Origin of the sequence: Serratia sp. (in: enterobacteria) (genome assembly GCF_051654945.1) — a bacterium.
Lineage (GTDB): Bacteria > Pseudomonadota > Gammaproteobacteria > Enterobacterales > Enterobacteriaceae > Chania.
Genome location: NZ_JBOFZA010000101.1, coordinates 1 through 41,612 on the forward strand (window position 1 = coordinate 1; position 41,612 = coordinate 41,612).

Below are 41,612 nucleotides of genomic sequence, written 5' to 3' on the forward strand. Positions count from 1 at the left end.
TCCTGGCTGGGCGACTTGGTTCTCGTTAGAGGAGTCGTTGTTCCCGGTCAGTGGAGGCGCATTATAGGGAGTTCTCAGAAGGGCGCAACCCTTAAATTCAAAAAACTTTTCAAGCGCGGCTTTTTTCGGCAAAACGCTGTCTTGTTCAGCGTTTTTGCCACTTTTCCTCGAAAACAGCCGTAACAGCGGGCGTTCCCTGGCGTAAAATGAAAGATAACAATGCAGTTAAAGGAACCGCAGCCATGCAATTTGATGCTCAACAACAGGCCGCACAGCGTAATCTTTCTTATCTGCTGGCAGAAAAGCTCGGCCAACAGATCCTGGCCGGTGAATATCAAGCCGGCAGTATCCTGCCCGGCGAGATGGATTTGGCAGAACAGTTTGGCGTCAGCCGCACTGCGGTGCGTGAAGCAGTGAAAATGCTGGCGGCCAAAGGCATGCTGCTACCGCGCCCCCGCATCGGTACCCGGGTGATGCCGCAAGGCCAATGGAACTTCCTCGATCAGGATCTACTGACCTGGTGGATGACCAAAGAGAACTTCGGCCAGGTGATGCAGCATTTTCTCATCCTGCGCACCTCGCTTGAACCACAAGCCTGCTCATTGGCCGCGACTAATGCCAGCCATGTGCAAAAGGCGCAATTAATTGCGCTGATGGCTGAGATGCAGGCGCTACACCAGGATTTTGACCGTGAACGCTGGATTGAGGTCGATACCCAGTATCACCAACTGATCTATGAAGCCAGCGCCAATCCGTTTCTGACTTCGTTCGCCAACCTGTTCAGTTCGGTCTATCAAAGCTATTTCCGTGCCATCACCGGCAATGAAGTGATAAAACTACAGCACCATCAGGCCATCGTGGATGCCATCCTTGCCGGTGACAGCACCGCAGCACTCGCAGCCTGCCAAACGTTATTACGGGGTAATGCGTAAACTCCGTAGCTATATATAGAAGAAAGATGGACTAACAATGACAAAATCTGCACGCAGCATGGCCGGGTTACCCTGGATCGCCGCGATGGCGTTCTTTATGCAGGCGTTGGATGCCACAATTCTCAATACCGCCTTACCAGCGATAGCCCACAGCCTGGATCGTTCCCCCCTGGCGATGCAGTCGGCGGTGATCAGTTACACCTTGACGGTCGCAATGCTAATCCCGGTGAGTGGCTGGCTGGCCGATCGCTTCGGTACCCGCCGGGTGTTTATCATCGCCGTGTCGCTGTTCACCTTCGGCTCACTATTGTGTGCCCTGTCACCCACGCTGAGTTTCCTGGTCGCCTCACGCATTTTGCAGGGGATTGGCGGCGCGATGATGATGCCGGTGGCGCGCCTTGCCCTGTTGCGGGCTTATCCGCGCAGTGAGCTGTTGCCGGTGCTGAACTTTGTCACCATGCCCGGCCTGGTGGGACCCATCATGGGGCCGCTGCTGGGCGGTTGGCTGGTCACCTACGCCACCTGGCATTGGATCTTCCTGATTAACATCCCGATAGGCCTACTCGGCATCGTTTATGCCCGTAAATACATGCCGGACTTCACCACGCCGAAGCGGCCGTTCGATTTCATCGGTTTTATGCTGTTTGGCCTTAGTCTGGTGCTAATTTCCACCGGTCTGGAGCTGTTTGGCGAACAGGTGCTGGCCAATTACATTTCTCTGGGGGTATTTCTCAGCGGCTTTGTGATGCTGTTTGGCTACGTCATCCACGCCCGCCGCCATGCTCAACCGTTGATAGGGCTGGATCTGTTCAAGACCCGTACCTTTTCCGTCGGCATCGCCGGTAACGTGGCCTCCCGTTTGGGGACCGGCTGTGTGCCCTTTCTGATGCCATTGATGTTGCAGGTGGCCTTTGGCTATTCGGCGATCGTTGCCGGTTGCATGATGGCCCCGACGGCGGTGGGTTCTCTGATGGCGAAGTCGACCGTCACTCAGGTGCTACGCTGGTTTGGTTATCGCAAGACGCTGGTTGGTATCACTATCGTTATTGGGGTGCTGATTGCGCAATTCTCGCTACAAAGCCCGGGTATGCCGCTATGGCTGATGATTTTGCCGCTGTTTATTTTAGGGATGGCGATGTCGACGCAGTTTACCGCCATGAATACCATCAGCCTGGCCGATCTGAATGATGGCAACGCCAGTTCCGGTAACAGCGTGCTGGCAGTGACTCAACAGTTGTCGATCAGCTTTGGCGTGGCGATCAGCGCCGCTGTGCTGCGCTTCTATGGGGCGATGGAGATCGGCACCATGATCGATCAGTTCCACTACACCTTTATTACCATGGGGATAGTGACCGTGGCGTCGGCCTTCGTCTTTCTACTGCTAAGAAGGAAAGACGGCAATAATCTGATCACCGGTAGAGAGAAATCACGCAAAAAAGCCAAGAGGGCGGGTTAACGATGGCCAACGGAGGCCCGCTCCACCAGCTCAGGCGTCAGCACCAGGATCTGGGCATCACGTTCAGGGTTTTGCAGGCGGTTGATTAGCGCGTCGACCGCCAACTCCCCCAGCGAGTCTTTGGGCTGATGAATGGTGCTGAGCGGCGGGGCCAGATATTTCGCCAGTTCAATATCGTCATAGCCCATTACGGCCATATCTTGTGGTACCGTCAGCCCAGCCTGATACAGCGCCTGATAGACGCCCACGGCGACGGCATCATTACCAGCAAATACCGCATGAGGAGGCTCGGCCAACGCCAGCAACTGCTTCATGGCATGCACGCCCCCTTCAAACTCAAAATCGCAGTACACCTCATAGCCAGGAAGTATTGCCAGGCCTGCACGCTGCATGGCACGGCGATAACCTTCCAAACGATGACGCGCAGTGGTTTTATCCAACGGCCCGGCGATGCAGGCAATTTGGCGATAACCACGGGCGATCAGATGATCGGTAGCCATTTCGCCGCCCAGCAACGAGTTATCCTGAATGATATCGTTGGCCCCTTCGAACGGTGACCAATCCATCATCACGATAGGTAACGAGGGATAGCGACTCAGCGCATCCTGCGAAGGACGGTGGTTTTCGGTACACATCACCAACAGGCCATCCACCCGCTTTTGCAGCAGCGTTTCCATGCTGCTGTTCATACGCGCCACGTCTTCTTCGGTATTACACAGGATCAGGCTGTAGCCACGCTCATAGCAGCTGCGTTCAACACCACGCACTACTTCTGCATAAAACGGGTTGTTGCTGGAGGTCACCAGCATGCCGATGGTGCGCGTAGTGTTAAGTTTCAGGCTACGCGCCAGTGCGGAAGGGGCATAGTTAAGCTGTTCTACGGCCACCATGACTTTGTCACGCACGCTGTCGCTGACAAAGCGATTGTTATTGATTACGTGCGAAACCGTCGAGGTTGAAACACCCGCCAGGCGGGCGACATCTTTCATGGTAGCCAAAGCGTTATCCTTGTTGCTGCAAGAAGGCGTCAATCTCTTCACGCCACGGCACGGAAGGCTGAGCGCCAGGCCGGGTAACGGCAATCGCCGCCGCCGCATGCGCGAAACGCACCGCATCACTCATCACCTTGCCTTCGAGCAAAGCCGTGACCAAGGCACCGTTGAACGTATCACCGGCCGCAATGGTGTCCACCGCTTTGACCTTAAAGCCCGGCACCAACTTACCCTTGCCGTTTTCACTCAGCCACACGCCACGGCTACCGAGGGTGATAATCACACAGCCGATACCTTTGCCATGCAGGATGTTGGCAGCACGTTCGGCATCAGCATCGTTGTTGACCGCAACACCTGTCAGGCGCTGGGCTTCGGTTTCGTTCGGGGTGATCATATCGATCATGGCTAACAATTCATCAGGCAGCTCACAGGCCGGAGCCGGGTTGAGGATCACCTGGGTCTGGTGCTGCTTCGCCAGCTTGGCGGCGGCAATGACCGTTTCCAGCGGTGACTCAAGCTGCATCAGTAACGCATCGGCATCGATAATCTTTTGCTGATAGCGGTTGAGATAATCAGGAGTCACTGCCGCATTGGCACCGGCATCAATACCAATCACGTTCTCACCTTCGGCATTGACGAAAATCAGCGCCACGCCGGTGGTGTTATCAGCGATAGCTTCTATCGGTTGGGTATCAATGCGATCGCTAGCCAGTTGTTGGCGAATACGTTCACCAATATCGTCAGCGCCGACGCAGGCAATAAAGGCAATATCCGCACCGCTGCGCCCGGCAGCCACTGCCTGATTAGCCCCTTTACCACCGAAGGCGACCTTATACTGCTGGCCGATCACCGTTTCGCCCGGCTGGGGAAACTGTTTGATATTGAGGATATGGTCGGCATTGATGCTGCCCAACACCACCAGCTTTGCTGTTTCCATCACAGAGATCCCTTACATTGCGCGCCATCGTCACGCCCCGTTCCGATGGCGCTGGAGGTGACTTACTTGGTAACCAGTTTCAAATCAACCGGGATAGTCGCCGGTACTTTCTCGCCTTTCAAGATTTTATCGGCCGTTTCTACGCCGATCACGCCGATCTGATCCGGGCGCTGCGCCACGGTAGCCGCCAATTTGCCGCCTTCAACCGCTTTCACGCCGTCGGCCGTACCATCGAAGCCAACCACGATCACATCAGTTTTACCGGCAGTTTGCAGCGCACGCAGCGCGCCCAGTGCCATTTCATCGTTCTGGGCAAACACAGCCTGCACATCTGGATGCGCGGTCAGCAGGTTCTGCATGACGTTCAGGCCCTTGGTGCGATCGAAGTCAGCCGGTTGGCTAGCCAGCAGTTTAAACTTGTTCTGCGCCAGTGACTGTTGGAAGCCTTCGCCACGTTCACGGGCAGCAGAGGTCCCGGCAATGCCTTCCAGCTGAATCACCTTGGCGTCAGTACCCGCTTTTTGAGCGATATAATCACCGGCCATTTTACCGCCCACGCGGTTATCGGAAGCGATATGGCTCACCACTTCGCCTTTGGCCGCCATGCGGTCCAGCGTAATCACCGGGATCTTGGCCTGGTTAGCCATCTTGATGGCATTACCTACCGCATCAGAGTCGGTTGGGTTAATCAGCAGCAGCTTCGGATTCTGTACCATCAGATCCTGCACGTTGGCCAACTCTTTCGCCGGGTTGTTCTGGGAGTCCAGCACCACCAGGTTATAACCCAGTTTGTTGGCTTCCAACTGCGCCCCCTCTTTCATCGAAACAAAGAACGGGTTGTTGAGCGTAGAGACCACCAGCGCGATGGTGTCTTTTGCCAAGGCGTTAGCACTCAGGGTGGCGCTTAACGCGATGACCGAAACTAAGGTTGCCAGTTTTTTCATTTTCATGGTCGTGATTCCTGTAGGGGAGAGGTTACTTGTTACTTTTGTTGTCTACCAGAACCGCCAGCAGAATAACGGCTGCTTTCACGATCATTTGGTAGTAGGAAGAAACACCCAGTAAATTCAAACCGTTGTTCAGGAAGCCAAGGATCAGCGCCCCGATCAGTGTACCGACGATACGCCCTTTACCGCCCGCCAGGCTAGTACCACCCAGCACGACCGCCGCGATAGCATCCAGCTCATAGCCGGTACCCGCAGTAGGTTGCGCGGAGGACAGGCGCGCCACTTCAATGACTCCCGCCAATGCCGCCAACAGGCCACACAGGGAGTAAACGATAATTTTAACTTTATCGACGCTGATACCGGAAAGACGGGTAGCCGCTTCGTTGCCACCCAGCGCATAGATATAGCGGCCAAGGCGGGTGTGATGCAGCATATACCAGGCGGCGATAAACACGATGGCCATGATCCAGATTGGGGTCGGAACCCCCAGCGGGCGGCCAATCCCGAACCAACCGAAGGCGTCGGCAACGTCGGTAAAGCCGGTATTGACCGGGCTGCCGTTGGTGTACACCATGGTGACACCGCGCAGTAACAGCATCATCACCAGGGTGGCAATAAACGCCTGAACCTTACCTTTGGCGACAATAATCCCGGTGCAGGCCCCGACGGCCGCCCCCAGCGCCAGCGCAGCGGCTACAGCTACCACTGCATTGACCTCAAACCCGACAATCGAAGCGGCTACCGCCCCGGTCAGCGCCAACAGTGAGCCAACCGACAAATCGATACCGGAGGTCAGGATCACCAGCGTCATGCCAACCGCCATAATGGCGTTGACCGAGGTTTGCTGCAAAATATTGAACAGGTTATTAACGGTGAAGAAATTCGGGCTCATGGAGGAAACCACGGCAATCAGCACCAACAGGGCAATCAGCGATTTCTGCTCCAACAGCCACTCTTTACTGAACCAGCGCTTAGCTGCGACACTTTGTGAACTCATATCTGATTACTCCTGCTTTACGCCGTATTGCTTGCCGACGGCCGCAGCCATCAACACTTCCTGGGTGGCCTGTTCAATCGGGAATTCGCCGCTGAGGTGGCCTTCGTGCATCACCAGAATGCGGTCACTCATGCCCAGCACCTCCGGCATTTCCGAAGACACCAGAATGATACTCAGCCCTTCCTGTTTGAACTGGTTGATTAACTGATAGATCTCTTTTTTGGCCCCCACGTCGACACCACGCGTCGGTTCGTCGAGGATCAGCACCTTTGGCCGGGTCATCAAGCCACGGGCAATCGCCACTTTTTGCTGATTGCCGCCGGAAAGCAGACCAATTGGCTGCTCCATCGACGGCGTTTTGATATTGAACAGGCGGATAAAATCGCTGACGGCGATCTGCTCGTCGGCATGTTTCAGGCTACCACCGGCGCGGCTGAAGTAGCGCAGCGCGGTCAGCGACATGTTTTCTTTGACCGACATCCCCAACACCAGGCCATCGCGCTTACGGTCTTCGGAGATATAGACGATACCGTTTGCCAGGCCATCCTGAGGAGTACGGGTCACCACCTCATGGCCATCCAGGTTCACCGTGCCGCTTTTACGCGGTGCCGCACCGTACAGGATCTTCATCAGTTCGGTACGCCCGGCCCCCATCAGGCCAGCCACGCCTAAAATCTCGCCGCTATATAAAGTAAAGCTGACGTCATGTACGCCGGGGCCGGAAACGTGGCTCACCTGCAAGCGTTTTTCACCACGCGGCAGATTCAGGCGTGGATATTGTTCTTCCAGCTTGCGGCCAACCATCATTTCAATCAGCGAATCTTCATCCAGTTCGGCAACCGGCCGCTCGGCAATAAATTGCCCGTCACGCAGCACGGTCACATCGTCGCAGATTTCGAAGATCTCTATCAGGCGGTGGGAAATGTAAACAATGCCGCACCCTTGGGCCTTCAGTTCCCTGATCACGTTAAACAGCGAGGCGGTTTCGGTATCGGTCAGGGCATCGGTCGGCTCATCCATGATGATGACTTTGGATTCAAAGCTCAGCACCTTGGCGATTTCCACCATTTGCTGATCGCCAATCGATAATTCCCCCACCAGCCGGTGGCTGCTGTAACGCAGGTTCAAACGCGCCAGCAGTTTGTCCGCTTCGGCATACATACGTTTCCAGTCGATGCGGCCAAAGCGGTTAACAAACTCACGGCCAAGAAAGATGTTCTCGGCAATGGTCAGCTGTGGGATCAGGTTTAGTTCCTGGTGGATGATGCCGATACCCGCTTCCTGCGATTCTTTTGGCCCGTTGAAGGCCACTTCATTACCGAGGAAATACTGGCTGCCCGCATCCTTTTTATAGATACCGGTCAGCACTTTCATCATGGTGGATTTGCCGGCACCGTTTTCACCCACCAGCGCCATGACCCTGCCGGGATAAACGCTGAGCGCGGCGCCAGACAGCGCCTTCACGCCGGGAAAGGCTTTATCGATCCCTTTCAGTTGCAGTAAAGGTTGCATAGGCGCCTCAGAAGGTTACGCCGGAGCACAGGATCACGTTCGCGTAAGGCGAACATTCTCCGCTGCGGACCACGGCCCGGCTGTGTTCGGTTTGCGCTTTAAACGCGCTGTGGCTGATATAGCTAATGCTGATGGTATTACCCTGGCGTTGACCCAGTTGCATCAATTGCGCCAGCAACGCTTCATGGAGCGACGGGTTATGCTTGACGATCTCTTCCGCCAGGATGGCACTTTCTACCTGCATTTCCTGCGTGACCACGCCGACCACCTGCAAAAATGTGGGCACTCCCTTGGTCAGAGCCAGATCGATACGCGGCGTCACGGCCGGGATTGGCAAGCCTGCATCACAAATAGCGATCTGGTCGGTATGACCCAGACGAGAGATCACCGCAGAAACGTCAGAATTCAGTAGTACGCCTTTTTTCATGATTAAACTCCATCAGCGAAACGTTTCGCTCGTGAGTCAGTTTAGAAAAACGGCAGGGGAAGGCAACCTAGAAATGATGGAAATGTGATCGTCATCGAAACGTTTCGATGGCATTCAACAAAAGTGCGGATAAAAAATAAGGCCCAGCCAATGCTGAGCCCCTGATTTAGATTTCGACCTGGGTTCCCAGTTCGATCACCCGGTTTGGCGGGATCTCAAACTGATCGGCAGCCCGCAACGCATTGCGGCTCAGGGCGATAAACAGCTTACCGCGCAGGAACAGGTACCAAGGCCGTTTGGTGAGGATCAGCGACTCATGAGACATAAAGAACGATGTCTCCATCATCCGACATGGCAGCCCTTCCAATCCGCAGCGGTGGAAGACTTCCTCGACGTTCGGCGTTTCACGCCAACCATAGCTGGCCACTACCCGCCAGAAGGTCGGCGACAGTTGTTCGATCGTCACCCGGCGAACGTTATGCACATAAGGAGCATCTTCGGTACGCAAGGTCAGCAGTACCACCCGCTCATGCAGCACCTTGTTGTGCTTGAGGTTATGCAGCAGGGCAAACGGGATCACGTTAATGGCACGGGACATAAACACTGCGGTGCCCGGCACGCGAACCGGTGGCGATTTTTCCAGTGAGGCAATCAGCGCTTCAAGGGAGTTACCGTGTTCATGCATCCGGCGCAGCAGACGGAAGCGTTCGCTCTTCCAGGTGATCATAATCAGGAACATCACCAGCGCCAGCGTCAACGGCAGCCAACCACCGGAGAACAACTTCAGGGCGTTAGCAGAGAACATCGGCACATCGATAATCAGCAGGATCGCCAGAATGCCCCCCACCATAAAGCGATTCCAATGCCAGTTCTTGATGGCCACGGAGGTGATCAGGATACTGGTCAGTACCATGGTGCCGGTCACCGCAATACCATAGGCCGCAGCCAGGTTGCTGGAGTGCTCGAAGCCGACAATCACCAATACCACGGCGATATACAGGGTCCAGTTGATCACCGGAATGTAGATCTGGCCGGATTCCATTTCCGAAGTATGAATGATACGCATCGGTGACAGATAGCCCAGGCGCACCGCCTGACGAGTCAAAGAGAACACGCCGGAAATCACCGCCTGTGAGGCGATCACCGTAGCCAGCGTGGCCAATATCAGCAGTGGGATCAGCGCCCAGTCCGGTGCCAACAGGAAGAACGGGTTCTTGATCGCCTCCGGGTTTTTCAGCAGCAGCGCCCCTTGGCCAAAATAGTTGAGCACCAATGAAGGCAGCACCACGGTGAACCAGGCCAAGCGGATCGGGAATTTACCAAAGTGGCCCATATCGGCATACAGCGCTTCCACACCGGTAATCGACAGCACTACCGCGCCAAGCGCGAAGAACGACACCTTCTTATATTCAACAAAAAAGTTGAACGCCCATTTCGGGTTCAGCGCCTGCAACACTTCCGGGTTGGCAATAATGCTGCGCGCACCCAGTACCGCCAACACGATAAACCACAGCAGCATCACCGGGGCAAACAGTTTACCCACGCTGCCAGTACCGTGTTTTTGGATCACAAACAGTAAGGTCAGTACCAGAATGGAAAGCGGGACGATATAGGGATCCAACGACGGAGCGGCAATCTCCAGCCCTTCGATCGCCGACATCACCGATATCGCCGGGGTGATCACCACCTCGCCATAGAAGAAACTGCCACCAATCAGGCCCAGGATCACCAGAAAAGAGGTAGTGCGCGCCGAGGTATGGCGACCAGCCAAAGACATCAGCGTCAGTATCCCGCCTTCACCGGCGTTATCCGCCCGCATGACATAGGTGAGATATTTCAGGGAGACGATGACAATCAACATCCAGAAGATTAAAGAAAGGAAGCCAAACACCACATCGGGGCGGACGTCAAAACCGTAGTGGCCGGAAAAACATTCTCGCAAGGTATAGAGCGGGCTGGTGCCGATATCACCGTAAACGACCCCAATAGCCGCCAGGGTAACCGCCGATAAAGACTGTTTATGTTCTGTGCTCATAGTTTGCTTCTTTTGCTAGATCATCCGTCAACCGACGCATCCGCATCAGGCTAAAGATACGGGCTCCAAGATCCATCACACCCTGTAAAAGGCGCACAGTATGCATCATTTATACTACTTGCCTACTCTTATATCGGACCCCAAAAATAAACAAAATGTGAACAAGCCCCCTTGTTGAGCATAGAAAAATTTTACTAATCAACAAGCTATAGGGCTAAAAATAATGATGGTTTATCATTGGATTCTCTAGCAAGATTGGCTGTCAGCCTGGGCTACGGGCTCTAACCTCCGGACAACACGAGCTATTTTATGGCGTCATCAACACTTCTGGCAGAACGGATCTCCCGCCTCAGCAGTGCGCTGGAGAGCGGCCTTTATGAACGGCAAGAGGCTATCAGGCTGTGCCTGCTGGCAGCACTGTGCGGCGAAAGCGTGTTCCTGCTCGGCCCGCCGGGGATCGCCAAGAGCCTGATCGCCCGTCGACTCAAATATGCCTTCCGCAGCGCTCGCTCCTTTGAATACCTGATGACGCGCTTTTCCACGCCGGAAGAGGTGTTTGGTCCATTGTCTATCCAGGCATTAAAGGATGAAGGCCGTTATCAACGCCTGACTGCGGGTTACCTGCCCGAAGCCGAGATCGTCTTTCTTGATGAGATCTGGAAGGCTGGTCCGGCTATCCTCAATACCTTGCTGACCGCGATCAACGAACGCCGATTCCGCAACGGTAATAGTGAAGAGCCCATTCCGCTACGCCTGCTGGTCACCGCCTCCAATGAGCTCCCCGAGGCCGATAGCAGCCTTGAGGCATTGTATGACCGAATGCTGATCCGGCTGTGGCTCGACAAGGTGCAGGATAAGCAGAATTTTCGCTCGCTGTTGGTCACCCGCCAGAATGAAAGCGACAACCCGGTGCCCGAGGCACTGAGCATCAGCGATGAAGAATTCCATCAGTGGCAACCGCTGATCGATAAGGTCAAACTGCCGGAAAACTGCTTTGAGCTAATCTTCTTGCTGCGTCAACGGTTAGACGCCTTGGAACAGGCTCCTTATGTTTCCGATCGTCGTTGGAAAAAATCCCTGCGCCTGCTGCAGGCCTGCGCCTTTTTCAGCGGGCGCGACACCATCGTGCCGGTGGATTTAATGCTGCTAAAAGACTGTCTGTGGCACGATCGGTCATCATTAAAGCTGTTACAGCAACAGATCGATCAGTTGCTGACCGAGCAGGCTTACCAGCAGCAAACCTTGTTAATCCAGCTACAGCAGGTCCACACCCGTTGGATGCAGCATCAACAGCAGCAGAGCCATCGCCAGGCCATCCAACTGGTGAAAAAAGGCGGCATGTTCAGCCGTAAACCCCAATACGTGCTGGAGCAGCCCCTCACTGGCACCACGTTGACCTTGCTGCTGCAAAAACCGCTACAGCTGCACGACATCCAGGTTAACCATCTGAGTATCGAAAGCAGCATGCTGGAAAACTGGCTGCAAAAAGGGGGCGAGGTGCGCGCCAAGCTCAACGGCATTGGTTTTGCCCAGCAGATCGTTCTGGAGGTCGACGACCAGTTGTATCTGACCGTGTTGGACGTTAGCCGTCAGCCTTCATTGCTGGCCTTGCCGGGTAAACCCACCGGCGGAACCCCACCGGAATTCCTGGACGAAATAGAAACCTTAAGCCAACGCCAGGCGGAACAGCGGCGGTTATTCAGCCAGCATCAGCCTTGCCTGTTTACCCCCGCCGCCGGATTGGCAAAAATTGAAGCCAGCCTGTTGCAGGTTGCCGAACAAATCAAACAGCTGTCCCAACAAATGCGCGGCCAGTAAATGCTAAGCCTCGAAACGCTCGATATGCTGCTGTCGATCTCCGAAGGCGAGCTAATCGAAGAACTGATCATCGGCATGTTGGCCACGCCGCAACTGGTGGTGTTTTTCAAAAAATTTCCGGCGATAAGGCGGGCGATAAATCGCGATCTGCCTCAGTGGAAGTTAAAACTCAAAGATCGCATACAACAAGCCGCGGTACCGCCGGTGCTGGCTCAAGAGTTTTATCGTTATCAACAGTGTCAATTGGAAAGCCACGGTCAGTTTTCGCAAAACCTTAATGATACGCTCGATCTGTTACGCCACTGCGCATCCCCGTTTTACGCCCAGGCACGGAGCATGGTCGACGCCGCCGATCTGCCATCGCATTCGCTCGATGGCAGCTTCCAGACCCTATTTCTACAACGTTGGCGCATTAGCCTGACATTACAGGCCACCATGCTGCATCATAAGTTGCTGGAGCAGGAGCGTGAACAGCTAATGGCTGAGCTGCAAGAACGGCTGGCGCTGAGCGGCGCGCTGGAACCGGTGCTAGCGGAAAACGACACGGCCGCAGGCCGCTTATGGGATATGAGCAAAGGTCAGTTGCAACGCGGTGATTACCAACGGCTGGTGGAATACGGCGACTTCCTGCAACAGCAGCCGGAGCTGCAAAAACTGGCGCAGCAGTTGGGTCGCAGCTACGAAGCAAAAGCGGTGCCACAGCAAGATGCGCAGCCGGAACCGTTTCGGGTGATGGTGCAGGTTCCCGCCATTCAGCCGGAAGAGGTCAGTGGCATACACCAAAGCGACGATATCCTGCGGCTATTACCCCCCGAGCTGGCGGCGTTGGGTATCGAAGAGCTGGAGTTTGAGTTTTATCGGCGGCTGCTGGAGAAACGCTTGTTGACCTATCGCCTGCAAGGGGATGCCTGGCAGGAACAGATCATGATGCGTCAGGTTACCCATCAGCAGCAGGACCAGCAGCCTCGCGGGCCGTTTATTGTTTGCGTCGATACTTCCGGCTCGATGGGCGGCTTTAACGAGCAATGTGCCAAAGCCTTTTGCCTGGCACTGCTGCGTATCGCACTGGCAGACAACCGCCGCTGCTACATCATGCTGTTCGCCAGCCAGATTGTGCACTATGAGCTGACGGCCGCCAGTGGTATCGAGCAAGCCGTGCGTTTCCTGGGCCAGCATTTCCGTGGTGGCACAGATTTGGCCGCCTGCCTGAATGCTACGGTGAGCAAAATGGCGGAAAGCGACTGGTTTGACGCCGATGCGGTGATCATTTCCGACTTTATTGCCCAACGCCTGCCGGATGAGGTGATAAAGAAGGTGAAATCGCAGCAGCAAAGCCACCAGCAACGTTTTCATGCGGTGGCAATGTCAGCCTATGGCAAACCTGGCATCATGCGCATCTTCGACCATATCTGGCGCTTTGATACCGGGTTAAAGAGCCGTTTGCTGCGCCGCTGGCAACGATAGCGGCAACGCCGCAACGATCGTAGGGGTGCCCGCCCGTCTAACCTAATAATAATTAATGGTAAACACGGCTTTGCCATCGGCCCGGCCTGGCGTGATATCCGACTCTGTCTGGATATACCTGGCCACTAAAGGAATGGTATATGACGGGTTGCCGTCAGCCGGCGGCGTATAGCGATTTGGGCCAGCGAAGTTGAACGGCACCGGCGTACCGGAAACCCGCCCTCGCCCGAACTGTATCCCTACCCCTGTCGCCGCCACATCGCTACCTGCCGCACTCACCGCCATCACGCCATTGGCGCTATCGAGGATTTCCGTGGTGGGCTGTATAGAGAGATCCAGAACGTTGGCCGTTACTGCCGGGATGGTTTGCTCACCATTCTCTGTAATTTCTACCTCTTTACCGCCAAATGCGTAGTAACCATGAAATCGGGGGCAATTAGTTAAATGAATAGATGCGTCCTTCCAGTCGGTAGTGGAGCCTTTCCCTTTGAAATATTTACTTTTTTCATACACTCCCAACTGCACTTTAACATCCGGCGTGGTACAGGTTTGAGAGGTGACGTTAATTACGCCGCTAAAAGCGACGGTGGCCAACGTGGCATCCGCAGGCATATTCATATTATTGCCGTTGCTTAGCGCCGATATGACCACGGGGAAATTAGCGCCATTAACGGTGCCAGGGGAGATATCACCCGTTTTTATCAATCCGAATGAAAAAGAGGAATCCAGCGTGGTGCTGGTACCCGATGCATACTTAACATTGATGGTATAAGGGCTCACCAGGGTCGGAACGTTCTCCGTGACCCCGGCTCCTCCTTTCCAAACGGCAATACCAATCCCCGGCACACCCGTTTCATAAATATACTGATGCCTGCCAGAACCCTTATAACTGGATAGCGGCATCGAGGTACTTTTTATTTTCAGGTATTTATTTACCACCCCTGAGTCAGGAACCACGGTGCTGGTACAATTGACTCTAACCAGCCCTTGTTGCGTAAAGCGGCCAGAATAGATAACGGTCCCGTTAGGAATATCAGGACCAGCCGTGATGTTTTGTGGCGCTATCGGCAAGGTGGTAACAATGGGATCAGGTACGGCACAGGTGACAACAGCAAGTACATGAGGAGCTGAAAAAACCGCCAATGCGTATAATGTCAATTTAAACCATACTCTAAACCCTGTTGGTTTTTTCATCTTGTTCACCACTGTAATACCTCTCGCTTAATCCGATCGTTAATGCATGTCCAGGCATCTAACTGGATGCCCAAGGCATGACCCCACCCCAGCATTTAGCCCATAATTGAAAAGGCTTTTGGCACCTGATTACCTTCACAAATCGAGTTAAACCGCTGAATTTCCGAGGCAGTGGTATTCTTCTTGGTTGGCATCAAGATATAGCGTACGCGACATTGCATCAGCCTATCTTCACCCCATTTGATCAATAAGGTGTCTCTCTGCTCCGCAACCCGAGCATAGATCTGCCCACCCTGCCCTACAGACCCCACGTGGTTACCTTTGTGGTCAATAACGTCAGCACCGAACGGCACGGGTTGGCCATCGTAGGTCGCATTGATCAGAATCGGCGTACCCCGTTTGGTGTTATATTTTACCTTCACCACGGCCCCCGAATAGGGAGCGACCTTTTGCGTCGTGTTCTCCAATTCCACATCAAAAGCGGTCCCTTTAGGATCGAGACTGATGTCATTAAATTGGTAAGCGTTCAGGTAGGGCACTACCGCATAGCCACGGGAGTCGATGCGAATGCCAGGGAAGGAAGAGATCCTGGCTCCCTCTGCGCCTTTCGCCTCTACCAGTGCAAAAGTATCGGAAGAATACGGCGTAAAGGTTACCCCGCCGCTGTGACCAATCAAGGTGCCACTCAGCCCCATCGAAGCACTGTGATACCCCTGGCCGGTGCTATAAGTGCCCCCCACACTAGCCATGGAGCCAAGGTATTGGCCATTAATTGAGCCACTGCTCCCGCTGCCCTGGTTGGCATTCATCGCCGTGATCCCATAGCTAAACGGGTTACTGTCCCAAAAACTGCCGGAAATGTTGGCCTGCTGGCCAAAACGGCCCGTGCTGTCGTGTGACAGATCGGCGCGTAACAGCGGTGTTCCGGACCGGCTATTTTTCCCTAGTGGCAGGCTAAAACTCAGCAAGTAGTTGTTTTGGATATTGCCATAGCTGGAATAGCTGCGATTCACACTCAGGCCATAGGTCAGGTTTCGGTAACGGTTGCTGTAACCCACCTGGAGCTGCTTTTCACTGCCGTCTTTATTCCAGTAGTTCTGGAGCGAACCCGTCACATAAATCTGGCCCAAGCCCTGTGGCAGGCCTTGCCCTGCGGTAACGGTAAAGCGATTTTTCGCCCGCCATACCGACTGCCATGAATAACCGCGGCTAATCGCATCGCGTGCCTGCATCGCGGTCATGAAATCCATATAGCCGCCGGTAGAAAAGCGATAGGCGGCCAACGACAGATTGCTGTTGGTCTCGCTGATGGCTTTGCTGTAGCTGATGCGATAGCTTTGCCCGCTGATACTTTTGCCCGTCTGATTCACGCCCGGTTTATTGTCGCTAACCAGGCGGGTATGCGCCTGCGTGACGTCGAACGCCAAAGCTCCAAGGCGGGTTCCAAAGGCTCCCCCAAGCTGGAATGCATAATACTGCCGGTTAACCTGTAGCCCACCGTAACCCGTCACCGAATTGGTTAAACCATACTGGTAGGTGGCCTGATAGATCTCTGGTTTCTCCCGCAGGCTGTCACTGCGCAATTTGCCAACGGTAGCCGAGTAATGCGAATTTCCTGGACGCAACAGTTGCGTGACTGACGCATAGGGAACGCGGAATGACTGCTCCGTGCCGTCGGCCTCACGTACGGTAACTTCCAGATCGCCGCCGTAGCCCGTCGGGTATAAATCATTAATCAGAAATTCACCGGGCGTCACAGTCGTCTCATAGAGCACCTGGTTGCCTTGACGAACCGTGACCTTGGCGCTAGTTCTGGCAATACCTCGGATCTCTGGCGCATAGCCACGCTGCGATTCTGGCAACATACGCTCGTCGCTGGCCAGTTGGATACCGGAAAACGGCAAGGTATCAAACACCACTCCTTGGGTATTGGAGTGGCCAATCAAAAAGCGACCTAAAATCGGATGAATATCTCGCTGTAAATACGTATTGATCGCGCTGTATTTCTTCGGGCCATTCTCCGTCCAGCTATAAGAGCCGTTATGCCGTAGATACCATGCCCCCACGTTTAAACCGGCATTAAACCCGGCATACATCGAGCTATAACTGCTGCCATGAGATTTGCTGCTATAGGCATTGGCGTTATAGCCCAGCATAACCGCAGGAATGCCTTTATCCCACAGTTCTGGATTGATGCTGCCACGCGCCGCATTTTGCATATACATCTGTGGAACGATAATATCAAGCCGCTGCTCATTACTGTCGTAGTTGACGTGTGAATTTTCTAATGTGCTTTCCAACTCCAGACAGGCAGCGTCTTTAATGCCTCTGATAAAAAAATCTTTCGGCAGCTTATCGTAATTAAAACCAATATGTTTAATGATGTCATTGGTCAGGCAGGGGTAAACTGACTTATCGGCCCGGGATTTAAATTCAACATCTTTGTTGCCTATCAGCACGTCATTAACATAGATAGCCGTGCGGTAGTTACCCGGCAGAATTGCGGAACCATTGGCAAACCGACTGAGGTCAACAGCAGCAACATCACTGATATTCAGAAAAGAAGAGTCAAACTCCATATTTTGAGCCACAGAGATCGGCTCAGAAACGGCAATATTCTCTATAGAGTAACTATTGAAACTGACCAATAGCATAGCAAAAGCCACAGGAGAAAGTTTGCACTGAACATCGTTGCACAGAGTTCTTTTCATAAAAATCCCTTTTAATACAATCTCCTGAACATCTATTAATTGCACTTGTCTATGAAGATTAAAAACTATTTAATGATGGCGTTAAAATTCCTGATAGCACCATAATCATTAACATACTCGCCGCTAACTTTGCTTCCCGCATGGCCAGACAGTTTGACAGTTAGGGCTGAATAAGGAGCAACCATACTTCCTTCTATTTTTTTACCACTTGTCGACAACGTAACGAAGGAGACAAAATAGGGAGTAGGATTGTTTGCCAACAGGGTATTTCCCTTTGCCGTCCAAGTGACCGCTTTAGCCGCTTCGTTGGCATCACCCTGCAGCCCGACTGGTCGATAAAAGAATTTAATCCGTGAGCGAAATGCCATCTGCAGATAGTTTTCGGCCGTGCTCACCTTACTCTTCGCGGGGATCTCCAGCACATTGAGCCAGAACACCGATTCTTTATCCGTAGGCAATGCCTCACCGGTATAGCTGATACGCAGAGTCTGTCCCTTGCCAGCCTCAACCCGATTAATCGGCGGTGTGAGAATAAAGGGAACCTTGATCGACTCAGGTTTGGCATTCGCATCCCCTTTATCAATCCAGCTCTGAACCAGTACGGGAAGCTTGCCGGCGTTATTGAGTTTGACACTGACTTCTTTTGCATCTGAAGGGTAAATTACGCGCGTACCCGTAATCACTATACTCGCCACTGCGGGGGCAGCCAGCAGGACTGAAGCCGTCACTGCCAATAATAGGTTTCGCATCAAAAATTTCACGTTCATGCCTCGTAATACATAATACTAGGGAGGTTTCCCTCCCTGGCATTCATAACTTACTTGTACTGAATAGAATAAATAACGTTGCTGGCTACGGTACCGGCACCGGTTGCATCTTCTGCAAAGTACTCAACGAAGTAAGGCAGATTGGCGCTACCAGACGTGATGTCAACGTAGGTGGTCTCTTTAATCTGATTAGTGTTACCCACCTGAATAACTTTTTGAGATGCGTTAGATGCATCACGCAATTGCAGGCTGACGTTAGTTGCAGTACCGGTCATATTTTTCAGGCGACCGGAGACCAGATCCACTGAAGCGCCCGCTTCAAAGAAGGCAGAAGCTGATTTCAATGTGCCTTCGCAGTTGGACAAAGCCATGTTGAAACCGGTTTGGCCCGCAGTGTTACCCGCAACTTTCAACTGGTTGATACCGACAGTTGGCAGAGTGACAAGGGCATCAGCAGCCTGGCCATCAACCAAAACTTCACAGGTGGTGGCAGTCAATTCACCTGCGAAGGTGATGGTACCTGTGGAAGCGGCCTGAGCCATGCCAACCGAACCCAATACAGCAGCCAGAGCAGAAACGATTACTAACTTTTTCATATAATATATCCTTTATTACATTTTTAACGCTAAGCAGTTCTACTATCCACAGACTATGGATAGGGTTTATTCTCCTCCAACCCAAATATAAGGACGTTAGCCACCGGCACAAAACAGAATCATTCTGGTTATTCACTGACAGCCTATATTCAGACCGTCCTATATATAAAGCTTGGGGCAGAGGCGAGGCTACGCCGCCCCAACAACATAGATTACTTAAGTGGCTGGAATAGCTTTAAGTATGATAACTAAGATAATTAAATTAATTTATTAAGTATCTTCTATGTCATTTCTCAGGGCAAGCCTAACGGCGCATTCCCCTGTAAGGTAGTGAAATTTCCTTAATTCATAGCGCTAAGGCAAAAATAAAGACTAAAAAAACGGCGCAAAAAGATTAATTCGCAAGCAACGCCTCCCGCAACACAAAACACAACCTACTGATTTAAAAGAGTAAATGGCACTTAAGGGTTTAATTAATTCATTATTTGTTAGCATGCTTGGTTATATAAAGCACTCGCTATATTTTTTCTGCGTATAGTCGATTGCCATGATGTTGAAAATTTATCAACACCCAAGATGATTGGTTTTTAGTCAGATAAGAATCAACTACCGAAACGGCCCGAGTCACTAGCCTTACTATAGAACAGTGCAGGAAGGGGAAATGGATAAACAATAACAGGTGAATAAAGCAGGTTACTAACAGTAGTGTTAGCGGAAAGAAACGGATGTTTAAAACTGGCCTTGTTGCTGAAATGATTAAGGGCGAACAGATTCGCCCTTAACTATAACGGGTGCATCAGGCAGCACCCCAACCTTATGTCTTACAGCAACCCATCAACGCTTTCGCGAACTTCAGGCCCCCATACGCCACATTGTACCTGACCAATATGTGACAATTGCAGCAACAGCATCACCAGGCGTGATTGACCAATACCGCCACCAATAGTCTGTGGCATTTCACCGCGCAGCAGAGACTGATGCCATTCCAGCTTCAGGCGATCCAGGTCGTCGGTTAATGCTAACTGATGCTGCAGTGCCGCAGCGTCCACACGGATCCCCATTGAAGAAAGCTCAAACGCATCCTGCAATACCGGGTTCCACACCACGATATCACCGTTCAGCCCTTTCAACCCTTCACTACCTGGCGTGGTCCAGTCATCATAATCCGGTGCACGTACGTCGTGGGATTTGCCATGCGACAGTTTGCCACCAATCCCAATCAGGAATACTGCACCCAATTCTTTGGCGATGGCACGTTCACGGCCTTTGGCATCAAGATCTGGATAACGTTGCAGCAGAGTTTCGCTGTGAACAAAGTGGATCTGTTCTGGCAGGAACGGTGCCAGACCAAATTCACGGCTCACCGCGGCTTCCGTTTCTTTTATAGAGGCATAGATCCGCTTAACGGTATCTTGCAGGTAAGCCGGGCTACGTTCGCCATCTCCCATAACACGTTCCCAATCCCACTGATCGACATACACCGAGTGGATCGGCGTCAGGCGATCTTCATCCGGGCGCAGCGCTTTCATATGGGTATACACACCTTCACCCGCGCTGAAGTCGTTATCACCAAGCGTTTTACGCTTCCATTTAGCCAGCGAGTGGACCACTTCAAACGTGGAGTCCGGCAGGCTTTTAACTCTAACCTGAACGGCTTTTTCGCAGCCAGAGAGGTTATCTTGCGTACCGTCGCCCAAGCGGCTGAGGATCGGTGCCTGTACTTCAATCAGGCCAAGCTGCTGCTCCAACTGGCGGGAGAAGAAGGATTTCACGAAGCTGATTTGTTGTTGTTTTTGGATAAACTGCTTTTTCATCGCCGTATCTCTTGAATAACCTGTCTAGTTGCCAATGATTAAGCAACAGAATGACACCTAAATTCAATATCCATCAATCAATATTGCCTTTTCACTTTTAATCAGTCATTTTTAAGCGACGAAAATTCAACAATCAGCATTTTAAGGGGGATTTAATGGCGGAAATTTATCAGATCGATAATCTCGATCGCGGCATCCTCAACGCTTTAATGGACAATGCCCGCATGCCTTATGCCGAGCTGGCGAAGAATTTTGCCGTTAGCCCCGGCACCATTCATGTACGGGTAGAGAAAATGAAGCAGGCTGGGATCATCACCGGGACGCGGGTGGATGTGAACCCAAAACGGCTGGGTTACGACGTCTGCTGCTTTATCGGCATCATATTAAAGAGCGCCAAGGACTATCCCTCCGCGCTGAAGAAGCTTGAAAGCCTGGAAGAAGTGGTGGAAGCCTATTACACCACGGGCCACTACAGCGTGTTCATCAAGGTGATGTGCCGCTCGATAGATGCGTTGCAACAGGTTCTTATCAACAAGATCCAGACCATAGACGAGATCCAGTCAACGGAGACGCTGATCTCGTTGCAAAACCCTATCATGCGTACCATTACGCCTTAATAGACGAACTTCTTCACAGCCCACGCCTCAAAAGGAGGCCTGTGGCGCTGTGTAAGACAGCCTAAACCTAATTGAGTAAAATCACTTTGTTAGAAAAAAGGTTGAAAACCGGCTCTAGCAGAGCATATTTACATCAATTATAGGATTTATGAAAACACCTGAAACACTTTTTAATTTATTTAATGATATATGTTATAGTCACTAACATCTTAGCAATATATACAAGCCTACGCTTGTAGGAATCATACGACATATATGGTTATATTCTCTTATATACCTAATGACGTATTTTGAATATTATTCTCTCACACTTTAAAACTACATTTAACTCATGCGCCGATCGCAGGAGTGGCGTGCAAGAGAGATACTATGGTTTATATTGATAGTGATACCATTAGCAAACTCAGCCTCCAGGTATTGAGTAAATATAAAAAAATCGTTTTGTTTTTAGCTATGTTATTTTTACTGTGCGGAACTTTATGTCTACTCATTCCTGTTTATTCTGGCATCGCTTTGAGCTATCTTATAGGAAGTTTATTTTTCATTTCAGGAATATACTCCTTCATCAGCGCGTTAGCTTTTAGAAAAAACACGTCGAGCTTGTTTTCATTGTTTTTATTTGGAATTATATATGTTTTCCTGGGAATTAATTTTTTATCAAGTCCCGTGATTGGAATGAATATTATTTCATTGGTCATTTGCATTCTATTTTTGTTGGGGGGAATTAGTCGCCTGACCACAGCATTTAAAAATAGTGAAATTGTTGGGCGTTACTGGTGTATTTTTATCGGGATCTTGGATCTTTCTATTGCATTCATCTGGTTAAGTGCGAGTGAAAACACAATATATATATTAACCGTAATGTTAATAGGTCTTGAACTGGTGTTGACCTCATGGTTTTTTTTCATTCTTAACTATGGTTTTAATCATCATAAAGACGGTTACTCCCTCACTTAACTTCGATACCTGTTCAATATCATTCAATATTAATTAGGAGATAGTTATCATGACTAAATTTACAAAAAATATCATTATCGCTTCTACTTTGGTTGTGGCTGGCATGAATTTAGCCAATGCAGAAACGACGGGTAAAACGACCCCGCAGGACATGACTTGCAAAGAATTTGTTGATCTGAACCCTAAGGCAATGACCCCAGTAGCATTCTGGATAGTCAATAAAGATAATGTCTATCAGCAAGGCGACTATGTTGATTGGAATGAAGTAGAAGCCATCTTCGTTCCGAAAGTCATAAAAGCTTGTAAGCAAAAACCTGAAAGCAAGCTTGAAGAATTTAAGCAATGGATTAAAGACATTAAGTAATGTCCCTAAGATAAAGTCAGCTATCTGCGATAACTGGCTTTATCTGGACAACAGGAATTCACCGCCCACAAATACCCCTCACTATTAGTTAGCACTCTCAGTTATAACTTCGGGGGTTTACTTTAAAAGAAAAAAGGATTTTCGATAAAAAATAACAAAAGACAGTGTTATTTTTTATAATAGGAAGATAAGTTATGTCTACAGGTATAGCAGGAAAAGATAAAAATCAAAAGTTAGGTCTATTGGCATTAGTCGCTATCGTGGTCAGTTCAATGATTGGCAGCGGTGTTGATGGACTGCCACAGAATATGTCCGCGAGTTCAGAAGTGGGCCCTGTGGCTATCGCCTGGCTAATCTGCGGCTTCGGAATGTTTTTTATTTCACGAACATTTATCATCCTATCCAATATTCGGCCAGACCTACAGGCTGGCATCTACATGTATGCTCAAGAGGGTTTTGGTGCCTTCTGCGCATTTATTGTCGTATGGGGCTATTGGCTGATGACAATTTTCAGCAACGTCGCCTTTGGTATCATGGTGATGGATACCCTAAATTATTTTATCCCTGGTGAATTTCACGGTGGAAACAATATCCCTTCAATTATAGGGACATCTATTCTGATCTGGGGGTTCAACTTTTTAGTGTTGTCGGGGACAAGACTGGCAGGTACGATTAATATTATCGGGACATTAGCAAAATTGATACCGCTAATCGTATTTGTATTTATCCTGGTTTATGTTCTTAATGTCAATGAACTGACCAGCAATGTCTGGGGAAATAACCCGTCATTCCCTCAGGAACACTTAGGCTCAGTCTTCGATCAGATAAAGTCGCCACTCGATATTGCCCTGTGGTGTTTTATTGGCGTTGAAGGTGCCGTTGCATTGTCGGGAAGAGTCAAAAATAAAAAAGACGTTGGAAGAGCAACTTTTATTGGTTTTATCATTTCACTCATTGTATGCATCTTAATCTCTATCCTGCCATTCGGCGTTTTGCCCCAAAAAGAACTGAGCGTAATCCCAACACCGTCAACAGCAGGGATCCTGAAGATTGTTGCCGGCGACTGGGGCGAAGGACTTATCAATGTGGGTGTACTGGTTTCTGTATTAACTAGCTGGTTAGCCTGGACAATGATTTGTGCAGAAGTTCCTATGGTTGCAGCCCAAAACGGCGCCTTTCCAGAAAAATTTGCTACACGAAACAATCAAGGAGCGGCATCGGTATCGCTATGGGTCAGTAGCGCTTTAATGCAGTTAGTCGTATTGATGGTTTACTTTTCAAGTAACGCCTGGATAGCCATGCTCTCTATTTCCGCCTTGACGGTGCTACCCGTCTATCTGCTGTCCACAGCTTACTTATGTAAAATATGCATAAATGGTGAATATAATAATTATACGAAAAATGGCCGTATTGGCGGATTAATCAGTGGTTTGATCGGGTTATCATTTTGCTTATTTATGTTTTATGCCAGTGAGGCGAAATACCTTGCCATGGTGCCAATGCTATTAACATTAGGATTACCACTATTCTTTTGGGCGCGAATTCATAAGGAGGGCATGAAAAATATATTTAAGGGGAATGAAATGAAAATCTTCTTATCATTAGTCGCTCTAGATGTATTTACAGGGTTACTATTTATGAATGGCACGATAAAGCTATAACCAATTTCATTTTGTTCAGACGCTTTTTTAAGTCGCCGAACCATCGGTGACAGCTAACTCATCATTCAAAGAAAGGAAATTAGTCATGAAGTTTAATCATAATATCTTGTTTGTGTCCTCTCGAGGACTAAAACAAGATACCCCCGCAATACAAGCACTGGAACAGCTCAATATAGAGGTTAGGACGAGAGGCTTCACCACCTGCATTGTGGATCAGATTTGCGATGCAGTAAAAACAATTAAAGAATGCCAAAAGTACAGTGCCGTAGGGATTTACTGGGACCCAAGCAATGCTAAAATGGGAAGTGAATGTCAGGAATTCATTGAGTATTTTCGTCAGCGAAGCCCCTCCGCTCCACTCTTCTTGTTATCAGAAGACAATATTACGGACAAAGTCCCCCTTGCTGTACTAAAAGAAGTTAATGAGTATATCTACTTGTTTTCTGAAACGGCAAACTTCACCGCCAATCGTATTCATACGCTTATTCATCAATATGCCGAAAACCTGCTGCCACCTTACTTCAAGACGTTGAAAAACTTTACCGAAGATGGTGCTTACTACTGGGACTGCCCAGGGCACATGGGCGGTATGGCCTATTTAAAGCATCCCGTCGGTACTGAATTTATCAACTTCTTCGGCGAAAACATGATGCGGGCCGATATCGGCGTCGCTACCGCTGAAATGGGGGATTACCTCATCCATGCCGGACCGTCAAAAAAATCAGAGGATATCGCCGCAGAGCTTTTTGGCGCTGATTGGACGTTTTATGGCGTTTCTGGCTCGTCCGGCTCGAATCGTATCGTAGCTCAAGGCGCGATCGCAGCGGATGAAATCGCCATTGTCGACCGTAATTGCCATAAATCACTCAATCATGGTCTGACGCTTTCCCAGGCACGTCCGGTCTATCTCAAACCCACACGAAACGCCTATGGGTTGATTGGCCCGATACCGACCCAACGCCTGAAAAAGGAAAGTATTGATGCATTGGTCGCCAAAAGTCCGCTGACTTCGGCTGCGGTAAACGCGTCGCCCACTTATGCCGTTATTACTAACTGTACCTATGATGGTTTCTGTTACAACGTTAATGACGTAGTGAAATATCTGGGAGCCAGCGTACCGCGCATTCATTTTGACGAAGCCTGGTATGCCTATGCCCGTTTCCATCCGATGTATAAAAACCGCTTCGCAATGGATGCTGAAGACACCCCCGATCGCCCTACCATTTTTGCCGTACAGTCGACCCATAAAATGCTGCCTTCTTTGTCCATGGCTTCCATGATCCATGTGAAAAAAAGCAGCCGTGCACCGCTGGATTTTGATGATTTCAATGATTCATTCATGATGCATGGCACCACATCCCCCTTCTATCCAATCATTGCTTCTATTGATGTAGCGGTAAGTATGATGCAAGGAGATTCTGGTCATTCTTTGGTACAGGAGTCGATCGATGAGGCCATTGCGTTTCGCAAAGCCGTCGTTTCCGTAAAACGTCAGATCCGCGAGCAAGAGGGCGAATCAGCCTGGTTTTTTGACGTTCTGCAACCGACGCAAGTCCATGATAAAAAAACAGTTAAGCAGTACAGCTTCGAAGAGGCTCCACTTGAGCTGCTCAACCAGGGGCCTGACTGTTGGGAATTATGCGCAGGCGATAGCTGGCACGGCTTTCGCGATGAAGATCTGCTTGAAACCAACAGCATGCTTGATCCGGTCAAAGTCACACTGACCTGCCCAGGTATTAACCTGGACGGTGGTTACGAAGCACAGGGTATTCCAGGCTATTTACTGACCAAATTCCTTGATGACAAAAGGATTGAAATTGCCCGTACCGGTGATTACACGATCCTCATTCTGTTTTCTGTGGGTATCACCAAAGGAAAATGGGGCACCTTAATTGAAAGCCTGCTGACCTTTAAAAAACTCTATGACTCCAATGCACTTGCCGTCGACGCGATTCCGTCTTTAAAAGCTAAATCACCGCATTACGATCGACTAACCCTGAAACAACTCTGCCAGCAGATGCATGAAAAAATGCGAGAGCTGGATCTGATGAACCATATTAATGCAGCGGTTAATACCGATCCTGAACCGGTTATGACACCGGCAGCAGCCTATCAGAAAGTGTTGCGCTATAAGGCGGAACACATCCGCCTGAATGATTTTTCAGGCCGTATTGCCGCCAGCATGTTGGTCCCTTATCCCCCAGGCATCCCAGTCTTAATGCCGGGTGAACGTCTGCCACTTGGCGATAAAGGCATCATGGGCTATCTGCGTGCTTTACAGGAGTTTGATAAGCACTTCCCAGGTTTTGAGCATGAGATCCAGGGGATCAACGTCGATGAAAACGGTGATTTCTGGGTAAGAGCACTAATAGAAGACGAACGCGAAGCCGTAAAACGACCGGAACAGATCCGTTTTAAACGCAAGGTTTCTTCAACAATTAAAAAAGGCCGCCAGTAATCAGGTAGTTATATCTTCAACCCGCACCTGTAGGGCGGGTTGAAGTCTATTCAGATGTAAGGGTTTTTATATATGTCAAATCAATCTTCAACGTCAGCGACTGTTGCCACTGATGCCGGAAAGACAGAGGGTGAGCACAAGCTCGGGCTGATAGCATTAATCGCAATAGTAGTAGGTTCTATGCTGGGTGGTGGCGTGTTCAGCCTCCCCCAAAATACAGCGGCAACCTCGGCAATAGGGCCGATCATCATCGCGTGGCTTATTGCCGGTATCGGTATTTATTTCATCGCGAACTCATTTCGCCTGTTGTCCGATCTGCGCCCTGACCTACAAGCGGGCGTCTATATGTATGCGCAGGAAGGCTTCGGTTCATTTATTGCTTTCAACGTCGCCTGGGGATACTGGCTGATGACCGCCTTTGGTAACGTCGCCTTCGCCGTTATCTTGATGGATGCGTTGAACCAGTTTTTCCCCGGCATTTTCACCGATGGCAATAACCTCAATTCTATTATCTGCGGTTCGGTTTTGATTTGGGGTTACAACTTTCTGGTGCTATCAGGCACGAAAATTGCGGGTTTTGTGAACACGCTCGGCACTATCGCCAAACTGGTACCGCTGGTGTTGTTTGTCATCATCCTGGGTTTCTTGATCAATTATTCTCAACTGTTTAGCAACTTCTGGGGAACGGCACCACAAATCGTTGAGGGGGTCAGCAACCACGCTAAACCCGTTTCACTGATGTCGCAAATTCTTGCCCCAATGACGGTAACACTATGGGCATTTATTGGCGTTGAAGGTGCGGTCGTGCTTTCTGGACGAGCCAAAAACAAGAAAGACGTTGGTAAGGCCACGCTGCTGGGCTTTTTGTTGGCTCTGATTATCTACATACTGATGTCGATATTGCCGTTTGGCGTTATGCCACAGGCTGAACTTGCTCAGGTCAGTAATCCTTCAACCGCTGGCGTGCTGGCAAAAGTCGTCGGTCCTTGGGGCGGCTGGCTAATGAACGTTGGACTGATTATTTCAGTACTGGCTGGCTGGTTAGCCTGGACGATGCTCTGTGCCGAAATTCCAATGGTTGCCGGTCAAAAAGGCGCTTTCCCACGGGCTTTTGCACGCACCAACAAAAAACAGGCCGCCACTGTTTCCCTATGGGTCAGTAGTTTTGTGATGCAGGCAGCAATGTTATTGGTCTATTTTTCTAATGACGCCTGGAACACGATGTACAACATCAGTGCATTGATGGTGGTACCTGCTTATATCACCACCACCTTGTATATAGTGAAAATATGCCTCAACCGCGAGTACGATCAGCATGCCAAACAGGGCCGAAAATTCGCTCTTGCCAGCGGCATTCTCGGGGCCATATTCTGCCTGTTTATCCTGTATGCCAGCCAAATTCAGTATGTGGCGCTGGTGCCCATTCTGCTTACCTGCGGACTACCGGTGTTTATATGGTCTCGCAAAGAGAAGGGCGACAATCAACCGCTGTTCCAGAATAAAGAATTTATTTATCTGGCTATCCTGCTGTTGTTTGATGCCATCGTCATCTGGTTGCTAATGATGGGACGCATCACGCTGTAGCAGAGCTTTTCCCCTTGCCCCAAGAGGGCCGAGTGGAAGCGAAGTGCGTATTGATAGCTTTTGGAGTGATGAAAGAATGGGTGACATGGTCAACGCCGCAGTTGCGCTGATCATGTCCTCAAACCAGCCGCAATCCCTGTGTGTCGGTATAGGCGTACAGGACTTTTCCGCCCCTCTCTCCTCTTTCTGGGCCACTAGTGACAAATAATACTTATCCCCAACTGGCGCTATTATGACAGTGGTGGGTAAAAACGTTTCAGACTACATCAAGGCATTATCTCTTAACTAAATGAATTATTTAAAATTAGTGCCATTATCATGTGTAGTGAACCGTGAATGTGGTCAGTGGATCCCGATTAACACGATCATTATACCCATATTATCCACAGGTAGATCCCAGCTGATTCACAGCGTACAATACCGCCTCTTGAGTTTAAGGTTGGGATCATTTCATTCATGGCAGACATCACTCTGATCAGTGGCAGCACGCTTGGCAGCGCAGAATACGTGGCTGAACATTTGGCCGAACAGCTTGAAGCCGCAGGTTTCACCACGGAAATGCTGCATGGCCCTGAATTGGATGAGCTTACGCTGTCTGGCCGCTGGCTGGTGGTTTCCTCCACCCATGGTGCCGGTGATTTACCGGATAACCTGCAACCCCTGTTGGAACAATTGGCAGAGCAGCAGCCGGATCTCTCGCAGGTGCAGTTTGGTGCCGTCGGTTTGGGCAGTTCTGAGTACGATACCTTCTGTGGTGCGATCAAACAGATCGACGATCTTTTCCAGGCTCGTGGAGCGAAAAGGATCGGCGATCGTCTCGAGATCGACGTGACCCAGCATGAAATTCCCGAGGATCCAGCCGAAGAATGGCTGAAGAATTGGATTATTTTACTCTAATTCGGTTAAAGATCGCGCGAACGATTGTGTATAACTATGCTTAAAAGCAGGGTATAAGCGGTAGTTATCCCAATAACAACCGTCGTACGCTTTCTGTCCTGTGGATAACATGCCATTTAGATCCCAGCTTATACTGGCCAGGATCACCGATCATTCACAGCAAACGATCCTGCTTAATCGGATGATCTTTCTATGGAATAATCACTTATCCACAGAGGATCTCGATCCTAATAAGAGATCTAATAAAGAGATCTTTAAATAAAAAAGATCTTCTTTTAATTACCTAAGATCCTGACCGCTTGGTCGATCGACTAAACTTGAGTAGAATCCTCCCCCCAGGGCAAACAACGATCGTTCGCAAGTACTCCGAGGTGCTGTTCCATGTTTTATCCAGAGCAATTTGACGTCATTATCATCGGTGGTGGCCATGCAGGAACCGAAGCCGCCATGGCTGCGGCACGCATGGGACGTCAGACTTTATTACTGACCCACAATATCGACACGCTGGGACAAATGTCCTGCAATCCGGCGATCGGCGGTATCGGGAAAGGGCATCTGGTCAAGGAAATCGATGCACTCGGCGGGCTGATGGCCAAGGCGATCGACCATGCCGGCATCCAGTTTAGGATACTAAACGACAGCAAAGGCCCGGCCGTCAGGGCTACCCGAGCTCAGGCGGATCGCGTCCTGTACCGCCAAGCGGTTCGTACCGCCCTGGAGAACCAGCCAAACCTGATGATCTTCCAACAGCCGGTTGAGGATCTGATCGTCGAAAACGATCGCGTGGTCGGTGCCGTTACCCAGATGGGGCTGAAATTCCGCGCCAAAGCGGTGGTATTGACCGTGGGCACTTTCCTGGATGGCAAGATCCACATCGGCCTGGAAAACTACAGCGGTGGCCGTGCCGGGGATCCTCCGTCGATCTCTCTATCACAGCGTTTGCGTGAACTCCCTCTGCGTGTCAATCGCCTGAAAACGGGGACACCACCTCGCATCGATGCCCGCACGATCGACTTCAGCGTCCTGGCTGAACAGCATGGCGATACGCCAATCCCGGTGTTTTCATTCCTGGGCAACGCCAGCCAGCATCCACAGCAGGTGCCGTGTTACATCACGCACACCAATGAAAAAACTCACGACGTGATCCGCAATAACCTCGATCGTAGCCCGATGTATGCTGGGATCATCGAAGGGATCGGACCACGCTACTGCCCATCGATCGAAGATAAAGTGATGCGCTTTGCCGATCGTAATGCGCACCAGATCTTCCTGGAACCTGAAGGGTTAACCAGCAACGAGATCTACCCGAACGGGATTTCTACCAGTTTGCCTTTTGACGTGCAGATGCAGATCGTTCGTTCGATGGAAGGGTTACAAAATGCCCGCATCGTTCGTCCTGGCTACGCCATTGAGTACGATTTCTTCGACCCACGCGATCTGAAACCGACGCTGGAAAGCAAATTTATCCAGGGGCTGTTCTTCGCAGGCCAGATCAACGGCACTACCGGTTACGAAGAAGCTGCAGCACAAGGCCTGCTGGCCGGGTTAAACGCTGGGCGCTATGCCGTTGAAGACGAAGGCTGGTCACCACGCCGCGATCAGGCTTACCTGGGAGTGCTGGTGGACGATCTCAGTACTCTTGGCACCAAAGAACCGTATCGCATGTTTACCTCACGTGCCGAATATCGTCTGATGCTGCGTGAAGACAACGCCGACCTGCGCCTGACGGAAAAAGGCCGTGAACTGGGTCTGGTGGACGATGTGCGCTGGCAGCGCTATTGCGAGAAGCTTGAGCACATCGAGCAGGAACGTCAGCGTCTGCGTGATATCTGGGTACATCCGCATTCAGAGAACGTCGAGCAGGTTAACGTCCTGCTCAAAGCGCCTCTGTCTCGCGAAGCCAACGGCGAAGAACTGCTGCGCCGCCCGGAAATGGATTACGGCCAGCTGACAGCAGTAGCCGCTTTTGCTCCTGCACTGGCAGATACCGAAGCTGCTGAACAAGTGGAAATTCAGGTCAAATACGAAGGCTACATCGCTCGCCAGCAAGATGAGATCGACAAACAGCAGCGCAACGAGAACACCGTGTTACCCCTGGATCTCGACTATCGTCAGGTCTCCGGTCTGTCCAACGAGGTGATCGCCAAGCTTAACGATCACAAACCAAACTCGATCGGCCAGGCTTCGCGTATTTCCGGTATTACGCCTGCGGCGATCTCCATTCTGCTGATCTGGCTGAAAAAGCAGGGTCTTCTGCGCCGTAGCGCCTAAATCTGCTTACCAAGTGGCCGTTTGCCTGTCTGCTGAGCAAACGGCCGCTGACATCACCCCAAGCCTGAATTATCATAGGCTGCCTAAGCGAGCAGCTGCGGATTGGCCTGCTGTTCCACGCCTGTCAGAGGACTCTGTTGTGCAAAAAAAATTGGATTCGTTGCTGTCAGCGGCAGGAATTACGCTTCCCGATCAACAAAAGCAGCAATTGTTGGGTTATGTCGCTATGCTCGATAAGTGGAACAAGGCTTACAACCTCACTTCTGTGCGCGATCCGCAGCAAATGCTGGTGCGGCATATCATGGACAGCATCGTGGTGAATCCTCATCTGTCTGGCTCACGCTTTATCGATGTAGGCACCGGTCCTGGTTTGCCTGGTATTCCTTTGGCGATTGTGCGGCCCGATGCCCATTTCACTCTGTTAGACAGCCTGGGCAAGCGTGTACGCTTCCTAAAGCAGGTACAGCATGAGCTGGGCCTGAAAAATGTCGAACCGGTACAGAGCCGGGTAGAAGAGTTTGTGGCTGAGCCGCCGTTTGATGGCGTCATCAGCCGGGCGTTTGCTTCACTGCAAGACATGCTGTCCTGGTGCCACCATCTGCCAACCAAAGGGCAGGGGCGTTTCTATGCGCTGAAAGGGATTTGCCCACAGGACGAGCTGGCCCAGTTGCCGGAGGGAATTTCTCTGGAGTCGGTAGTGCGTTTGCAGGTACCGGAATTGGAAGGCGAGCGCCATCTGATCGTCCTGAAAGCCAACTAAAGCCAAATCAGAATTGTTTAACATCAATTAACCAGCGATTGGCGTAGGATACAAAAGGTAAATGACAAGCAGGCTAATCAATTAGACGACAGTTAGTTTATTTACCTTTGATTAACATAATTATGCTAAAAACGCATCATTACGGTTGGCGATAGTCACGTTAGCAACAATGTGCGAAAGTTCCCGACTTGCTGTTAGTGTTAATTTGCTGTTGCTTTATTCTTCCTGTGAATGTCAATAAAAGGTTTTTACGGGGTAGAGGGATTGTTTTTGAACGGTTACGTTGTAATGATTTGATTTATAATATTTTTTGATCGCTCAAATAGCTAAAGACCTCGGTAGCTAACCTGGGCTATAACTCAGAAATAGTCAGTATTGTGATCGGTTGCACGTTTCTTAGCGCAACCGTGGAATAGTCAGACAAATAAATGGGACCGATTATTCCGGCCATTTTCTTGTGAAAATAGCCCGAAAAGGGGAAATTTAAATAATTGTTCACCTTTTCGCTACTTATCGATTGAATTCGTTGGAGTGGCCCGTATAATTTGCTCGTTTTTTGCTGCTTGACTCAGAACCGCAAAGGCAGTTTTATACGTCGGCATACCCCCTCAGGGGTACGGAGAGAACAAACGTCATGTCTGTGTCCCTTTACAGCGGAAAAGTTGCACGCAAGTTGCTGTTGCTGCAGTTAATGACTTTTGTTTTGATCAGCGCTGCTTTCGGCCTGAAAAGTCTGGAGTGGAGCGGTTCGGCACTGGCAGGTGGTTTAGCCGCCTGGTTACCCAATGCCATGTTTATGCTGTTTGCCTTGCGTCATCAGGCACAGACGCCGGCACCCGGACGGGTTGCCTGGTCGTTCGCCATCGGTGAAGGGCTAAAGGTCGTGATCACCATCGTTTTGCTGATCGTGGCGCTTGGGGTGTTCAAAGCGGCGTTTGTACCGCTTGGCCTGACCTATTTAGCGGTGTTGATTGTGCAGATAGTGGCACCAGCCGTGATTAACAGTTACCGAACTTAACTAAATAAGGGTAAGAGGCATCATGTCTGCAGGAGAAGTCTTGACTCCACAGGAGTATATCGGTCACCACCTGACGCAGCTTCAGGTCGGGACGGGGTTCTGGTCGATTAACGTCGACTCGATGTTTTTCTCCATTGTCCTTGGGGTGGTGTTCCTGGCGGTGTTCCGCAAGGTTGCCAAAAACGCCACCAGCGGTGTGCCAGGAAAGTTGCAAACTGCCGTTGAGCTGATCGTTGGCTTCGTCGACAACAGTGTTAAAGATATGTACCACGGCAAGAGCAAAGTGATTGCTCCGCTGGCGCTGACGGTGTTCGTCTGGGTGTTCCTGATGAACCTGATGGACCTGATCCCGGTAGACTTCCTGCCGTTTATCGCTGAAAATTATCTTGGCCTGCCAGCCCTGCGCGCGGTACCTACTGCTGACGTGAACATCACGCTGTCGATGGCGTTGGCCGTATTCGTCCTGATCCTGTTCTATAGCATTAAAATGAAAGGCCTTGGTGGGTTCGTCAAAGAGTTAACCATGCAGCCGTTCAACCACCCGGTATTTATTCCCATTAACCTGATCCTTGAAGGTGTCAGCCTGCTGTCCAAACCTGTTTCACTGGGTCTGCGACTGTTCGGCAACATGTATGCGGGTGAGTTGATCTTCATCCTGATTGCTGGTCTGTTGCCGTGGTGGTCACAGTGGATGCTGAGTTTGCCTTGGGCAATCTTCCACATCCTGATCATTACGCTTCAAGCCTTTATTTTCATGGTTCTGACGATTGTCTATCTGTCGATGGCGTCTGAAGAGCACTGATTTTTCTTAAAACACTTGCACTATTAAACTGAAACAAACTGGAGACTGTCATGGAAAACCTGAATATGGATCTGCTGTACATGGCTGCCGCTGTGATGATGGGTCTGGCGGCAATCGGTGCTGCGATCGGTATCGGCATCCTGGGTGGTAAATTCTTGGAAGGCGCTGCACGTCAGCCTGATCTGATCCCTCTGCTGCGTACACAGTTCTTTATCGTTATGGGTCTGGTTGACGCCATCCCGATGATCGCTGTTGGTCTGGGTCTTTACGTGATGTTTGCTGTCGCGTAAGTAGGGTTAATCCTCTACAAAATAGCCCTATTATTAATTTTTTAAGAGGCATTGTGCTGTGAATATTAACGCAACAATCCTCGGCCAGGCTATCGCGTTCATCCTGTTTGTCTGGTTCTGCATGAAGTATGTATGGCCGCCGATCATGGCTGCCATCGAGAAGCGTCAGAAAGAAATTGCTGATGGCCTCGCTTCCGCAGAACGTGGCAGAAAAGATTTGGATTTAGCGCAAGCCAATGCGACCGACCAGCTGAAAACTGCCAAAGCGGAAGCCCAGGTGATCATCGAGCAAGCAAACAAACGCAAAGCTCAGATCGTGGACGAAGCCAAGGCGGAAGCCGAGCAGGAACGTAACAAAATCGTGGCGCAGGCTCAGGCTGAGATCGAAGCCGAACGTAAGCGCGCTCGTGAAGAGTTGCGTAAACAAGTCGCGATGCTGGCAATTGCCGGTGCCGAGAAGATCATCGAACGTTCCGTGGATGAAGCTGCTAACAGCGACATCGTTGATAAACTGGTCGCTGAACTGTAAGGAGGGAGGGGCTGATGTCTGAATTTGTAACTGTAGCTCGCCCCTACGCCAAAGCAGCTTTTGACTTTGCCGTTGAGAACCAAAGCGTAGAGCGCTGGCAGCAGATGCTGGCGTTTACTGCTGTAGTCACCCGTAATGAACAGATGGCGGAACTGCTTTCCGGTGCGGTTGCACCAGAAACCTTGTCCAACACGTTTATTGCGGTTTGTGGCGATGAGCTCGACGAACATGGCCAGAACTTTATCCGTGTAATGGCCGAAAATGGACGTTTACTGGTTCTTCCTGCGGTGTTGCAACAGTTCATCGAACTGCGCGCCGCGCTGGAATCCACCGTCGAAGTCGAGGTGCTCTCATCGAGCGCACTGAACGACACACAGCAAGCCAAGATTGTCGCTGCGATGGAAAAACGTCTGTCACGCAAAGTTAAGCTGAATTGCAAAATTGACAAGTCTGTTCTGGCCGGTGTCATTATCCGTGCCGGTGATCTGGTGATCGATGGTAGCGTACGTGGCCGCCTCGAACGCCTGGCAGACGTCTTGCAGTCTTAAGGGGACTGGAGCATGCAACTGAATTCCACCGAAATCAGCGAACTGATCAAGCAGCGCATTGCTCAGTTCAATGTAGTGAGCGAAGCTCACAATGAAGGTACCATCGTTTCCGTCAGCGACGGGATCATCCGCGTACACGGTTTGGCCGACGTTATGCAGGGCGAGATGATCGCACTGCCAGGCAACCGTTACGCCATTGCATTGAACCTGGAGCGTGACTCTGTAGGTGCCGTGGTCATGGGTCCGTATTCGGATCTGGCCGAAGGCATGAAGGTAAAATGTACCGGCCGTATTCTGGAAGTTCCAGTCGGCCGTGGCCTGCTGGGCCGCGTAGTCAACACTCTGGGCGCACCTATCGACGGTAAAGGCCCGGTTGAAAACGACGGTTTCTCTCCAGTTGAGACTATCGCACCTGGCGTTATCGAACGTCAGTCTGTTGATCAGCCTGTACAGACCGGTTACAAATCGGTCGATGCCATGATCCCAATCGGTCGTGGCCAGCGTGAGCTGGTGATCGGCGACCGTCAAACCGGTAAAACCGCACTGGCGATCGATGCGATCATTAACCAGCGCGATTCCGGCATCAAATGCGTTTACGTTGCCATCGGCCAGAAAGCGTCCACCATCGCTAACGTGGTGCGCAAGCTGGAAGAGCACGGCGCACTGGCCAACACCATCGTGGTTGTGGCTACCGCGTCAGAATCCGCTGCACTGCAATACCTGGCGCCATATGCCGGTTGCGCCATGGGCGAATACTTCCGTGACCGTGGTGAAGATGCGCTGATCGTATACGATGACCTGTCCAAACAGGCCGTTGCTTACCGTCAGATCTCCCTGCTGCTTCGCCGTCCACCTGGTCGTGAAGCTTACCCAGGCGACGTATTCTACCTCCACTCCCGTTTGCTGGAGCGTGCTGCGCGTGTTAACGCCGACTACGTTGAAGCCTTCACCAAAGGTGAAGTCAAAGGCCAAACCGGTTCACTGACCGCTCTGCCGATCATTGAAACCCAGGCGGGTGACGTTTCCGCGTTCGTTCCGACCAACGTAATCTCGATTACCGATGGTCAGATCTTCCTGGAATCCAACCTGTTTAACTCCGGTATTCGTCCGGCGGTTAACCCGGGTATTTCCGTATCCCGTGTGGGTGGTGCAGCACAGACCAAGATCATGAAAAAACTGTCCGGTGGTATTCGTACCGCGCTGGCACAGTATCGTGAACTGGCTGCGTTCTCACAGTTCGCTTCCGATCTGGACGATGCAACGCGTAAACAGCTGAGCCACGGCCAGAAAGTGACCGAGCTGCTGAAACAGAAACAGTATGCGCCGATGTCTGTCGCACAACAGTCTCTGGTGCTGTTTGCCGCCGAGCGTGGCTACCTGAACGACGTAGAAGTGGCGAAAGTCGTCAGCTTCGAAGCCGCTCTGGTCGCTTTCGCGGATCGCGAGCATGCTGAACTGCTGAACCACATCAACCAAACTGGTGCTTATAACGATGAGATCGAAGGCAAGCTGAAAGGCATCCTCGATACCTTCAAGGCAACCCAGTCCTGGTAACGCATAGCGGCCTGTTGTTGCAAGACGGCAGGCCGCTGGCAATGAGGAGAAGCAGAGATGGCCGGCGCAAAAGAGATACGTAGTAAGATCGGCAGCGTGCAAAACACGCAGAAGATCACTAAAGCGATGGAGATGGTCGCCGCCTCCAAAATGCGTAAATCGCAGGAACGCATGGCGGCCAGCCGTCCTTATGCAGAGACCATGCGCGAGGTGATTGGTCACCTGGCATTAGGGAATCTGGAATATAAGCACCCGTACCTGGATGAGCGTGACGTCAAGCGCGTCGGGTATCTGGTGGTGTCGACTGACCGTGGTCTCTGCGGCGGCTTGAACATCAACCTGTTCAAAAAGCTGTTGGCAGAGATGAAACGCTGGTCTGAAAAAGGCGTTGAAGCTGATTTAGCGCTGATTGGCTCGAAAGCGGCCTCTTTCTTTGGTTCCGTGGGCGGCAACGTGGTTGCCCAGGTGACCGGCATGGGGGATAACCCTTCCCTGTCGGATCTGATCGGTCCGGTGAAAGTGATGCTGCAAGCCTACGACGAAGGTCGTTTAGACAAGCTGTACATCGTCAGCAACAAATTTGTTAATACGATGTCCCAGGAACCGCAGTTACTGCAAGTTCTGCCATTGCCACCTTCTGATGACAGTGAGCTGAAGAAAAAATCCTGGGATTACCTGTATGAACCCGATCCGAAAGTGCTGCTTGATACCTTGCTGCGCCGCTATGTGGAATCGCAAGTTTATCAGGGCGTCGTGGAAAACCTGGCCAGCGAGCAGGCCGCACGAATGGTCGCGATGAAAGCCGCAACCGATAACGGCGGTAGCCTGATCAAAGAGCTGCAGTTGGTATACAACAAGGCGCGTCAGGCCAGCATCACTCAGGAACTCACCGAGATCGTTTCGGGAGCCTCCGCGGTTTAAGCTAGGTTTACGAATTACGTAGAGGATTCAAGATGGCTACTGGAAAGATTATCCAGGTAATCGGCGCCGTGGTGGACGTCGAGTTCCCTCAGGATGCCGTACCAAAAGTGTACGACGCTCTTGAGGTCGCAAACGGCTCCGAGAAATTGGTGCTGGAAGTTCAGCAACAGCTGGGTGGCGGCGTGGTTCGCTGTATCGCAATGGGGACCTCAGACGGTCTGCGTCGTGGTCTGGCCGTAACCGACCTGCAGCACCCGATTGAAGTACCGGTAGGTAAAGCTACCCTGGGTCGTATCATGAACGTATTGGGTCAACCAATCGACATGAAGGGCGACATCGGCGAAGAAGAACGTTGGGCTATTCACCGCCCGGCGCCAAGCTACGAAGAGCTGTCCAGCTCCCAGGATCTGCTGGAAACTGGTATCAAGGTAATGGACCTGATCTGCCCGTTCGCCAAGGGTGGTAAAGTTGGTCTGTTCGGTGGTGCTGGTGTGGGTAAAACCGTAAACATGATGGAGCTGATCCGTAACATCGCGATCGAGCACTCCGGTTATTCCGTGTTTGCGGGCGTGGGTGAACGTACTCGTGAGGGTAACGACTTCTACCACGAAATGACCGACTCCAACGTACTGGACAAAGTTTCCCTGGTTTATGGCCAGATGAACGAGCCACCAGGTAACCGTCTGCGCGTTGCGCTGACCGGTCTGACCATGGCTGAAAAGTTCCGTGATGAAGGTCGTGACGTCCTGCTGTTCGTCGATAACATCTACCGTTATACCCTGGCCGGTACCGAAGTGTCCGCACTTCTGGGCCGTATGCCATCGGCGGTAGGTTATCAGCCAACGCTGGCGGAAGAGATGGGTGTTCTGCAAGAACGTATCACCTCTACCAAGACCGGTTCAATCACCTCAGTGCAGGCCGTTTACGTTCCTGCGGATGACTTGACTGACCCATCACCAGCCACCACCTTTGCTCACTTGGATGCAACCGTGGTACTGAGCCGTAACATCGCTTCTCTGGGTATCTACCCGGCCGTTGACCCGCTGGACTCCACCAGCCGTCAGCTGGATCCGCTGGTAGTTGGCCAGGAGCACTACGACGTAGCGCGTGGCGTGCAGTCTATTCTGCAACGCTATCAGGAACTGAAAGATATCATCGCCATCCTGGGTATGGACGAGCTGTCAGAAGACGACAAGCTGGTTGTATCCCGTGCGCGTAAAATCCAACGTTTCCTGTCTCAGCCGTTCTTCGTGGCAGAAGTCTTTACCGGTTCTCCGGGCAAGTTCGTATCGCTGAAAGATACCATCCGTGGTTTCAAAGGCATTATGGACGGCGACTATGACCACCTGCCGGAGCAGGCGTTCTACATGGTTGGCACCATTGAAGAAGCAGTGGAAAAAGCCAAGAAACTGTAACGCCTTGAGAGGAGGGTGATATGGCTATGACTTACCATCTGGATGTCGTCAGCGCGGAAAAACAGATGTTTTCCGGCCTGGTGCAGAAGATCCAGGTGACAGGCAGCGAAGGCGAACTGGGGATCTTCCCTGGCCATGCGCCGCTGCTGACTGCCATCAAGCCTGGCATGGTGCGTATTGTTAAACAGCACGGTGAAGAAGAGTTCATCTACCTGTCCGGCGGTATCCTTGAGGTACAGCCGAGCGTGGTAACCGTGCTGGCGGACACTGCCATCCGTGGAACGGACCTCGACGAAGCGAGAGCGCTGGAAGCTAAGCGTAAAGCTGAAGAGCACATCCGTAGCTCTCATGGCGATGTCGACTATGCTCAGGCATCAGCTGAACTGGCGAAAGCGATCGCGAAACTGCGCGTTATCGAGCTCACCAGAAAAGCGATGTAAACTCCCGCGTTGCCTGCAACGTGTGGAAATAAGAAAGCGGCCCCTGTGGGTCGCTTTTTTTTTGTTTTAAAATAAGCGTTTCAACCGGCCAGGCATTGTGCTGTATTAGCGCAAGCCGTGGTTTGAAGCGTCGCCGATCGCCGACAGTTTTTTCGCCCTATGGCTGAATTGCTGCCATTGGCGGCAGGCTAGGAGCCATGCGGCTTGCGCCGGATTCGTGTAGAGAAATATGTAGTAATTCTGTCATCAAACGGTTTTACTTTCGTCCATCAAAATGGAGTTATCAGGTTGCTTATGTCTAACAGCGCAATGAGCGTGGTTATCCTCGCCGCGGGCAAGGGAACACGCATGTATTCCGATCTTCCCAAGGTGTTACATCCGCTGGCGGGTAAGCCAATGGTGCAGCACGTCATTGATGCTGCCATGAAGCTGGGTGCCCAAAACGTCCATCTGGTTTATGGCCACGGTGGTGAACTGCTGAAAAGCACCTTGCACAACGATGCACTAAACTGGGTATTGCAGGCTGAGCAGTTGGGGACGGGCCATGCAATGCAACAGGCGGCCCCGCATTTTGGCGATGATGAAGACGTGCTGATGCTGTATGGCGATGTACCGCTGATCGCTGTTGAAACGCTGACCCGCCTGCTGGCGGCCAAACCTCAGGGGGGCATTGGCCTGCTGACGGTGAAGCTGCAAGATCCGAGCGGTTATGGCCGTATCGTGCGTGAAAATGGCACCGTGGTGGGCATTGTCGAACATAAAGATGCCAATGATGAGCAGCGCCAGATTAATGAGATCAACACTGGCATTCTGGTGGCCAACGGCCGCGATCTGAAGCGCTGGCTGGGTAAGCTGAATAATAATAACGCTCAGGGTGAGTTCTACATCACCGATATCATCGCCCTGGCTCATGCCGAAGGTAACAAGATTGAGGCGGTACATCCGGCGCGTCTGAGCGAAGTGGAAGGCGTCAATAACCGCCTGCAATTATCACAGCTTGAGCGTGTGTATCAGGCCGAGCAGGCAGAGAAACTGCTGCTGGCTGGTGTGATGCTGCTGGATCCGGCGCGTTTCGATCTGCGTGGCGTGCTGGAACATGGCCGTGACATCTCCATTGATGCCAACGTGATTATCGAAGGCATGGTCAAGCTGGGTAACCGCGTGAAGATCGGTGCTGGCTGCGTACTGAGAGACTGCGTGATTGGCGATGACTGCGAGATCAGTCCTTACAGCGTGCTGGAAAATGCGCAATTGGAAGCGGCCTGTACCGTTGGCCCGTTTGCCCGTCTGCGCCCTGGTGCCGAACTGGCGGAAGGTGCCCACGTTGGCAACTTCGTGGAAATCAAGAAGGCGCGCCTGGGTAAAGGTTCCAAAGCTGGCCATCTGAGCTATCTGGGCGATGCCGAGATTGGTGACGATGTGAATATCGGTGCCGGTACCATCACCTGCAACTACGACGGTGCCAACAAGCACAAAACCATTATCGGCGACGGCGTGTTTGTTGGATCGGATACTCAACTGGTGGCTCCGGTCACGGTAGGTAAAGGGGTGACGATCGCTGCCGGTACCACGGTGACCCGCGATATTGCGGATAATGAGCTGGTGCTGAGCCGGGTCAAGCAGGTGCACATTCAAGGCTGGCAGCGCCCAACCAAGAAGAAGTAATGCCCCTCACCCCAACCCTCTCCCACAGGGAGAGGGAGCTGTCCGGAGCGCATAGTTAGCCTGTGCAACTTCGGAAAGCAGGGAGTAAGAAGAAAGGCAGGGTATTACGCAAATATATCAACGAACTCGATCGGTCCCCTCTCCCTGTGGGCTGAGTGATCCCCAGTAATATGGTCAACATCCCATGACCATATTACTGTACTCTTTTCCTAACATTTTCAGTGCATTAACTATTTTTATCCTTCTCACTATTCTGGGGCGG

General features: G+C 51.3%; 36 protein-coding genes. 24 read left to right on the plus strand and 12 right to left on the minus strand.

The features are described 5' to 3' along the window. The 3 genes from ACRDCA_RS24570 to mdtD all read left to right on the plus strand — a co-directional run. Positions 1-183: hypothetical protein (locus ACRDCA_RS24570; RefSeq protein ID WP_438691879.1), on the plus strand; the 183-nt coding region annotated here is incomplete at its 5' end. A gap of 59 nt (positions 184-242) precedes the next feature. Beyond that, entirely contained in the window at positions 243-932 is a 690-nt protein-coding gene (locus ACRDCA_RS24575; RefSeq protein ID WP_438691880.1) for a FadR/GntR family transcriptional regulator, read from the plus strand. Positions 933-969: 37 nt separating this feature from the next. Continuing rightward, positions 970-2,388, plus strand: coding sequence for a multidrug transporter subunit MdtD (mdtD, locus tag ACRDCA_RS24580; protein WP_438691881.1), 1,419 nt, complete (start codon positions 970-972; stop codon positions 2,386-2,388). Here the strand turns inward: mdtD and rbsR are convergent. From rbsR to kup, 7 genes are all read right to left on the minus strand, one after another. Beyond that, the gene (gene rbsR / locus ACRDCA_RS24585; RefSeq protein WP_438691882.1) at positions 2,385-3,386 is read right to left on the minus strand and encodes a ribose operon transcriptional repressor RbsR; all 1,002 of its coding nucleotides are present in this window, start codon (positions 3,384-3,386) and stop codon (positions 2,385-2,387) included. The two genes, mdtD and rbsR, sit on opposite strands and share 4 nt — an antisense overlap. A gap of 4 nt (positions 3,387-3,390) precedes the next feature. Further along, positions 3,391-4,317, minus strand: coding sequence for a ribokinase (rbsK, locus tag ACRDCA_RS24590; protein ID WP_438691883.1), 927 nt, complete (start codon positions 4,315-4,317; stop codon positions 3,391-3,393). A 62-nt stretch (positions 4,318-4,379) separates the two neighbouring features. Beyond that, on the minus strand, positions 4,380-5,267 hold the full coding sequence (rbsB, locus tag ACRDCA_RS24595; protein WP_025123152.1) for a ribose ABC transporter substrate-binding protein RbsB: 888 nt from the start codon (positions 5,265-5,267) through the stop codon (positions 4,380-4,382). Positions 5,268-5,292: 25 nt separating this feature from the next. Then, on the minus strand, positions 5,293-6,261 hold the full coding sequence (rbsC, locus tag ACRDCA_RS24600; RefSeq protein ID WP_025123151.1) for a ribose ABC transporter permease: 969 nt from the start codon (positions 6,259-6,261) through the stop codon (positions 5,293-5,295). 6 nt (positions 6,262-6,267) lie between these two features. Next, on the minus strand, positions 6,268-7,773 hold the full coding sequence (gene rbsA / locus ACRDCA_RS24605; RefSeq protein WP_438691884.1) for a ribose ABC transporter ATP-binding protein RbsA: 1,506 nt from the start codon (positions 7,771-7,773) through the stop codon (positions 6,268-6,270). Between the two features lie 7 nt (positions 7,774-7,780). Then, on the minus strand, positions 7,781-8,200 hold the full coding sequence (gene rbsD / locus ACRDCA_RS24610; protein WP_438691885.1) for a D-ribose pyranase: 420 nt from the start codon (positions 8,198-8,200) through the stop codon (positions 7,781-7,783). Between the two features lie 166 nt (positions 8,201-8,366). Then, positions 8,367-10,235: a low affinity potassium transporter Kup gene (kup, locus tag ACRDCA_RS24615; protein ID WP_438691886.1), complete on the minus strand. Its 1,869-nt coding sequence runs from the start codon at positions 10,233-10,235 to the stop codon at positions 8,367-8,369. 309 nt (positions 10,236-10,544) lie between these two features. Here kup and ravA point away from each other — a divergent pair, with 309 nt between their 5' ends. Both ravA and viaA read left to right on the plus strand, forming a co-directional pair. Then, the gene (gene ravA, locus ACRDCA_RS24620) at positions 10,545-12,053 is read left to right on the plus strand and encodes an ATPase RavA (protein ID WP_438691887.1); all 1,509 of its coding nucleotides are present in this window, start codon (positions 10,545-10,547) and stop codon (positions 12,051-12,053) included. After that, positions 12,054-13,517 carry an ATPase RavA stimulator ViaA gene (viaA, locus tag ACRDCA_RS24625; RefSeq protein ID WP_438691888.1) on the plus strand — a complete coding sequence of 488 codons (1,464 nt, stop codon included), beginning with the start codon at positions 12,054-12,056 and terminating at the stop codon, positions 13,515-13,517. A 42-nt stretch (positions 13,518-13,559) separates the two neighbouring features. On the opposite strand, the gene ACRDCA_RS24630 is transcribed toward viaA, so the two are convergent. The 5 genes from ACRDCA_RS24630 to asnA all read right to left on the minus strand — a co-directional run bounded on the left by ACRDCA_RS24630 (position 13,560) and on the right by asnA (position 20,599). Beyond that, entirely contained in the window at positions 13,560-14,711 is a 1,152-nt protein-coding gene (locus ACRDCA_RS24630; RefSeq protein WP_438691889.1) for a fimbrial protein, read from the minus strand. A 95-nt stretch (positions 14,712-14,806) separates the two neighbouring features. Then, positions 14,807-17,422: a fimbria/pilus outer membrane usher protein gene (locus ACRDCA_RS24635; protein ID WP_438691890.1), complete on the minus strand. Its 2,616-nt coding sequence runs from the start codon at positions 17,420-17,422 to the stop codon at positions 14,807-14,809. A gap of 65 nt (positions 17,423-17,487) precedes the next feature. Next, positions 17,488-18,171, minus strand: a complete 684-nt coding sequence (locus ACRDCA_RS24640) for a fimbria/pilus periplasmic chaperone (protein ID WP_438691906.1) — start codon at positions 18,169-18,171, stop codon at positions 17,488-17,490. A 68-nt stretch (positions 18,172-18,239) separates the two neighbouring features. Then, positions 18,240-18,785 carry a fimbrial protein gene (locus ACRDCA_RS24645; RefSeq protein WP_438691891.1) on the minus strand — a complete coding sequence of 182 codons (546 nt, stop codon included), beginning with the start codon at positions 18,783-18,785 and terminating at the stop codon, positions 18,240-18,242. Between the two features lie 821 nt (positions 18,786-19,606). Next, on the minus strand, positions 19,607-20,599 hold the full coding sequence (gene asnA, locus ACRDCA_RS24650; protein ID WP_438691892.1) for an aspartate--ammonia ligase: 993 nt from the start codon (positions 20,597-20,599) through the stop codon (positions 19,607-19,609). Between the two features lie 155 nt (positions 20,600-20,754). Here asnA and asnC point away from each other — a divergent pair, with 155 nt between their 5' ends. The 19 genes from asnC (at position 20,755) to glmU (ending at position 41,350) form a co-directional block, all read left to right on the plus strand. Beyond that, positions 20,755-21,216: a transcriptional regulator AsnC gene (gene asnC, locus ACRDCA_RS24655; protein ID WP_438691893.1), complete on the plus strand. Its 462-nt coding sequence runs from the start codon at positions 20,755-20,757 to the stop codon at positions 21,214-21,216. Positions 21,217-21,585: 369 nt separating this feature from the next. Then, positions 21,586-22,173 carry a DUF308 domain-containing protein gene (locus ACRDCA_RS24660; protein ID WP_438691894.1) on the plus strand — a complete coding sequence of 196 codons (588 nt, stop codon included), beginning with the start codon at positions 21,586-21,588 and terminating at the stop codon, positions 22,171-22,173. Between the two features lie 49 nt (positions 22,174-22,222). Next, positions 22,223-22,537 carry an acid-activated periplasmic chaperone HdeB gene (hdeB, locus tag ACRDCA_RS24665; RefSeq protein WP_438691895.1) on the plus strand — a complete coding sequence of 105 codons (315 nt, stop codon included), beginning with the start codon at positions 22,223-22,225 and terminating at the stop codon, positions 22,535-22,537. Positions 22,538-22,731: 194 nt separating this feature from the next. Continuing rightward, positions 22,732-24,198 carry a basic amino acid/polyamine antiporter gene (locus tag ACRDCA_RS24670; RefSeq protein WP_438691896.1) on the plus strand — a complete coding sequence of 489 codons (1,467 nt, stop codon included), beginning with the start codon at positions 22,732-22,734 and terminating at the stop codon, positions 24,196-24,198. Positions 24,199-24,283: 85 nt separating this feature from the next. Further along, complete coding sequence (locus tag ACRDCA_RS24675; protein WP_438691897.1) at positions 24,284-26,656, plus strand: Orn/Lys/Arg decarboxylase N-terminal domain-containing protein; 2,373 nt, start codon at positions 24,284-24,286, stop codon at positions 26,654-26,656. A gap of 72 nt (positions 26,657-26,728) precedes the next feature. Beyond that, complete coding sequence (locus tag ACRDCA_RS24680) at positions 26,729-28,240, plus strand: basic amino acid/polyamine antiporter (RefSeq protein WP_438691898.1); 1,512 nt, start codon at positions 26,729-26,731, stop codon at positions 28,238-28,240. A 456-nt stretch (positions 28,241-28,696) separates the two neighbouring features. Further along, positions 28,697-29,137, plus strand: coding sequence for an FMN-binding protein MioC (gene mioC, locus ACRDCA_RS24685; RefSeq protein WP_438691899.1), 441 nt, complete (start codon positions 28,697-28,699; stop codon positions 29,135-29,137). 381 nt (positions 29,138-29,518) lie between these two features. Next, positions 29,519-31,408, plus strand: coding sequence for a tRNA uridine-5-carboxymethylaminomethyl(34) synthesis enzyme MnmG (gene mnmG / locus ACRDCA_RS24690; RefSeq protein ID WP_438691900.1), 1,890 nt, complete (start codon positions 29,519-29,521; stop codon positions 31,406-31,408). Between the two features lie 139 nt (positions 31,409-31,547). Then, entirely contained in the window at positions 31,548-32,168 is a 621-nt protein-coding gene (gene rsmG / locus ACRDCA_RS24695) for a 16S rRNA (guanine(527)-N(7))-methyltransferase RsmG (protein WP_438691901.1), read from the plus strand. Between the two features lie 634 nt (positions 32,169-32,802). Continuing rightward, positions 32,803-33,186, plus strand: coding sequence for a F0F1 ATP synthase subunit I (atpI, locus tag ACRDCA_RS24700; protein WP_024484684.1), 384 nt, complete (start codon positions 32,803-32,805; stop codon positions 33,184-33,186). 22 nt (positions 33,187-33,208) lie between these two features. Then, positions 33,209-33,988, plus strand: a complete 780-nt coding sequence (atpB, locus tag ACRDCA_RS24705; protein WP_438691902.1) for a F0F1 ATP synthase subunit A — start codon at positions 33,209-33,211, stop codon at positions 33,986-33,988. Positions 33,989-34,038: 50 nt separating this feature from the next. Beyond that, on the plus strand, positions 34,039-34,278 hold the full coding sequence (atpE, locus tag ACRDCA_RS24710; protein ID WP_000429386.1) for a F0F1 ATP synthase subunit C: 240 nt from the start codon (positions 34,039-34,041) through the stop codon (positions 34,276-34,278). Positions 34,279-34,336: 58 nt separating this feature from the next. Further along, a complete protein-coding gene (gene atpF / locus ACRDCA_RS24715) occupies positions 34,337-34,807 on the plus strand; it encodes a F0F1 ATP synthase subunit B (protein ID WP_025123134.1) in 471 nt (156 codons plus the stop codon). A gap of 14 nt (positions 34,808-34,821) precedes the next feature. Beyond that, the gene (atpH, locus tag ACRDCA_RS24720; RefSeq protein WP_438691903.1) at positions 34,822-35,355 is read left to right on the plus strand and encodes a F0F1 ATP synthase subunit delta; all 534 of its coding nucleotides are present in this window, start codon (positions 34,822-34,824) and stop codon (positions 35,353-35,355) included. A 12-nt stretch (positions 35,356-35,367) separates the two neighbouring features. Beyond that, positions 35,368-36,909 carry a F0F1 ATP synthase subunit alpha gene (atpA, locus tag ACRDCA_RS24725; RefSeq protein WP_438691904.1) on the plus strand — a complete coding sequence of 514 codons (1,542 nt, stop codon included), beginning with the start codon at positions 35,368-35,370 and terminating at the stop codon, positions 36,907-36,909. Between the two features lie 57 nt (positions 36,910-36,966). Further along, positions 36,967-37,830: a F0F1 ATP synthase subunit gamma gene (gene atpG, locus ACRDCA_RS24730; protein WP_025123131.1), complete on the plus strand. Its 864-nt coding sequence runs from the start codon at positions 36,967-36,969 to the stop codon at positions 37,828-37,830. 32 nt (positions 37,831-37,862) lie between these two features. Then, complete coding sequence (gene atpD / locus ACRDCA_RS24735) at positions 37,863-39,245, plus strand: F0F1 ATP synthase subunit beta (RefSeq protein WP_025123130.1); 1,383 nt, start codon at positions 37,863-37,865, stop codon at positions 39,243-39,245. 20 nt (positions 39,246-39,265) lie between these two features. Next, entirely contained in the window at positions 39,266-39,685 is a 420-nt protein-coding gene (locus ACRDCA_RS24740; protein WP_004933814.1) for a F0F1 ATP synthase subunit epsilon, read from the plus strand. Between the two features lie 294 nt (positions 39,686-39,979). Further along, positions 39,980-41,350, plus strand: coding sequence for a bifunctional UDP-N-acetylglucosamine diphosphorylase/glucosamine-1-phosphate N-acetyltransferase GlmU (gene glmU / locus ACRDCA_RS24745; RefSeq protein WP_438691905.1), 1,371 nt, complete (start codon positions 39,980-39,982; stop codon positions 41,348-41,350). Positions 41,351-41,612: the final 262 nt, after the last annotated feature.

What these genes read in the sequence shown, in the direction of transcription:
- ACRDCA_RS24740 (WP_004933814.1), top strand. Translation starts at nt 39,266, where the DNA reads ATGGCTATGACTTACCATCTGGATGTCGTCAGCGCGGAAAAACAGATG.
- ACRDCA_RS24630 (WP_438691889.1), bottom strand. Translation starts at nt 14,711, where the DNA reads ATGAAAAAACCAACAGGGTTTAGAGTATGGTTTAAATTGACATTATAC.
- ACRDCA_RS24670 (WP_438691896.1), top strand. Translation starts at nt 22,732, where the DNA reads ATGTCTACAGGTATAGCAGGAAAAGATAAAAATCAAAAGTTAGGTCTA.
- viaA (WP_438691888.1), top strand. Translation starts at nt 12,054, where the DNA reads ATGCTAAGCCTCGAAACGCTCGATATGCTGCTGTCGATCTCCGAAGGC.
- ACRDCA_RS24675 (WP_438691897.1), top strand. Translation starts at nt 24,284, where the DNA reads ATGAAGTTTAATCATAATATCTTGTTTGTGTCCTCTCGAGGACTAAAA.
- ACRDCA_RS24635 (WP_438691890.1), bottom strand. Translation starts at nt 17,422, where the DNA reads ATGAAAAGAACTCTGTGCAACGATGTTCAGTGCAAACTTTCTCCTGTG.
- rbsB (WP_025123152.1), bottom strand. Translation starts at nt 5,267, where the DNA reads ATGAAAATGAAAAAACTGGCAACCTTAGTTTCGGTCATCGCGTTAAGC.
- mnmG (WP_438691900.1), top strand. Translation starts at nt 29,519, where the DNA reads ATGTTTTATCCAGAGCAATTTGACGTCATTATCATCGGTGGTGGCCAT.
- atpI (WP_024484684.1), top strand. Translation starts at nt 32,803, where the DNA reads ATGTCTGTGTCCCTTTACAGCGGAAAAGTTGCACGCAAGTTGCTGTTG.
- atpE (WP_000429386.1), top strand. Translation starts at nt 34,039, where the DNA reads ATGGAAAACCTGAATATGGATCTGCTGTACATGGCTGCCGCTGTGATG.
- rbsC (WP_025123151.1), bottom strand. Translation starts at nt 6,261, where the DNA reads ATGAGTTCACAAAGTGTCGCAGCTAAGCGCTGGTTCAGTAAAGAGTGG.
- kup (WP_438691886.1), bottom strand. Translation starts at nt 10,235, where the DNA reads ATGAGCACAGAACATAAACAGTCTTTATCGGCGGTTACCCTGGCGGCT.
- ACRDCA_RS24680 (WP_438691898.1), top strand. Translation starts at nt 26,729, where the DNA reads ATGTCAAATCAATCTTCAACGTCAGCGACTGTTGCCACTGATGCCGGA.
- mdtD (WP_438691881.1), top strand. Translation starts at nt 970, where the DNA reads ATGACAAAATCTGCACGCAGCATGGCCGGGTTACCCTGGATCGCCGCG.
- rbsA (WP_438691884.1), bottom strand. Translation starts at nt 7,773, where the DNA reads ATGCAACCTTTACTGCAACTGAAAGGGATCGATAAAGCCTTTCCCGGC.
- atpB (WP_438691902.1), top strand. Translation starts at nt 33,209, where the DNA reads ATGTCTGCAGGAGAAGTCTTGACTCCACAGGAGTATATCGGTCACCAC.
- atpA (WP_438691904.1), top strand. Translation starts at nt 35,368, where the DNA reads ATGCAACTGAATTCCACCGAAATCAGCGAACTGATCAAGCAGCGCATT.
- ACRDCA_RS24660 (WP_438691894.1), top strand. Translation starts at nt 21,586, where the DNA reads ATGGTTTATATTGATAGTGATACCATTAGCAAACTCAGCCTCCAGGTA.
- rbsD (WP_438691885.1), bottom strand. Translation starts at nt 8,200, where the DNA reads ATGAAAAAAGGCGTACTACTGAATTCTGACGTTTCTGCGGTGATCTCT.
- mioC (WP_438691899.1), top strand. Translation starts at nt 28,697, where the DNA reads ATGGCAGACATCACTCTGATCAGTGGCAGCACGCTTGGCAGCGCAGAA.
- ACRDCA_RS24645 (WP_438691891.1), bottom strand. Translation starts at nt 18,785, where the DNA reads ATGAAAAAGTTAGTAATCGTTTCTGCTCTGGCTGCTGTATTGGGTTCG.
- asnC (WP_438691893.1), top strand. Translation starts at nt 20,755, where the DNA reads ATGGCGGAAATTTATCAGATCGATAATCTCGATCGCGGCATCCTCAAC.
- atpH (WP_438691903.1), top strand. Translation starts at nt 34,822, where the DNA reads ATGTCTGAATTTGTAACTGTAGCTCGCCCCTACGCCAAAGCAGCTTTT.
- ravA (WP_438691887.1), top strand. Translation starts at nt 10,545, where the DNA reads ATGGCGTCATCAACACTTCTGGCAGAACGGATCTCCCGCCTCAGCAGT.
- asnA (WP_438691892.1), bottom strand. Translation starts at nt 20,599, where the DNA reads ATGAAAAAGCAGTTTATCCAAAAACAACAACAAATCAGCTTCGTGAAA.
- ACRDCA_RS24575 (WP_438691880.1), top strand. Translation starts at nt 243, where the DNA reads ATGCAATTTGATGCTCAACAACAGGCCGCACAGCGTAATCTTTCTTAT.
- ACRDCA_RS24640 (WP_438691906.1), bottom strand. Translation starts at nt 18,171, where the DNA reads ATGCGAAACCTATTATTGGCAGTGACGGCTTCAGTCCTGCTGGCTGCC.
- hdeB (WP_438691895.1), top strand. Translation starts at nt 22,223, where the DNA reads ATGACTAAATTTACAAAAAATATCATTATCGCTTCTACTTTGGTTGTG.
- atpD (WP_025123130.1), top strand. Translation starts at nt 37,863, where the DNA reads ATGGCTACTGGAAAGATTATCCAGGTAATCGGCGCCGTGGTGGACGTC.
- glmU (WP_438691905.1), top strand. Translation starts at nt 39,980, where the DNA reads ATGTCTAACAGCGCAATGAGCGTGGTTATCCTCGCCGCGGGCAAGGGA.
- rbsK (WP_438691883.1), bottom strand. Translation starts at nt 4,317, where the DNA reads ATGGAAACAGCAAAGCTGGTGGTGTTGGGCAGCATCAATGCCGACCAT.
- atpG (WP_025123131.1), top strand. Translation starts at nt 36,967, where the DNA reads ATGGCCGGCGCAAAAGAGATACGTAGTAAGATCGGCAGCGTGCAAAAC.